Origin of the sequence: Chitinophaga sp. CCNWYY40 (assembly GCF_037483205.1) — a bacterium.
Lineage (GTDB): Bacteria > Bacteroidota > Bacteroidia > Chitinophagales > Chitinophagaceae > Chitinophaga > Chitinophaga ginsengisegetis.
This window is the reverse complement of the sequence record NZ_JBBHLF010000004.1, coordinates 211,997-269,667: the sequence shown is the minus strand read 5'-3', so window position 1 is coordinate 269,667 and position 57,671 is coordinate 211,997. Positions and strand designations below refer to the sequence as shown.

The window sequence follows — 57,671 nt, the reverse complement described above, 5'->3', positions numbered from 1 at the left end:
AACTGGGCTTTGTAAAATCTGCGGACCCTAAATCTGAATTCGACGATCCGGGCGAAGAAGAGTTTGAGGACGAAAGAAAGAGTTACGCAAGCAAAGCCAAACAGACAAATACCAAATCCAAGACGCCCGTACTGGATAACTTTGGTAGAGATATTACCAAGCTGGCCGAGAGTGGCAGCTTAGACCCGATTGTTGGCCGCGAGCAGGAAATTGAAAGGGTATCCCAGATACTTTCCCGCCGTAAAAAGAACAATCCGATTCTTATTGGTGAACCCGGTGTGGGTAAAACCGCCATCGTGGAGGGTTTGGCGCTGCGTATCGTGCAGCGTAAAGTTTCCCGCGTGCTTTTCGATAAGCGCGTGGTAAGCCTCGACCTCGCCGCCCTGGTGGCCGGTACCAAATACCGTGGCCAGTTTGAGGAAAGGATGAAGGCCATCATGAATGAACTCGAGAAAAACAGGGACGTTATCCTGTTTATCGATGAAATTCATACAATCGTGGGCGCTGGTGGCGCTTCCGGTTCGCTGGACGCTTCCAACATCTTTAAACCTGCACTCGCAAGGGGCGAACTCCAATGCATTGGCGCTTCTACCCTCGATGAGTACCGCATGTACATCGAAAAAGATGGCGCACTCGACCGCAGGTTCCAGAAAGTAATGGTAGAACCACCAAGCGTGGATGAAACCATCATGATCCTCAATAACATCAAGCCCCGTTATGAAGAATACCATAACGTAAGCTATACAGATGCAGCCATTGATGCCTGCGTGAAACTGAGCGACCGCTACATGACCGACCGTCTCCTGCCCGACAAGGCAATTGACGTACTCGATGAAGTAGGCGCCCGCGTTCACCTGAAAAACATCAATGTTCCTCAGAATATCCTCGACCTGGAAAAACAGATAGAAGATATCAAACAGGAAAAGAATAAAGTAGTGAAAAGCCAACGCTTCGAAGAAGCAGCTGCTTTACGCGATACTGAAAAGAAACTGGGTGAAGACCTGGAACGCGCAAAAGCAATGTGGGAAGAAGAAGTGAAGCACAAACGTTACCCGATTGATGAAGAGGCTATCGCGGAAGTGGTAAGCATGATGACCGGTATCCCCGTTAAAAGGATGGTACAGGCCGAAACTGAAAAACTCCGCCGCATGGGTGAAGACCTTAAAGGCGCCGTGGTTGGACAGGACGAAGCTATCAGCAAAGTCACCAAAGCCATTCAGCGTAACCGCGTAGGTCTGAAAGATCCGAAAAAACCAATCGGTACCTTCATATTCCTCGGCCCTACCGGGGTAGGTAAAACAGAGTTGGCCAAATCACTGGCCCGCTATATGTTCGACTCCGACGAAGCGCTTATCCGCATCGATATGAGTGAATACATGGAGAAATTCTCTGTTAGCCGCCTCATTGGTGCCCCTCCGGGATATGTTGGATACGAAGAAGGTGGTCAGCTGACTGAAAAAGTTCGCCGCAAACCTTACTCCGTAATCCTCCTGGATGAAATTGAAAAAGCACATCCGGATATTTATAACCTCCTGTTGCAGGTACTGGATGACGGTATCCTCACCGATGGCCTCGGCCGTAAAGTGGATTTCAAAAATACCCTCATCATCATGACCTCCAACATCGGAGCCCGTCAGCTGAAAGATTTCGGCGCCGGCGTAGGTTTTACCACCAGCGCAAGAGCCGTAAATGAAGAAGAGAATACCAAATCAGTGATCGAAAAAGCACTGAAACGTACCTTCTCTCCGGAATTCCTGAACAGGATCGATGACGTGATCATCTTTAACTCCCTGGCAAAAGAGCATATCTACACCATCATTGACATTACAATGAAAAGTGTACTGAAACGCCTGAACAACCTCGGATTCAGCCTGGAACTGACAGATGAAGCCAAAGGCTTCCTGGCAGATAAGGGTTACGACCAGCAGTTTGGCGCCAGACCGCTCCACAGGGCCATCCAGAAATACCTGGAAGATCCGCTGGCAGAAGAAATCCTCAACATGAACATTCATGATGGAGATGTACTCGTAGCGGACCTGGACAAGGAAAATCAGAAGCTGATCTTCACCCTGAAAAACAACTCTTCCAAGAGTAAATCAGAGAAATCAGAAGCGTAAGTAACACGCAAAAAATACAACAGCAGCAGCCCGTCAGAAATGATGGGCTGCTTTTTTTATAACATGAACATGTTAACCTCCCCATCCCCACTAGATTATTTTAAGCAAACCCATCCTGTTACAGTATATATTTCCTTCTCAATACTTTATCTGCAATCGATCTCCCCACATTTTAATACCCATATATGGTTAGGTGGTACACCGCCAGTGAATAATTATCTGAACTAAAATGGTATGATCATGTCATTTTTTAAAAAGATTTAATATGTCACATTTGCACCATGTTATTTATATAGTCTATGTAATAGTAATTATATCAAACTATAATAGTTTATATTTTTTATTATTATTTAGATGATATGAAAAGCATGACTAATGAATTCCCTGAGACACGATAATTGAATCTATTTATCCTATTACTATCACGCCGGCAACACCAATGCCGGAAGTGGGCTTGACATTTAATATTTATCCCTATTTCTATGAGAAAATCTTTACGCATTGTAGTACGGGTGATGCTGGTTGGCGGTGTGGGCATGATCGCCTCAAAGGCAAATGCACAGCTGAAAGTCGGTAAAAATCCCACTACGATAGAAAAATCCGCTATCCTCGACCTGGATGCAGACAAACAAGGCTTATTACTGCCACGTTTAACCGATACAGTAGGTATCACAGGCTTAACACCTCCCGATGGGATGGTCATCTACCTGAAAAAAGCCGGTGAAGAAGGCTTCTACGTAAGAAATCACGGCTACTGGCAAAAAATGGCCAACACAGGCGATGTAGCCAACACCTGGGGCCTCAGGGGTAATCCCGGTACCGCCGGCGACTTTATCGGAACTACTACCAACGTACCGTTTTCCCTCAAGGCAAACAATGTGGAAAGTTTCGTGATCGACAACGGTTACGCGTTCCTGAAAAAACTGGACCTGGTAACCACCGGTGTGGACGTGTTACTGATAGATCCCGTTACAGGTAAAATCAACAAGCGCACCATTTCTGAAACGGCTTTTACAACCGCGATCAATAAGATCAATGGTTTAACCGCCGCCGATCAGAAACTGACCACCGCCGCGCCGGTAGCAACACCAAACGACTACGTGTTTTCTACCACCGGAACAGATACCCACGTACTCACTATCGCCACGCAGAAAGGTGTAACCGGCGCCGGCGAAGTAACAGCGGGCTTACTGAGCCTCACAGATTACAAGCGCTTTGATAAAGCCACACTGGCAATGATCATCGGCGCATTCGATGCCACACCGGTGAACGATGGTTTGACTATAGACAATACCAACCCGGCTGTTGCTCCGAAGCTGATCCTGCACGCCGCGGATGCTACCCATCCCGGTGCTGTTTCTACCGGTGCCCAGTCATTCGACGGTTTAAAAACCTTCCTGCAATCTGTTACAGGTAATGAAGACCTGACCATCCTGAAGAAAGGTCAGTTCGGAACCGGGTTAACAGTACTGGCGAATGGCGCTACCATCACCGGTAACTCAACTATCACCGGCAACCTGACTTTACCAGGTGCTACCAGCAATCTCGCTGTAGGCGGTAACTCCGTTCTTACCGGTACCCTGAACGTAACCGGCGCCACTACACTGGCCAGCACCCTCGGTGTTACCGGCAAAGCTACCCTGGATAACGATCTCCAGGTAAAAGGGAATACACAGCTCGACAATAACGTAGTGCTCACTAACATCGCAGACGGAACCACGCAGGACATAGTATTACTCCGCGATGGTACTTCAGGCAATGTGGTGAAAAGAAAACTCTCCGCCACCGCATTTAAAGACCTGACCTTCAAGTCAGATCATGCTGGCCTTGATCTGGCTGTGACACAGGCTGCAGATGAAGTAACTGTAAGCATCCCCGTAGCTTCACCCGCCACCACCGGTGGTTTGGTAAGCAACGCCGCGCAGAGCTTCGCCGGCGCAAAGAAATTTGGCAACGAAGTTTCCATAAAGAAAAATGTACACATCGGCGATACCAATAACATCGGCAATTCTACCTTACAGGTAACCGGTTCCGTATCCATGTCCATCACTACCGTTACGGCCGGCGGCACCTACACCGTGGCAGCAACAGATAATACTATCCTCGTAAGCGCCAACGCTGTTTGCAGCGTGGTATTACCGGATGCTACCACTTGTACAGGACGTATCTACACGGTGAAAAAAATACCTGCTGCTTCCGCACCGGACGATACACAAATTAACAACGATGTGCAGATTACCTCCGCCGGCGGCACGCTGGAAGGTGGCGCTAAACTGACCATCTACAACGACTGGACCTTCTACACCGTTCAGTCTAACGGAACAAACTGGTACGTGATCAAGAAATAGGCTGAGAAAATAATAGGAACGGCTATGTAGAAATCATAGCCGTTCTATTCCTTTGGGTACATTCCTTAAATGTTGATGTATGAAGCTGCAAGGGCTTATAAAAGTATGCGCTGCAATGTTGTTTTGCTTAGGCACTCAGCAGTTGACGGCACAACAATTAAAGCTGGGAACTAATCCTTCTCTGATAAAACAATCTGCTTTACTTGAGCTGGAAAGCAAGAAGCAGGCACTCCTCCTTACCCGTATTGCAGATACCAATCAGATCGTCACCCCGGTGAATGGGATGATCATCTACCTGGAATCCGATAACACTTTCCGTGTCCGGGCCAATAACTACTGGACAAAACTGATAGCTGATGGCGCTGCCATCAAATCAATCAACAACGATTTTTCTCCCTCACAGGAAATTAAAGCCACGTATACGCCTGGCGGCACTTTTGGCTTTGCTACTGCCGGCGGTATTCATAACCTTACTATCCCGGATGCTTCTCTTACTGCGCCCGGATTTGTTAACTACAGCGCCCAGTCGTTTAAGGGATTAAAAAACTTTACAGAAGGACTGCAAACCTACTCGCTGCGTGTAACCAACGACGTTAGTACACCCATAAAAATATTAGGAAAGGATGCCAGTGGTGATGTGGCCTCCATGACCATTGATAATAACTTATCCATCACCAGCGGGCAACTGGCCGTGAAGAACACAATTAAACTATGGAACGCTAATAAGATAGCAGACTACGATGTATTGTTTGGTACCGCTCCCGTTAACAATGACGTACTCACTTTTAACGGTACACAATGGATTGCCAAAGCTGCGGCCGCCAGCGGCGTTACTTCGGTAGGCTTGTCGCTGCCATCTATGTTTAATGTAACCACGCCAACAGTAACTACTTCAGGAACGTTAACGGCTACACTGAATACGCAGAACGCCAATCTCATTTTTGCCGGCCCCGCCACAGGAGGCGCAGCTGTACCTGCTTTCAGGGCATTAACAATAGCTGATCTGCCGGCGAATGCTTTTATTCAGAACACTACTACCACACAGGCATCTTCAAATTTTGATATATCCGGAAGCGGTGTGATTGGCACAACGCTTACAGTGAAAGGGTTAACGCCGGGTTCTATCCCGTATGTGGGAACCGGAGATGTAATTTCCGAGAATAACGGGCAGTTATTCTGGGATGCAACCAAGTCATTGCTGGGAGTGGGCACCAGCGCGCCTGTGAATAAAGTGGAAATATCAGGCCCTCCAACTACAGCCGCTCCTTTCTCCGCGAATACTTCGGGTCTTCGTTTAACAAACCTGGCCACGGCTACTCCGGCAGCCGCTACTTCTAAAGTACTTTCCATTAACAGCACCGGGGACGTTATTTTAACAGATAACCCGGCCACCACCAACTGGCTTACGGGTGGTAACGTGGCTACCGCAACGCAGTTTCTGGGAACTACCAATGCGGTGGATATGGTAGTGAAGTACAACAATAAAGAGCTTTTCAGGGGATCAAGAGGACAAACAGCTGCGGAAACTTTAGGGGCGGATTTTTCAGCATATACTTTAACCTTATTTAACGGTGCAACGAAGTTTAATGGGCATCCGGTAATCATCCGCGCCAACGGAAATGATGTACTGGCATTTGAAGACGCCGCAGGTGTGCCCAGATGGCACTGGAATATGTTGGGTAACGGATTAAATTTTGTGGAAACCAACGTACAGGATTATCGTTTGTTTCTGCAGAATGGAGGAAATGTGGGCGTGGGAACCAGTACACCTGCTGCCTTACTGGATGTAAACGGCACTGCAAAAATAGGTGCTACGGGCACTGTATTAGACGGCATATACAAGGCTACCAATATTAACTGCACCAGTATAAATAGTTCTACCGCAACCACCAGTATACCTAACAGCACTACTGCAACTGCAACAGTAACATTCGCCGTAACGGGTGCGGCTGTTGGTGGAAATGTTATTATAAATCCCCGGTTTGATTTTCCTTTTAACTTACGGCTAATCTCTTCGAGAGTATCCGCTGCTAATACAGTGACGGCTACTTTCGTCAACTCTACCGGGGCTGCATTCTCTTTGTCAGGAACGGCCAGGCGCTTCGACATTACTGTAATCCAATAAAAAACATTGGTGAAGAAATTATTGCTGATATTATCCCTTTTATTTTTGGCGGGCTTCACCTCCGCCCAGCAGGGTGTTTACATCCCTGCCGGCGCCACCGTATGGCTCGCCGGTAATACCAACGTAGGCATCTTCGCTGATATGACGAACAACGGAATCCTCGGCTCTAATCCTAATACCACCTTTTATTTCCTCAGCAAATTATGGACTAACGGAAACGGTGCTACGCTGCCGGATGAAAGTGCAGATGGTACCTCCGGCACCGGCGGCACCTTCCTCTTTTCCGGCGCTGGTCAGCAAAGGGTTTTTGGCGCTTACAGCTTTATTGCCGGAACAGGCGCCAGCTTTCCCAACCTGCAGCTCAATAACCCCGCCGGCTTACTGCTGGAGGATTTCACCGATCTGAAGATCAGGAATAACCTTCATTTTGCCAGCGGACGTATTTATCTTAATGGCTGGAACCTCCAGGTAGGCGATAAAACACCCGGTACCATTACCGGCTACAGCGACTACCGCTATGTGGTTACCGGCAAAGGGATCGCAGGTGGATTACTGTACCGCGCCGCTATCACAAATGCAGCCGGAAAAGTAGTGTTCCCGGTAGGAACAGATGACTATAGTTATTCACCCGCCGCGGTGCTCATTACCGGCGCAAAAGACATGATAGGCGCCCGTGTATACGACAGCGTATTTACCGTGGCCGCCGGTGGCAGGGCTTACCCCGACAGCTTTGTGAACAAATCCTGGAATATCCGCCGGGCAGATAACAGCGGGGGAGAAGTAGATGTAATCCTGCAACACATGGATGTCAGCGAATTACCGGCCTATGCCACCTCGCGCGATAGCAGCTTCATTACCCGCTTCGTTGGCGGAGTATGGGACGCTGTACCCGTAATCACCACCAGGCCACTACCCGGTACATTAACCACTGCTGCCATGACTCAGCCGGCGACCATGCACCTCCGGCACTTCGACGGGCTAGGCGCCAGCGAATATTTCACAAAAACGGCATTGATCGGTTCTGCCAAACCAGCCATGTTCCTCAGCTTTGAAGCGTACAGAATTGCCCCGCTACTGGTGCAGCTGGACTGGACCACCAGCCGCGAAATTTATAATGCCACCTTTGAAGTGGAACGTCGCTATGAAAGACAGGAAGCCTTCGTTAAAATCGGCGTACTGCCAACAAAAGCCATTAACGGCAATAGCAGCGTACCGCTGAGCTATACCTTCCCGGATGTGAATGATTATGACGACTGGACCTATTACCGCATCAAGGCAGTAGGGAGGAACGGCAAAATCACCTATTCCGAAATACGCGCAGTACCACCGTTTGTACAGATCAAGGTATTCCCGAACCCGAATAACGGTAACTTCAAAGTCACTATTCGCGGTATCCGCGGCGATATGCTGATGCAGCTGCACGACACCTGGAGCCAGGTAATGCGCCAGTACGAGGTAAGAAGGGATGCTGAGGTGAATATCTCAGATCTGCCGTCAGGCGTTTATTTCCTCGTAATTTATCATAAAGACACCATGAAAGTGGCCTACACCTGTAAGGTGGTAGTAGCCCAATAAAAGGCCGGAATTTCCTTCAACCGGAAATTCCAGCCTTTTGTTTTGATTTCTCGGAGATTTGCCCCAATTTTGTAGAGTTCTTCCCTATAGGCGATTCATTTAAACAGATAGTTTTGAAAAAAATAATCATCACGATAGATGGCTACTCTTCATGTGGCAAAAGCACTTTGGCCAAGCAACTGGCTAAAAAGCTGAACTATACCTATATAGACAGTGGTGCTATGTATCGTGCGATTACCCTTTACTTTATTCAAAACAGGATCGACTGGATGTCTCATGAAGCAGTAACCACCGCACTGGAAGATGTACACCTGGATTTTGTTCCCAACTCCCTCACAGGGCTCAGCGAAATGTACCTCAACAATGAAAATGTGGAACACCTGATCCGCGAAATGATCGTAGCTGAAAAGGTGAGCGAAGTTGCCGCTGTAAAAGAAGTACGCGATCTGGCCGTAGCACAGCAGAAGAAGATGGGCGCCCGTAAAGGCATCGTGATGGATGGCCGTGATATCGGTACGGTGGTATTTCCCCATGCAGAACTCAAGATCTTTATGACCGCCGACATCACTATCCGCGTTGAGCGCCGGTTTAAAGAACTCTATGAAAAAAATAAGAACATTACCCTCGAAGAAGTAAAACAAAATCTCGAACTGAGAGATTATATCGATGCCAACCGCGAAATAAGCCCGCTCCGCAAAGCAGAAGACGCTATCATACTGGATAACAGCCACTTGAACCTCGATGACCAGCTTCAACTGGTGATGCAATGGGTGGAAGATGCTATTATGGCGCACTCCTCATAAAATATTATTTCCTTTTATTAAAACTCTTTTATACATTTGCTATGTGGCTTGTAGTCACCAACCCAATAATTTTTCCACATCCTCCCGAATTTCCAGTAGAATTTTATTTTCATGCCCGAATGATGTCAACTTTTATTGACCATTTCTGCATAGCCAACCTGATCCTCCCTGAAAAATACTGCTTAGGCATTTTTTGTATGGAAAAGTCACTGTGCCATTGATTTAGTGTAGTCGACCTGTATAAGACATTAAGAACAAGTGCGTAAGACGCGTTATCATATATCGTGCTTTCGGAAACGTCTTATCCTAGCTATATCCACAAAGGACCCTTTGCTATTAACCGACTATAATGTTGCTATAATATAAAATTCAGTCTGCGTGAGCATAACCGCTGCCAGCAGGCATTTAAAGGTAATGTGGGATGGCGTGGTACGCCACGGCCGTTCCATGTTTTCAGTAGGTGTATTCGGTTAATAGGAAGAAGGGGCGAATTCTTTCGCCCTTTCGCTTTTTAAACTTTTTGATTGTCAGTGAAGCAGGTTTGCCCATAGCGTTATCCCGTTCAACCGGATATCTTTAAATCGCTACGCGTTATTCGTAATTCTTTTTTTAAATTGTGTAGTCACACAGACCAGCCAATGTCCATAAAAGGTGTATGTTTTTTATGCTTGCTCCTGTCAGGGGCCTGTTTTGAGGCGATAGCCCAGGACTCCCTGCGGATATACAACCTGTTCGATTCCGTTCGCCGGCTCCCTTCCGATACCGGGAAAGTGTCTTTACTGCTGAAAAAAGGCGGATTGAATAACCGTTTCTTTGAATCACATAAAATAGAAAATCCTTTCTGGCAGGAAGCACTCACCTTATCACTCCAACTCAAATATCCCAAAGGAATATCACAGGCATACAATGAACTGGGAACCGCAAAAAGGAATAAGTCGCTGTACATCGTTGCGGAAGACTACCACGAAAAAGCACTCAAAGCCGCAGAAGACGCGAAAGATACTTCCCTTATCGTATTTTCCCTGAATAACGCCGGGGTAGATTGCCGGCGGCAGGATAAATTGCAGAAGGGATTTGACTACCACGTAAAAGCACTGATACTGGCGGAAAGGATCAACGACATCCGCAACGTTTGCGTGGCTACCAACAGTATCGGGAATATCCAGCTCACCACGGAAAAATATGCAGATGCCATCACCCACTTTAACCGTGCCCTCGAACTGGAAGAGAAAAGCAATAACCAACTGGGCGTAGCCATCAATCTTGGTAACCTCGGATACGCATACCAGGGGCAAAATAAACTGGACCTGGCTATTCAATACTATAAACGCTCTCTCGCCATCAACCAGAAAATGGACCGTCCCATCGGTATGGCAATATGTTATAACGCCCTCGGCGCCGCCTATAAAGAAAAGAAAGATTATCCGGCGGCAATGGAATACCTGAAAAAAGCGCTGGAAGTAAATGATAAGGTAGATGATAAGGTGCATGTGGCAGAAAGCTACCTCAGTATCGGTAAACTGCTGGGGGCACAGGGAAAACACGACGAGGCCAGGAAATACATGATGCAATCTATCGACATCAGTACTTTCTGGGGCTTCAAAGCCATGCTGATGGATGCTTATAAAGCACTCGCAACAGACTTTAAAGAAAGCGGGGAGTTTAAAAAATCACTGGAAGCCACCGATAAATCATTGCTGTACAAAGACAGTATCCTTGACGAAAAATCAGCAATGGCGCTTGCCCAGATGCAAACCATTTATGAAGTAGACCGGAAAGATAACCAGATCCGTAATCTTGAACATGATAAAATGATGAGCACCCTGCGTACCAAACGCAATGTAGTGGTCACTTTTTTCCTGGCGGCCTTCCTGTTAATGGCTATCGTGGGCGGCTTTTTCTATATCCGTCACCGTAACCTGAAGGCCAACAAACAAACCTTACAGCTGGAGCTGCGGTCGCTCCGCTCCCAGATGAATCCACACTTCATCTTTAACTCCCTCAGCTCTATCCACCGGTACATCTGGAGCAACAACCAGGAGGAAGCGTCAGACTACCTGACCAAGTTTTCCCGGCTCATGCGCCTTATCCTCGATAATACCCAGCACACTTTTGTTACATTAAATAAAGAACTGGAATCATTAAGGTTGTATCTTGACCTCGAATCATTGCGCTGTAACGGTATCTTTGAATACCGGTTTCTCATAGATGCAGATATTAACGATGATGAAGTACTGATACCCCCGATGATATTACAACCATATGTGGAAAACGCCATCTGGCACGGACTCGTGCATAAGCACCCGGATGAAAAAGGGATTCTTGATATTGAAATCTTACTAAAAAAAAGAAGCCTGGTATGTACTATTACAGATAATGGCATAGGCAGAAAAAAAGCAATGGAGATAAAGGAAAAGAAAGGCCGGCTGCATAATTCTGTAGGCATGAAAGTAACGGAAGGCAGGATAGACCTTATCCGTAAGATTAATAACAAAGAAGCAAAAGTAACGGTAACAGACCTGGAAGATGAAGCCGGAAACGCCACCGGAACAAAGGTGACTATTATTTTACCCGCAGAATTTATATTTTAGTTTACTCACTGATAAACCATAAAACAGCTGATAGCTAACAGCTAACAAAAGCTACTTGTATGAGCGAAATAAAAGCTATCATCGTTGATGATGAGCAACATTGCATTGATGCACTACAAACGATGTTACAAAAAAAATGTCCCGGTGTACAGGTGATTGGTTGGGCAAAAAGTGTGAGGGAAGCAAAGGAAATGATTGATGAACTGCAGCCGGACCTGGTATTTCTGGATGTGGAAATGCCATATCAGAACGGGTTTGAGCTGTTGAAGCTATTTGAAAAGGTATACTTCGATGTTATCTTTACAACAGCCTATGAACAGTATGCTTTAAAAGCCATTAAGTTCAATGCGCTGGATTACCTGCTGAAACCCTTTAGTGTAAAGGAGTTGCAGGATGCGTTGGAAAAATGCAGGGAGAAGAAAGTGAACCGGCCAAAGGACCAGGGCATCTCTCCGATGGAAGTGTTTTTGCAGAACATGAAAACAATACAGCAAACACACAAGAAAATTGCATTACCTACTATCAACGGCCTGGTGTTTATGCCCGTGCAGAACATTGTCCGTTGTGAATCTACCGGTAACTATACCCGCATCTTTTTTACAGACAAGAAAAATCTCATGGTATCCCGCCCCCTGAAAGAGTTTGAGGAGTTGCTGTCTGATGTGGATTTCTTCCGGGTACACAATTCACACCTGATAAATATGCAGCAGATGCAGTCTTATATCCAGGGCGAAGGAGGCTTTGCGCTCATGAGTGATGGTACGCAGGTGGAAGTGTCCAGAAGACGCAAAGCAGAGTTCCTGAAAAAGGCAATGCAGTTCTAAGTAGTGATTTACAGCGTATTCGTAGATGTGTGTATTCCGATTTTATTCGTTTTTATGCCAGTTATAATTAATTACCTACCATATAATAAATGGCTATTGCGGGCATATTAGAGATAAGCTACTTTTGAATTACGATTTCAATATAAACGCAATATAAAGATTTTATACTCTGCATTACTAGCGTGATTAGCCCCAAAGAAAAAAGACACCACGTGGTGTCTTTTTTGTTTTTATGATTTTTTAGCCAGTTTTATACAGATAGATATTTTTAGTCAATTATGGCCATTTCATCTGCTTTGTGCTCCAGCTGGTAAAACGAGAGCAGCCGGCGTATCACTCCTTCAACGAGGGCGTCCGGACAGGATGCACCGCTGGTCAGCAGGATCGTCACCTTTTCCTTTTCCGGTAAAAAGCTACCGGCATTGATCTCTTCTTTATGATGAAAGTCCCAGTGATTAATAGCCTTTGCGGAGAGCATTTTTTCGGGAGATGATATAAAATAAGTAGGCAGCTTTTCTTCACACAGTTCCACGAGGTGCGAAGTATTGGAGCTGTTGTAACCGCCCACTACAATGGCCAGATCGGCAGATTCCTGCAACATACCGGTAACGGCCGTCTGGTTATCATTGGTAGCGTAACAGAGCGTATCGCGGGTATCCGCAAACCTTTCCCCGGCGGTGGCTTCTGTGAGCTGGAAATGCGTCATCATCACCTGCCGGATATAATCGGCAATGGCCTGTGTTTCGGTAGCCAGCATAGTGGTTTGATTCACCACGCCTACCCGCTGCAGATCTGTAGCCGGGTTAAAGCCGGGGGAATATTGTCCTTTGAACAATGCGTTAAACTCATCGGGTTTACGCTGCCCGGTGATAAACTCCGCCAGCAGCGCTGCTTCTTTTATATCCTTCACTACTATGGTAGGCGTGCCGGAGGCGCTATGTGAAAAGGTGGCCCTGGTTTCTTCGTGTTTTGGTTTGCCGTGTACAATTACAGTATAGTTTTTCTTACCGATCTGGTCGGCCTTGTTCCATACACGTTCCACAAAAGGGCAGGTGGTGTTGTATTTCAGGGGCTCAATACCCAGTGAGGCCAGTTGTTGTTCGGTTTCCAGGGTGGTACCAAATGCAGGGATGATCACAATATCATCTGGCTGCAGGCTCTCCCAGGGAACCAGCTGATTGCCGGAGGTATCCATAATAAACTGAACGCCCCTGTCCAGCAGGTCGTTGTTTACATGGGGGTTGTGGATCATTTCACTGAGCAGGAAGATCCGTTTGTCCGGATTTTCATCCACTGTTTTAAAGGCAATTTCAATGGCGTTTTCCACACCATAGCAGAATCCGAAGTGCCGGGCCAGTAAAATCCTAAGCGGACCAAAATCCAGCTCGGTGGGCGTGAAGTCCTTTTTCATGCGGTCCTGCTGTTTGCGCTGGTTTTTGATGGCGCTGATCAGCGGGCTGCGATATATAACCGGAACGTTAAATGTTTTCATGTGTTAAATGACAGAAAATTGAAGGACAAAGTTAATCAGTTTTCTTTGCTCACTTTGTCCAGCCATGCTTTTTCTTCGGCGCTGAGGCTATTATAGCCTTTTTCATTGATTTTGTCCAGCAGTTGGTCTAATCTGGAAGGGTCTCTGTCTTCAGCTTTTTTTACCACTTTCAGGGGTGATTTCTTAGGTTTGAATTTACGGGTAACAGCCTGTTGCTGGCGGCGGTTTTTGAAATCAAACAGCCATATCAGGGGCTGGCAGAGGTCAGTACCTGCCTGCAGGGCGCGTATATAGAGGAAACCCAGCAGGGAACCGCCCATGTGGGAAATCAGTCCGCCGATGTTGCCGTTGGGGATGGAAATCAATCCCAGCACCACCAGGGCCATCGCCAGCCATTTCAGTTTCACGCTGCCCAGGAACATCAGGCCAATTTCAAAGTTAGGCATCAGGGTAGCCGCTGCCACCAGTATACACATAATGGCTGCTGAAGCGCCCACCATAGTAGTGCCTACGTAGCCCGGAAAAAGACTGGCACTCAGCAGGTACAGTAAACCGCCGGCCATACCACCCAGTAAATAAAGGGGGAGTACCCGTTTATTCCCGAGAAAATCCCGGAACAGGTTACCAAACCAGTAAAGGTTGATCATATTAAAAAGGGCGTGGAATATTTCCACATGCGTAAACATGTAGGTGATCAGCCCCCAGGGCTTTAAGATAAATGCGCCGAGCGGCACATTCATGGCCAGCTGTTGATATGTCCATTCAAAAGGGGTAGGCTGCTTGGTCAGGAACGCAATAAGACGCAGAATATTTAACCCCAGGAAGATGACGATATTCCAGAAAAGCAAATAATTGACCGTGTTTCCCTGCCTGAGCCAGTAGCGAATATCCGATTGAAATGAGGTCCCGTTCATATACACAAATTAAAATAAAATCCGGGATTAAATAATAGTAATTAACATTTTGAACGCAGGAAAAGTAAGCCTGTTCACTGCTAATGAATATCATCTTTCCTGTATCTGTTAACAACAATTAATCCGGATGCTGGTTCTTCCTGCGGCAAAAAAAATGCCCGTTTACGCAGTTTAATTTTTTGTCGTAGTAAAATTATTAATAATGCAATTTAAAAATATCTGAAAAGACCACCCCATACCGCAGCGGAAGGTGATTTTCTTCAATAAAAATACGTATAAACGGGTATTTTTTCGTATTTTTGCCGTCCCATAAAACAGGGTATCCGGGTATTCCGGGTAAAATTTTAATTTTTTATGAGCGAAAACAACATTTCTAACGAACAAAACGCTGAACAACAGGCTCCGCAAGCAGCTGCTGCGGTTGAAACAGCGACACCAAAGGCACCTGTAGCAAAAGTTGAAACTGCACACGACGATTTCGACTGGAGCGTTGACAAACGTAACGTTTCTTCTTACAGCAAAGAAGAAAAAGAAAAGTACGACGTGACTTACGACAGCACTTTCAAGGTGTTTGAAGAAAACAGCCTGCTGACTGGTACTGTTGTGGGTTTAACCAACACAGATGTAGTGATCAACATCGGATTCAAATCTGATGGTTTGATTTCTCTGAACGAATTCCGTGATTTACCAGGTCTGAAGATCGGTGATGAAGTGGAAGTGCTGGTAGTAGAAAAAGAAGACCGCGATGGTAACCTGCACCTGAGCCGTAAACAGGCTCGCCAGAAACGTGCATGGGAAAAAATCGTGGAAGTTTACAAAACAGGCGAAGTGGTTACTGGTACCGTTACCAGCAAAACCAAAGGCGGCCTGATCGTAGATGTATATGGTATGGAAACATTCCTGCCGGGTTCTCAGATCGATGTGAAACCAGTTACAGATTACGACCAGTTTGTAGGCAAAACTATGGAGTTCAAGGTGGTGAAAGTAAACGAAACCATCCGCAACGCCGTTGTTTCCCACAAAGCGCTCATCGAAAGCGATATCGAACAACAGAGAGTGGATATCATCAGCAAACTGGAAAAAGGCCAGGTGCTGGAAGGTACTATCAAAAATATCACCGACTTCGGTGCATTCATCGACCTGGGTGGTCTGGACGGCTTACTGTATATCACAGATATCAGCTGGGGCCGTATCTCCCATCCGAGCGAAGTACTGCAGATGGATCAGAAAATCAACGTTGTTGTGCTTGACTTCGATGACGAAAAACGTCGCATAAGCCTGGGCTACAAACAACTGACCCCGCATCCGTGGGATACTTTACCAGCTACTATCACCGAAGGTGCTAAAGTAAAAGGTAAAGTAGTGAACATCGAAGATTATGGTGCATTCCTGGAAATCATGCCAGGTGTTGAAGGTCTGGTTCACGTATCTGAAATCTCATGGGCTTCTACGCCAATCAACGCTAAAGAATTCTTCAAATTAGGAGAAGAATACGAAGCCGTTGTAGTTACCCTGAGCAAGGAAGAACGCAAAATGAGCCTGTCTATCAAGCAACTGACAGAAGATCCATGGTCTACTATCGAAACTAAATTCCCGGTTGAAAGCCGTCACAAAGGTATCGTGAAAAACATCACTCCTTATGGCGTATTCGTTGAACTGGAAACTGGTATCGGTGGCATGATCCACATCTCTGACCTGAGCTGGATCAAACGTTTCAACCACCCATCTGAATACACTAAAGTAGGTAACGAAATAGATGTAGTAATCCTGGGTATTGATAAAGACAACCGTAAACTGAGCCTCGGTCACAAACAGATCGAAGAAGATCCATGGAACACTTTTGAAACTATCTTCCCGATCAACTCCGTACACGAAGGTACCGTTGTGAAGAAAGATGATAAAGGTGCTACGGTTCAACTGCAGTACGGTCTGGAAGCTTATGCTCCTGCACGTCACCTCAGAACTGAAGATGAAAAACCAATCAACGTTGAAGACGTGAAAGAATTCATGATCATCGAATTCGATCGCAGCGAAAAACGTATCCTGGTTTCTCATACCAGAGTTTGGGAAAAAGCACAGGCTGAAGAAAAACAGGCTGTAGTGAAAGAGAAGAGAGAAGAAGCTGACAAAACCCGTAAGGCTGTGAAAAACATCCAGGGTAAAGTGGAAAAAGCTACTTTAGGTGATCTCGGCGCTTTAGCTGAACTGAGAGAAAAACTGAAACAATCTGAAGGCGGCGAAGAAAAAAGCGCGCAATAAGATCCGGTTTCATTAAATAATAAATCCCGCTTCGAGTAACATCGGAGCGGGATTTTTTTATAGGAAGATTTTATACTTTACTTTATCAGCAACGACAGCTTCGCGTCGTTAAATTCCAGCAAACTGTCCAGCTTCATATTAGCCAGTGCATACCGCGGATCATGCCGGTTATGCGCTTCAGGTACCACCACCGTGGTCATCCGCGCCGCCTTAGCCGCCGTCATACCCGTTACGGAATCCTCAAAAGCTATACAATCCAGCGGATCACTGCCCAACGCCTTGGCGCAGGCCAGGTACACCGCAGGGTGTGGCTTGCCATAATCCTCAAACTCAGCAGAATACACAGCCTGAAAAACATCTTTTATCTGTAGATGTTCCAGCGCAGCATTGATCAGGCGCAGTGGGGAGGAAGAGGCCAGTCCCATTTTGAACCCTTTCTCCCGGAAATATTGAAGGATATACGGTAACCCCTCCATAGGATGGCCCTCCGCTTTGATCTTATATATCACACTATCAATAATTTCATTTACAACCTGCTCCGCACTCTTTCCTTCCCATTTATAGTAATTATGCCAGTAACTCACCACTTCTTTGGTGCGCAGGCCGGTGGTTAAATGCGTAAGTTCGGGTGAGAGGTTTACACCCACCGTAGCAAACACTTCCCGCATGGCGATGCCCCACAAAGGTTCTGAATCTATCAACAGGCCATCCATGTCAAATATTACCGTATCTATCATATGTTTTTTCCGTTTATGCGCGGCAAAGATAAGAAGTTATAAGGGGAGATCACAGTTAGCCGGTAACTGTTTACCAGCCTGCATTTGCGCTTCAAGTCCACCTTTGCTCCAGGGATGCTTCCGGGATGCTTCGGGTTAAACCCGGTATTTGTTCCCTTGTGCAGGCCCCTGTCTCCGGTCCCATAACAATAAGTTATACGCCATAAACTTTGGTTATCACGCCACTGCGGTAATCGGCCAGGTAATTCCCCCTGAATCCCTCCCTAATCAGCGTTTACACAGTTATGTCAACTGCAAACCTGCTGCCTCCGCCAATTTCCCCCCTTTTGGGAGCCTTATTGAATGTTGAAAAAAGTTTTGGAAAGATGCCCTGCATTTATATCTTTGTATTACTCTACTAAAATTATAGGGAATATGGGTAATGATAGAAGGAATTGTAACAGAAACAGTTGTTGTTCATCAACACCCATGAGGCGCGTGTAATATGGAAAATCAGTGATCAGCTTACTGTAAATCAACATTATACGAGGCCTCCGCAAACATTCCGGGGGCTTTTTTATATAAAAAAACGACCAACAGCCCCAAACCAGAATTAAATAATTGCTTTACCACCACCTGAAAATACTTTTTATGCAAAGCTTCAGAACAGAACTAGAAAATCCAATTGTTGAACAAGATATTATAGACCTGGAGAAGAAGATCCGCCTGTTCCGCGAAGGCGCTGTGTCAGACGAAAAGTTCCGCAGCCTCCGCCTGGCCAGAGGTATTTACGGTCAGCGTCAGCCCGGTGTGCAAATGATCCGTATCAAACTGCCATACGGTAAAATGACCCTGAAACAATGGCACCGCATTACGGAAATTTCAGATGAATATGCTACCAGTAATCTGCACCTGACCACCCGCCAGGATGTTCAGATCCACTATGTGAGCCTCGACAGAACCCCCGAACTATGGTCAAAACTGGAACAGGATGGCATCACCATCCGCGAAGCCTGCGGTAACACCGTTCGCAACGTCACCGCTTCAGACCGCGCCGGTATTGATCCGGAAGAACCATTCGACGTTACGCCATACGCCGACGCTACCTTCCGCTACTTCCTGCGCAACCCGGTGAGCCAGGAAATGGGCCGTAAAATCAAGATCTCTTTCTCCTCTTCAGAAAAAGATACAGCCTGGTCGTTTATGCACGACTTTGGCATGATCCCCAAGGTAAAGATCATCGACGGTAAAGAAGTACGTGGCTTCAAAGTATTGGTAGGCGGTGGTTTGGGCGCACAACCTTTTCTTGCTAAAGTAGTATACGAGTTCCTCGAAACAGATCAGCTCATTCCATATATCGAAAACGTACTGCGCGTGTTCGACCGCTACGGCGAAAGAACCAGCAGGAACAAAGCCCGCATGAAATTCCTCATCCAGAAAATAGGAATGGAAGAATTTGAGCGCCTTGTTAAAGAAGAATACAAAGCCATAAAAGTAAAAAGCGTACCGGTAGATGCAGACGCATGGCAGGCTACTACACCGCCTCCCGCAGCGCCAACACCGGCTTACAGCATAAAAGATCCAAAAAAATACGAAGCCTGGAAAGCTACCAACACCTTCGAGCAAAAACAGAAAGGATACTTTGCGGCTTATGTTAAAATAACGCTGGGTAACATCGGTTCAGCTATCAGCCGCAAACTCATTGAAGCGCTGCGTCCCGTAATAGCCGACGATGTACGTGTAACCGCCAACCAGGGCCTGTTACTGAAATACATTCTGCCGGCAAATCTCCCATACGTTTTCAGCGTACTGGAAGAAGCAGGCTTTGCAGAACCCGGATTCGACAGCATCGCAGACATCACCGCATGCCCCGGTACAGATACCTGCAACCTCGGCATCTCCAGCAGCACAGGCATCGCCAAAGTGCTGGAAGATGTGATCACCGATGAATTCCCGGATCTGGTTTATAATAAAGACATCAAAATAAAGATCAGCGGTTGTATGAACTCCTGCGGTCAGCACGGTATTGCCAGCATCGGTTTCCACGGCAGTTCCATGAAGAGCGCCGGTAAAGTACTGCCAGCCCTGCAGGTACTCCTCGGTGGGGGCATCGTAGGCGACGGCCTGGGCCGCGTTGCAGATAAAGTTATTAAAGTGCCAAGCCGCCGCGGTCCGGATGTATTGCGCAGCCTCCTGCACGACTATGAAATCAATGGCCAGGAAAATGAACTGTTCAATGAATACTACGACCGTAAAGGTGAAAAGTATTTCTATGAATTGCTGAAACCACTGGCGGATCTCAGCTCCCTCACTGCCGGCGACTTTGTTGACTGGGGACAGGCACAGGACTACGCTACCGCTATCGGTGTAGGCGAATGCGCCGGTGTAATCATCGACCTGGTGGCTACCCTGCTGCTGGAAGCAGAAGAAAAACTGGAACTGAGCAGCGCCGCTATTATTAAAGGCGCCTACTCAGATGGTATCTATCACGCCTACTCTTCCTTTGTACAGGGCGCAAAAGCACTGTTACTCGGCGAAGCAGTAAGCGGTAACACACAGATCGGTATCATGAACGATTTCGATAAATATTTTGTGGCTACCGGTAAATTCAGCTTTGAGCCTGATTTTAAAACAATAGTGCTGCAGATTAACGGTAACGAGCCTACGGAAAGTTTTGCAAAAACTTATTTCCAGCAGGCGCAGTCATTCTATAATGCTGCACAGGTATACCGTCAGAAAGCCAGCGAACTGGTTCAGGCTTAATTATTTATTTATCAAAAACACAACCACTCATGCAAAAGATACAACCCAAACTCACATTGATAGGTGCAGGCCCAGGTGATCCGGAACTGATCACTGTTAAGGGGTTAAAGGCTATTCAGAATGCCAGGGTAATCCTTTATGACGCATTGTCCAGCAACGAACTGCTGGACCATGCGCCGGCTAACTGCCTCCGTCGTTTTGTGGGCAAACGTGCAGGTATGCATGTATACTCACAGGACGAAATAAACAGGATGATTGTAAAATATGCATTAACTTATGGCAGCGTTGTCCGCTTAAAAGGAGGCGACTCCTTTGTTTTCGGCCGCGGTCAGGAAGAAATTGCCTTTGCTCAGCAGTTCGGAATTACCGCAGAAGTGATTCCCGGTATTTCCAGCGCGATCTCTGTACCTGGTGTCAACAAAATTCCCGTTACCGCAAGGAATGTAAGTGAGGGGTTTTGGGTGATCACCGGTAACACACAGAACGGGAATTTATCCCGCGACCTGGATCACGCCATCAGGGCTAATACTACGGTGATAGTACTGATGGGGATGAGCAAACTGGCGGAAATTGCAGGGATCTACAGTGCAGCAGGAAAAGGGGAAACTCCCGCCGCTATTATCCAGAATGGTACCTTGCCAACACAGAAAATGGGGGTGGGCAATGTGGCCGATCTGCTGGAAATAGCCGCTACGCACGATCTGCATAATCCTGCTGTTCTGGTGATAGGAGAAGTGGTAAGCTTCCATGAAGCTTTCCAGGCCTTGAAGAACAAGGTGTCAGAGGAACTAAAAATTGCCGTATAATGGAAGAAAATCATTTATTCCCGGTGTTTTTCAAATTGCACCGTCTGCATGTACTCGTTGTGGGCGGTGGTAATATCGGACTGGAAAAAGCCAATGCCATGCTGGAAAATTGCGCAGATGCAACCATTACAGTAGTGTCATTGGATTTTTTGCCTGAACTGGAAGCGTTAACACACCAGTATCCTAATATTACCCTGATTAAGAAATCATTTTCGTGTGGCGATCTGCTGGGGAAAGACCTGGTAATAGCCGCTACCAACGACAAGGATTTTAATTATCACGTATGGGAAAAAGCGAAGGGCAGCAAAGTGCTGATCAATGTAGCCGATACCCCGGAACTCTGTGATTTTTATTTGGGTTCTATCGTGAAAAAGGGAAATCTCAAGATCGCTATTTCTACCAATGGTAAATCGCCTACCATTGCCAAACGCCTGAAACAGGTGCTGCAGGAAGCCATTCCCGATACCCTCGATGAAGTATTGAACAAATTGTCGCTGATCCGTGAAAAACTGACCGGTGACTTTGCCAGTAAAGTTAAAAAGCTCAACAGCATCACCGAAGTATTGGTGAAGCCTGAAAGTGAAGGTGTGTAATTATTTTTTCAACAACTCCAGCAGCACCTGTGCCTGGTTGTTCGTTTCGTCTTTAGCCCCGTATAATAATGTTACCCGCTGATGTTGCGCCCTCTTTTTAATACCGGCCAGCAAATCATTTTTCTCCTGTAATTCATGTTTATATTTTGTTTTGAACTCAGCAAACCGCGTGGGGTCATGGTGAAACCATTCGCGCAGTTCGTTGCTGGGAGCTATTTCCTTTGCCCATTCATCAATGTGGGCGCGCTCCTTTGAAATACCCCGTGGCCAGAGCCGGTCTACCAGGATGCGGTAGCCATCGGTTTCTGCATAATCTTCATATATACGTTTAACCTGTAACATACTTACATAACGTCTCGGGGAATCGTATTGTTTTTCATCTTCCTTCTTCACAAAAATTAATATCATTGCATCTATGATAAATCATGCTCAGATCATCACCGCAACGGTGGATTTTGTAAAAAAGGAATTAGAGGGGGCAGAAGGGGGCCACGACTGGTGGCATATTTACAGGGTATGGCAGCAGGCAAAACATATTGCCGCAGCTGAACCTGCCGATCTGTTGATAGTGGAACTGGGCGCCCTGTTACACGATATTGCAGATTCAAAATTTCATAACGGTGACGAAAATATCGGTCCTGCAAAAGCAGTAGCTTTTCTGCAAACGCTGGATGTGCCGGCGGCCATCATCACACAGGTGGAGAATATTATCCGTCACATTTCTTTTAAAGGAGGCAACCAGGAAAAAACATTTTTCTCTGCAGAGTTAGCCGTGGTACAGGATGCCGACAGGCTCGATGCCATTGGCGCTATCGGTATTGCAAGGGCTTTTAATTACGGCGGTTTCAAAAACAGGTCGCTGTATGACCCTGCAGTAAAGCCCAATATGCAAATGACAAAAGAAGCGTATAAAAACAGTACTGCTCCTACCATCACACATTTCTATGAGAAATTACTGTTGCTGAAAGACCGGATGAATACCGCTACCGGTAAAAAGCTGGCAGAAGAAAGACACGCATTTATGGAAGTGTTCCTGGAGCGGTTTTATAAAGAGTGGGAGGGGGAGATATAATTTTTAAGGGAGATGTTGTTCCGCTCCGGAAACAACATCTCCACCTGCATTAAATCTTTTCGAAGAACAGCGCTTTTAATTCATCCGCATCTTCAGGTTTCATTTTACCACCCAGGATCAAACGAAGCTGACGGCGGCGCAGGGCGCCCTCATATAATCTTTTTTCTTCTTCTGTGTCGGTGATGATGCCGGGTACCGGCCGGGAATTGCCATTGGGATCCAGGGCTACAAAGGTCATGAAAGCTTCATTGGATTTATAGCGGTATTGTTGTACCGGATCTTCTCCCCAAACCCTCATGTGTACTTCCATAGAAGTATTGAAGGCCCGGCTTACTTTAGATTCAATATGTACCACGTTTCCCAGTTTAATGGGATTTTCGAAAGATATATTATCTACAGAAGCAGTTACCACGGGTGCGCTGCAGTGTTTCATGCAGGCCAGTGCCGCGGCAATGTCCATCCAGTACATCAAACGGCCTCCCATGAGGTTGCCGAATGTGTTGGTATCATTCGGTAAAACCAGTTCGGTCATCTGTATAAGCGAGTCTTGGGCTCTCTTTGGCGTTAAAGTCATCTTTTATGTATTTCGGACGCAAATTTACTGTTTATATATTTATAGTCGCGTACGCATTTACAGAACATCGCTGCCGGATAAAGGTTTTTAACAAATAATTTCCGGTACTTGAAAATTCTTTAAAACGCCCTGTAGATAAGTGATGAGAGCTGAATATAATCTCCAAAAAATTAACAAACAAATAAAGCGCTGCCGTAAAAAACTTGGGAGCGACGCAAATTTGTGTAACTTTGCATGACCTTCGGAAGTAGTTTACTTGATCGGTTTTACACCAAACGCAGTCCGGCACTTCCCCGTTTATAGGTCAAGTATTCTTAGCAGAATTTTAGTTTTATGGCAAAATATATCTTCGTTACAGGAGGTGTTACATCTTCTTTGGGTAAAGGAATTATAGCTGCTTCCCTTGCAAAATTATTGCAGGCACGCGGCTTTAGAGTGACTATTCAGAAATTTGATCCATATATCAATGTGGATCCGGGTACGTTAAACCCTTATGAACATGGTGAATGTTATGTAACGGAAGATGGCGCAGAAACCGATCTGGATCTCGGACACTACGAACGTTTTTTGAATACGCCCACGTCTCAGGCCAATAATGTTACCACCGGCCGTATCTACCAAACTGTGATCAACAAGGAAAGAGAAGGAGCCTATCTCGGTAAAACCGTTCAGGTAATCCCTCACATTACGGATGAAATCAAACGCCGTATCCTCCTGTTGGGTAAAGATGGCAAATACGATATCGTTATTACAGAACTTGGTGGCACTGTGGGTGATATTGAATCACTCCCTTACATTGAGGCGGTTCGTCAGCTGCAATGGGAACTGGGCGAAGAAGATTGCCTGGTAGTACACCTTACACTGATCCCGTACCTGCGTGCAGCTAAAGAGCTGAAAACCAAACCTACGCAACACTCCGTACGCCTGCTGAGCGAATATGGCGTACACCCGGATATCATCGTTTGCCGTACAGAAGAACCACTGTACCGCGATCTGAAAAAGAAAATCGCCCTGTTCTGTAACGTACAGGTAGATGCCGTGATCGAAGCAAACGATGTTCCCACCATCTATGAAGTACCCCTGGAAATGATGCGCGAGAAACTCGACGTTTCTGTACTGAAAAGACTGGGATTACCCGTGGAAAAAGAACCCGAACTGGTTAAATGGCGCGAATTCCTGGATAAACTGAAATATCCGAAATCCAAAGTAACCATCGGTTTAATTGGTAAATACGTGGAATTACAGGATGCCTACAAATCTATCCTGGAATCATTTATACATGCCGGTTCCCTGAACGAATGCAAAGTAGTGGTACAAAATATCCACTCAGAACATATTACACCAGAAAATGTATGTGAAAAACTGAAGAACCTCGACGGGCTCCTGGTAGCTCCCGGCTTCGGTCACCGCGGCATTGAAGGAAAAATCACCGCTATTCAGTATGCCCGTGAAAATCAGCTGCCGTTCTTCGGTATCTGCCTCGGTATGCAGATGAGCGTAGTGGAATATGCCCGTAACGTACTCGGCTGGAAAGATGCGCATTCCGTGGAAATGAACCCTGACACCGCTCACCCGGTGATCAACCTCATGGAAGAGCAGAAAAAAGTAACCGCCAAAGGTGGTACCATGCGCCTGGGTGCTTATGCCTGCGAACTTACGCCAGGCACCAAAGCGGCCGAAATATACGGTGGTACCAGCATCAGTGAAAGACACCGCCACCGCTACGAGTTCAATAACGACTTCCTCCAGCAGTTTGAAGATGCCGGCCTCGTTCTTTCCGGTAAAAACCCGGAAAGCGGTCTTGTTGAAATCATTGAACTGCCTGCCCATCCGTTCTTTGTGGGCGTACAGTTCCACCCTGAACTGAAAAGCACCGTGGAAAGCCCGGCGCCTGTTTTCGTGTCCTTTATCAAGGCCGCCAAGCAGTACGCAGAAGCTAAAAACGGGAAAGCCAAAATGGAAGAAACAATTGTAAAATAAAACAGAAAAGACCGAAAGTCTTGCCTGTTCATTAAATACTCCGGGGAGATACCAGCGAATATATCCGCAGGTATCTCCCCAAATCTTTTTAAAAACCGCTCTGATCCTCAACAGGATACGCATTTCCTTTACTTATTTATTATTTTAGCCGCATTTAACAGGGGTTTCACCTAAAAAGCATGGTCAATTCATAAAATCCTGCTTACCTTTGCTGCCTAAATTTTAATTGCATTTTCCCCAAATCTTTTTAAAAACCGCTCTGATCCTCAACAGGATACGCATTTCCTTTACTTATTTATTATTTTAGCCGCATTTAACAGGGGTTTCACCTAAAAAGCATGGTCAATTCATAAAATCCTGCTTACCTTTGCTGCCTAAATTTTAATTGCATTTCATGGATAGAAATTCGGTCATTGGGTTTTTACTGTTGGGCGTTTTGTTGGTAGGATATATATTCTTCAACCAGAAACAACAGGCAGGAGCCGCAAGGGAAAAAGCCAGGCAAGATTCCATCGCAGAGCTTAACAAGCCTAAAACACCTTTAGCAGATACTGTCAGCCTTGCTGCAGCCGCCGCAGGAGGCCAGCTGGATTCAGCCCACCAGGCGCTGTTAAACGGCGAATTTGGCGTGTTTGCCGCTGCTGCTACCGGCAACGTGCAGAACACAGTACTGGAAAACGATGTGGTAAAGATCACTTTTTCCAATAAAGGTGGCCAACCGGCAAGTGTACAACTGAAACAATACAAAACTTATGATGGCGGCCCGCTGATGCTCGTTGAAGGCTCTTTTAACCGCCTCTCGGTAGAAGTGCCTGCCAGCTTAACAAAAATGCTGAACAGTGCAGATCTGTTTTTCACCGCCGGCCAACCCCAGGAAGGCGCAGGTGGCGTAAAAACAATCGCTTACCGTCTTAATACCAATAACCCGGCTTCTTACCTGGAATTTATCTATTCCCTGAAACCAGGCAGCTACGTGGTAGACTATACCATTCACGCCGTTGGTATGCAGGGCTTACTGCCAGGCAACCAGAACTACCTGAGCCTCCAGTGGAACAGCCAGGAAGACAAACAGGAACACGACCTCGAAAACGAGCGCCTGAACAACCAGGTGCACTATATGCTGGAAAATGATAAGCATGATTACTTTACCCTCAGCCGTACCAGTCATGAAAAACTGGAAAACAAACTGAAATGGGTGAGCGTAAAACAGCAGTTCTTCAACACCACCCTGATCGCTAAAAAGGAACTGTTCACTAACGTGGATGTAAACACGAAAGTGCCGGTAAGCCCTAATATCGTAGGACAAACATTCAGCACTATACAGATTCCGTATAGCCGTACCAATGATTTCTCCTTCCCGATTGAAATCTATTATGGTCCTAACCACTATAAAACACTGAAATCTTTCGATATCGGTCTGCAGAAGATCATCCCGCTGGGTACCGGTATCTTTGCTTTTGTGAAGTATGTGAACATCTTTATCATTATCCCGGTGTTTAACTTCCTGAGCGGATTTATCAGTAACTATGGTATCATCATTATCCTGCTCACCCTCTTCATCCGCCTGCTGATAGCTCCTTTCACTTACCAGAGCTATGTTTCCCAGGCTAAAATGAAAGTGCTGAAACCTGAAATTGATGAACTGAAAGCAAAGTATGGCGACGACCAGCAGGCATTCGGTGTGGAACAAATGAAACTGTTCAAGAGTGCAGGCGTAAACCCGCTGGGCGGATGTTTACCCGCATTGCTGCAGCTGCCTATCCTGGTAGCGATGTACAGCTTCTTCCCGTCTTCCATTGAGCTGCGCCAGGAAAGCTTTATGTGGGCAAAGGATTTGTCTACTTACGACTCTATCCTGAACCTCGGCTTCAACATACCATTCTATGGTAACCACGTGAGCTTGTTCACCATCCTCATGACCATCACCAGTTTGATCCTGGCGTTCTACAACCGTGGAATGACCGATCAGAGCAACCCGGTGATGAAGTACATGCCTTACGTAATGCCGGTAATGTTGCTGGGTATCTTCAACCGCCTCGCTGCGGCGCTTACCTTCTACTATTTCCTGTCTAACGTGATCAGTATCCTGTTACAGTTTGTGATCCAGAAGTTTATCATCAACCATGATAAAATTCACGCACAGATCCAGGAAAATAAGAAGAAACCAAAGAGCAAATCCAAGTGGCAGGAGAAACTGGAAGAAGTCCAGAAACGCCAGCAGGAAATTCAACAGAAGAAAAAGTAGGATTAATACAATCTGAACATTTCAATAATATTTTTTCGCAGAAGGCTTCCCGTTAAGGAAGCCTTCTCTATTTTTGACCGGATATGATAAAGAGATGGTTTTTATTGATGTGCGCTGCCGGTACAATCACCGCCGCACAGGCACAGGACACGATTCCTGATGCTGCACGTATTCAGGGAATAGTGAACTACCTGGCCTCAGATAAACTGAAAGGCAGGGGCACCGCAGAAAAAGGCGGGAAAACAGCCAGCAACTATGTGGCAAAACAGTTTAAAAAACTGGGACTGAAGCCGGTAAACGGCAATAGTTTCTTCCAGGATTTTACCTTCACCCGGAAAGAACATAAAGATATCCCCAGCAGAAATGTGATCGGGTACCTGGATAACGGTGCCGCACGTACGATTATCATTGGCGCCCACTATGATCACCTCGGAACGGCCGCTTTATTCGACGGAAAATATCCCATCGGTGAAATCCACAACGGCGCAGATGATAACGCTTCCGGCGTGGCCGGCCTGCTGGAACTGGCGCAGTACTATGTAAAAAACCAGGGCCGCGAACCCTTTAACTTTCTCTTCATTGCTTTCGGCGGCGAAGAGCTGGGATTACAGGGCTCAAAATATTACACCGCACATCCGCTGATGCCGCTGGATAAAGTACATTTCATGCTTAATATGGATATGATTGGCCGTTATAACCCGGAGCGGGGAATCGGTATTGGCGGCTATGGCAGCGCGGAAGAATGGCCTGCTGTATTCAAAGAAGTGCAGCAACCCGGCATTAAATACTTTACCGATGCAGCAGGGAAGGGCGCTTCCGATCATCATAATTTCTATATAAGTGGGGTACCGGTGATGTTTTTTCATACCGGTGGTCACGACGACTATCACAAGCCTACCGATGATGCGCCTAAGTTACAGGCCAAAGCAGAAGCCGGCATCCTGCAGCTGGAAATCCAGCTGATCAACCGTGCAATGGCGTACCCGGTATTGCATTATGTAGGGGAGAAGAGTTAGGAAACAAGTTCCACTTCATATACAGGGCTGAAAAGAAACCATTTATTAGACGCTACCTCTTCACAGCGGTAGCGTTTTCTTATTTTATCCCCTCTGCGGAATACGCGTCCGTCTTTGGTTTTAAACAGTCCGTGTAACGGTACCTGCTCTACGAAAAAATGGTTTTCTTTCTGGAGGTCATAATTTTTCAGCACGCGCATGAGGTTTTCATCTGCGCAGGAACTGGCTGCGGGGTTGGCCATGCTCTGGCGCACGGCGGTTTCCACATCAGGCGGCAGCAGGCTTTTACCTACAAAGTCACGCAAAATAAAAGAGAACTCCTGTTTCCACTCCTTGCCATGCGACGCTACGCGGTTGGCGTATTTATTAAAGGTGGTGAGGTGTGCAATTTCATGCAGCAGGGTAAGCAGAAAAGCGTATTTATTCAGGGAGCCATTCACACTGATCCGGTGCCCTTTGCCCTGCCCGTCGGGGTGACGGTAGTCGCCGAGTATGCTGGACCGCTCACGTGTAACAGTCAGGTGTACCTTATAGGTAGTCAGAAAATCCATTACCTGTCCGAAAGTCCCTTCCGGTAAGTAGGACGCTAGTGCATTTAAGGGCGCCTCTTTTTTCAAATAGATTATTTTTTTAGCCTGGTCAGCCGGAAAAGGCTGATTGTTTCAAATACAGTATACACCAGGTACAGGAACAACAGCATGAAAATGGTCAGCTTGCTCACATTGGGCTTATAAATAAGCACGTAAGCAGCGATGCCTATTACGCAAAGAAAAAGTTTGCTGAGAGTAGAGCCATAAACAGCCCTGATAAAGGCATTATGATTAGAAGAAGCGAGTCCCCGGCGACTCATAATATAAGACACCAGGGATATAATAGCCATGATCAGGTTACCGGCCATCAGCACATTCACATGTGTGCCGAGGTCCAGCAACCTGGGTTTGAATATGATAACAAGTCCGTTTAAAATTCCAAAAACTGCGAATAACCGTATAAAAAATCTATCACTCATGCCGTCGGGTGTCTTTTATAATTTGCCACAAAAGTATGGCTAATGCAATTAAAGAAAAAATGATCAGGAATACCGGGAACCGCCAGCCAATCCATTGGTCTAGTTTATAACCCGCAAATACTCCCAAACCCAGTGTAGCCATCATCTGGAAGGCTAATCCGGCATATCGTAAGAGCAGATTTCGGTTATTCGGCTTCCTGGAGGACGGTTTTTCCATGTTTCTGGTTATCAGCCGGCTGCTGATCGTCCATGTAGCAACGGCCATTGAACTTAGCAGAAGGCTCCATTTCAAAATGAGCGGTGTATACATCGCCCTTTACCAGTGCATTCCCTTTCAGGAACAATAATTCTTCTACCTTGATAATTCCTGTTACCCGGCCCAGGATGTCAGCGCTCTGGCATACCAGGTCGCCGGTGATTTCACCCTCCGGACCTACCACTATCTTAGCTTTGGTAGATACCAGCCCGTTTACCTGTCCGTCAATTCTGATGTCACCTTCACATACAATATCACCCTGTATTGAAGTGCCATTGCCTATAATGTTAATAGTTGATGTTGGCAACATGGCTTTGTTGTCACCTTTCGATTTGTTGTTGTTATTGAACATAGGGAGTTAGGTTTTTCAAGTTTAGTGTGTAATATAAATAAATATATATTAAATTTTTGTATTTATATCCTAATAGGTACTGTTATCTACTGCAGGTACTTTTAACATCGTGGTATCCACTTTTCCGGTAAAGTCGCCGTTAATCACCTTTTTAATATTATCCAGGTACTGGTCGCGCGCATTAATAGCTGTTTCCAGCGAATCAGCCCTCATTTTCAGATGGATAAACTCTTTCCGTTGTTTCAGATCTCCATAACCCGGTATATAATAACGCAGCGGCGTAAATACCACTGTAGCTACGGTAATGGCCACCAGTAATACAAAAAGGGTGCTGAAGGCAATGTATACGCTCATCCGGGATAGTTTGAACGAGGTCACTTCTTCATAGGTATCTTCATTCATAATTACCAGACGGTATTTATGACTTAGTTTTTCCAGGTTTCGTCTGCTGTTTTTATTCCCCTTCTTGGCCATGTTTTGCGGTACTTCTTAAAGAATGCTATTTCTTTTAAGGCGGGCTAAAGTTAATCATTATTGCAAAATAGGAAACAGTGTTTTGAGGATTGTAGGCAGAAAGAAGTCTTTTTATCTGAAAACCAACCTATTAAAATATATCTGCTGCCGGAAAAAAGTCAACATCACTTCTGCCACACAGATATTCAATCAACTATTTTATCCTATCTTTAAAATATTTTTTCAAACTGTAAGTTATATATATTTAGCCTATACACCCTGGCATCCATGAATTGCATCATCAAACTGCTACCAAAATATCTGGGAATAATAATTTTGTCATGTTGCCTGGTTTTGCAGGCTGCCCGGGCCCAAAATAAGCCTCAAAACCGGCCCCCGCAAACGAATTCCCAGGGCCAGGCACCCGATAAACAGCAACAGCAACAAAAGCCTGCTGTAAAGCCCCTTTTTAAACCCCGCGAACAACGGGTGCAGGATCGCCGTCCCCCTTCAGAAGTAATGCTGGAGAAAAAGAAATGGACCTGGAAAAGACAATTCTTCCAGAACATGGCTACCCGGTTCAACTATTACTTTCACGCCAGGGTTAAACTCGACAGGGTAGTGAAAACCGCTAACCGCGATGGCCAGGATAACTATAACATCCTCCTGCCGTTTTATCCGTTCAGTTTACAAAGCCAGGGCTTCAGCAAAGGAGAACTGGATTCTGTAATTGATAAAACAAACATGGCCATCCAGCTCCATGACCCCCGCGGTAAATGGATCGACGACTGCTTCCTCCTCATGGGACGCGCCTACTTTTACGAAGGAGATCTCGAAAATGCGAATAAAACATTCCAGTACATCAATATCGCCTTCGCACCGAAAATGAAGTCGGAGTACAAAACAGTAGTGGGTGCGCATGAAAATGACCAGATCTCCATCGCCACAAAAGAAAAAAGAAAAGGCTTCTTCGGCCGCCTTAAACATACCAAAGCACGTAACGACGCCTTCCTCTGGAGAGCCCGTACCCTGTTGGAACAAAAGGAATATGATGAAGTACAGGCGCTGCTCAATATCCTGAATAATGATCCAAACTTCCCGCACCGCCTCGATGGCGACCTCGCGGAAGTACGCGCCTACAGCCACTACATCCAGAAAAGATACCCGGAAACAATAGAACCGCTGAAACTGGCCATCGATAAAAGCCACGACAAAGTAGCCAAAGCCAGGATGTCGTACATCCTCGGCCAGCTTTACCTCCAGCAGCAACACCCGGATTCCGCCCTCGATCAGTTCCGCAATGTAATCAGCATGAAACCCGATCCCATGATGGATTTCCAGGCCCGGTTACAGATTGCGAGAACCAACGCGGAAACCACCGGTAATGTAGCCGGCAGTATCGCAGGGCTTCGCCGTATGCTCAAAAAACAGCGCTTCGAACGGTTCCGCGACGGAATCTATTACACAATGGGCGTGCTCGAATACCCCGATCATCCGGAAGCCGCCCTCAACTATATGAAACAATCACTGAAAATACCCAGTGATAACCTCATGCAACGCACCATCACCTACAAAGGGATGGCGGATATTTATTACGATCAGCGTAACTATACCGATGCAAAAAAATATTACGACAGCACTGCCGGCGTGATGACGAAAGACTTTGCAGACGCGCCTACCGTGGAAACCCGCAAAGAAGTGCTCACCGAAGTGGTGGCACGGCTGGAAACCATCCACCGGGAAGATAGCCTGCAGAAATTAGCCGCCTTATCCCCGTCGGACCGGAATATTGTGTTGTCGAAAATGGTGGCCGTTATGGCAAATGAAGCTGCTGAAAAGAAAAAGAAAGAAAAGCTGGCCGCCGCCAATCCGCAGGAAAGTTCCTCATCCTTCAGCATGAACGGGGGAGGCACCGCCTATTCACCAAAAGAAGAAAAAGGCGACTGGTATTTTTATAATGCAGGCAGTAAATCAGCCGGCTACTCCGAGTTTAAACGCCGGTGGGGCAGCCGTCAGCCGGTAGACAACTGGCGCCGCAGCCAGAACGGCGTGGTAAATGCCACCAACAGCGCCGGCCCGATAGAAATTACAGAAGAAACAAAATCTGTAGCCCTGGGTGAAGTGCCGGCAGACAGTATCAGCACGGAATCATTGGCGGCAGGACTGCCACTGACACCGGAAAAGCTGGCCGCTTCACAAAAAGCGGTACACGAAGCCTGGTTCGACCTCGGCAAATTATATCACGATAAACTGGAAAACTATTCCCTGGGAATAGAAACTTACGACTCGCTGCTGATCCTCTACCCGGATCATCCGCGCAAACCGGAAGTATTGTATTCCCTGTATGTATGGCATAGTAAACTCAATCATGCTGCCCAGGCCAATCATTATAAATCAATGGTGCTGAACCAGTACGGCAATACCAATTTTGCAGACATCATCCGCTCAGGCGGTTTAAGGGATATCGACAGCCAGAAAAAGAAAGAGATCAGTGCCGCTTACGATGCCGCCTATGAAGCCTTCCGTAAGGGCAACTATACAGAATCGATGGCGATGAAGAAACAGGCCGACAGCACCTATGGCGTCAACTTCCTCCAGTCAAAATTCGATTTGCTGGAGGCAATGCTGATCGTTAAAACAGATACACTGTTTGCCACCGATACCCTGCAGCTGTCGCGCAATGCGGTACAGGCCGTACTTACCAAGTATGCTGCTGACGAACCGGTACGCGCCCAGGCCCAGGCCCTTATGGATGCCCTGAACCACCGCGCAGAACTCTCCGATTACCTCTCCAGGCTGGAAGTAAGAAAGAAAGACGCTAATGGCGTATTGCTGGATGAAGATATTTCCATGCGATACCCCTGGCAAAATCCGCAGCCGGTACTGGCCGACAGGATCAACGGCGCCAAAACACCGGTGGACTCGGCTAAAATAGCCGCTGGTATGGCAGGTACCTTGCCCGCGCCAATAGTGCCCATTGCACCGCCGAAACCGGTAACGCCCTATAAAATATCGGCCGATAACCCGTTTTTTGTAGTGCTCTCCTTCCAGCGCGTGTCAAAAGAACTAATGGATGAAGGTCTCAACCAGTTCACCCGTTATAACGCAGCCAAACACGCCAATGATAAAATTGAAGTCGGCAGTTTTGTGCTCACCCCTAACGATGTGATGCTGATTTTCCGGCTTTTCCCCAACGAAGACAAAGCCCTGGCCTATTTCGACGAAATACGCGAGGAGGCCGCAGCGAATATCATTCCCCGGATAAGACCTTCGGAATACAATTTCTTTGTGATTTCCAGGGATAATTTCATCCTGTTAAACAGCACTAAAGACCTGACCGGCTACCGTAAGTTTTTTACAGATAATTACGTGACCCAGTAAGTATTTTTGGAATTTTAAATAGCTTTGTCGGTCAGGCTGCCATAAACAGGCGTGTTTATTGCATATAAACTTTATTGAAAAAATTATATATATAGCCAACAGATAGTAATAAATTGCTTCTCATATAAAGGAATCGGGCAAAATCCGGCTATAAAACAAATTAAATAAGCGCATGAAAAAATCGGTGAAAATATTGTGGCGGGTGGCTTTTGGTATCTTAGCATTACTTGTTCTCTTAGTTTTACTCATTAACTTCCGGATCATCGGCAGCATGCCGTCTCTGGAAGAACTGGAAAATCCGCGGGCAGCACTGGCCGCAGAAGTAATTGCCGACGACGGCACCATTCTCGGTAAATACTACCAGGTGGACCGTTCCAGCAGCGACTATAATGAGATCTCCAAAAACGTGATCAATGCGCTGATAGCAACTGAAGAAACCCGTTTTTATGATAACTCCGGTATTGACCCCAAAGGCACACTGGCTATTCCTTTTTACCTGCTCATCGGTAAAAAACGCGGTTCCAGTACCATTACCCAGCAGCTGGCCCTGAACCTGCAAACGGATAACCTGGGGAAACAGCGCTCCGGTAACCCTATCGGCAGGGCGTTTCAGAAAGTACAGGAGTGGATCATTGCCGTAAAACTGGAAAGAAACTTCACCAAACAGGAAATTCTTACCCTCTACCTGAACACCGTGGCTTTCGGGGATAACGTATATGGTATTGAAAACGGCGCCAGAACATTTTTCAGTAAAGATGCCGGTCATTTATCCATCGAAGAAGCCGCTATCCTGGTGGGCATGCTCAAAGGTAACACCCTGTATAACCCGCGCAGAAATCCGCAAAACGCGCTCCAGCGCCGCAACACCGTTATCAGCAATATGCAGGAAGCCGGCTTTATCACCCCAGCCGAAGCCGCATCTGCGAAAAGCAAACCGATTGTACTGCACTATAATAAAATTGATCACAACAAAGGACTGGCCCCTTATTTCAGGGAAGTATTGCGCGATGAGCTGAAAGGCTGGTGTAAAGTGCATAAGAAAGCCGACGGATCAGAATATAACCTTTACCGCGACGGCCTTAAAATATATACTACCATTAACCCGAGAATGCAGTTATATGCAGAAGAAGCCGTGGCTAAACACCTGGCAGTACTGCAAAAATCACTCTCTGCTCAAAATGATGTCAAAACCGGCAGCGTTTGGAAGAAATGGCCGAAATTCCTGGATCAGTACATGAAAGAATCTGACCGCTATAAATCCATGAAAGAGGATGAAGCAGACGATTCCACCATTGCGCGGGTGTTCAATACCCCCGTACGCATGAAGGTGTTTGGCTGGAGAAGCTCTACTGAACCAGACCTGAATGAAATAGATACCACTATGACCCCGCTGGATTCCATCAAATATATGCGCGCCATTTTACAGGCGGGCTTTATGGCAATGGACCCTGAAAGTGGTGAAGTAAAAGCCTGGGTAGGCGGACCGGACTTCCGCTACTTCAAAAATGATCACGTGGCGAAAACACGCCGTCAGGTGGGTTCTACATTTAAACCCTTCCTGTATTGCTTTGCCATCATGAATGGCATGTCGCCAAATACCGTTCTGCCAAACGAACCTATTTCCATCAACGGCTGGACTCCGCATAACTCGGAAGGCAGCACCGGCGGTAGCATTACGATGGCCGGCGCACTGGCAAAATCACTGAACCTTGTGGCCGCGTACCTGATCAAACAGATTGGCGCCAAGCCGTTTGCCGATTTCGCCAAAAATAAAGTGGGCTTCACCAGCGATATCCCTGCCTACCCGGCCATTGCGCTGGGCGCCGTGGAGCTGTCGCTGTACGAACTGCTGCAGGGGTACACGATGTTCCCTGCCAGGGGTATCAATACCAAACCTATTTATATTACCCGTATTGAAGACAGAAACGGTAATATCCTGGAAACTTTTGCACCGGTAAAACGTGAAGTGATCAGCGAAAGAGAATCTTATACAATGGTGAAAATGATGGAAGGCGTGGTAGCACCGGGTGGTACCGGAGCCCGTGTCCGTTCCCGCTTTAATATACAAGGTGAAATAGCCGGTAAAACCGGTACCACCAACGATAACACCGATGGATGGTTTATGGGCTATACACCCAAAATACTGGCTGGTGCATGGGTAGGTTGCGAAAACAACTTTATCCACTTCAGCACAACGGCCATCGGTCAGGGTGCCAATACCGGCTTACCCATCTGGGCGTATTTCATGCAGAAAGTGTATGCTGATCCAACCCTGAAGATAAGTTCCAACGATCATTTCCCCGTACCGCCCAATATGAGCGAAGACGATATTTACATGAATTACGATTCCAATGTAAAACCGGGTGCTGAATCAGAAAACGTGGGTAACGGATCGGCAGATGATTATGGCTCCGGTGATGCCAGCGATTATGCCACTCCGGGCGCCGACAGCCAGGAACCTGCGCCGGCAAAACCAAAGGAAGAGCATAAGGATAATAAAGACAATAAAGAAAACAAGCCGAAAGCTACTATGCCGCCGGCGCCTAAGAAAGGAGAATAGCAACGATTTCCGTATATAAAAAAGGAGCACAGATTATCTGTGCTCCTTTTTTTATATCTTCTAAAAAAATTATCAGCTAACTGCTTTATTTACCAGCGCAGCTGCTTCGCTAAGCAGGATGGCTGATTGTACTTTCAGACCGCTTTCTTCGATCAGTACTTTTGCTTCAGCAGCATTGGTACCCTGTAAACGTACAATGATAGGTACCGTAATGTTACCAATAGATTTGTAGGCATCAATTACACCCTGGGCAACCCTGTCGCAACGAACAATACCACCGAAGATATTGATCAGGATAGCCTTTACCTTAGGATCTTTCAGGATGATACGGAAACCTGCTTCTACGGTTTGCGCGTTGGCGGTACCGCCTACGTCCAGGAAGTTAGCCGGTTCACCGCCGCTCAGTTTGATCATGTCCATAGTGGCCATTGCCAAACCGGCACCATTTACCATACAGCCTACGTTACCATCCAGTTTCACGAAGTTCAGGTTGTATTTGCTGGCTTCTACTTCTGTAGGATCTTCTTCAGAAATATCACGCAGTGCTTCCAGGTCGGGATGACGCATCAGGGAGTTGTCGTCCAGGTTTACTTTGGCATCTACAGCAATGATCTTCTCATCGCTGGTTTTGAACAGCGGGTTGATTTCCAGCATGCTGCAATCCAGTCCTACGTAAGCGTTATAGAGATTGGTTACAAATTTCACCATGTTTTTGAACGCTTCACCGCTCAAACCGAAGTTAAAAGCAATGTTACGCGCCTGGAAGGGCTGCAGGGTCATATTTGGTTTTACCCATTCTTTGTATATTTTTTCAGGAGTGCTGTGTGCTACTTCTTCGATATCCATACCACCTTCAGTGGAGTACATGATAACGTTCTGGCTTTTAGCGCGATCCAGCAGGATGGACAGGTAGAATTCCTTTACAGGGTTAGCGCCCGGATAGTAAACATCCTGTGCTACCAGTACTTTGTTTACCAGTTTGCCTGCGTCGCCGGTTTGAATGGTAACCAGGGTGCCTCCCAGGATATTTCCTGCTATGTTTTTAATATCTTCTGCATTTTTTCCTACTGCCACACCTCTCTGTTCCGTACCACGGATCTTACCTTTTCCACGTCCGCCCGCATGAATCTGGGCTTTTACAACGGCAAATTCATTACCAAATTGCACTTTCAGCTGCTTGTATGCTTCCGCAGCCGCTTCAGGGGTATCCACCGGAATACCTTCCTGTACCGGTACATTATATTTTTTCAACAGTTCTTTAGCCTGGTACTCGTGTAAGTTCATCGGAATAAAATTTGCCGCTAAAATAGGTCATTATGATTTAAATATAAAACTGCAGTCATTTGTGAATTAAAAAATAACTTTGCGCGGGTTTGTTTTTTAAATCCGGCTTTTAATTAATGTATAAACAGATGAGTGAATTAACAGCAAAGATCACAGCAGCGGGGGAATATATCAGCAAATCCTGGCAAAACAAGCCAGTGGCGGGAATTATCCTGGGTAGCGGCCTGGGTAACCTGACAGGGGAAATTGAAGACAGCATTGAAATTCCGTACAGCGACATACCCCATTTCCCCGAATCTACGGTGGAAGGGCATTCCGGCAAATTGATCCTCGGGTTCATGCAGGGAAAGCCAGTAGTGGCTATGGCAGGGCGTTTTCACTTTTATGAAGGATTTTCCATGCAACAGGTAACTTTTCCTGTGCGGGTTATGAAAGCCCTGGGAATCCATACTTTATTTATTTCCAATGCCGCCGGAGGCATGAACCCATCTTTCCAGGTAGGCGATCTGATGATCATCAGGGACCACATCAACCTGCAGCCGGAGCATCCGCTGCGGGGCAAAAATGAGGACACGCTGGGTCCCCGTTTCCCGGATATGAGTGAACCCTATGCCAAAACGTTAATCGATGCAGCGAATAAAATTGCTGCAGCCAACAATATATCTTTACATAGCGGCGTATATGTAGGCGTTCAGGGGCCTACCTTTGAAACACGGGCAGAGTACAGGTATATGCACATCATTGGCGGCGATGCCGTAGGAATGAGTACCGTACCCGAAGTAATTGTAGCGGCGCATGCCGGTTTGAAAGTATTTGCCATGAGTGTGATCACCGATATCGGTATCCGTGAAGAAGAAAATGTGATCACTCATGAAGAGGTACTGGCAGCTGCAAAAGCAGCAGAACCTAAGCTGACGCTGATATTTAGTGAATTAATCCGGCAACTATAAACGCTTTTGTTACTTTCGGATGAGGCAAATTTTCATTTTCATAGCCCTGCTGTTATTGTGCGGGAATCAATTAGTGGCCCAGTTTAACTCGGGACGCATCAACAATATGGGCGGTGGCGGAGGCGGCACCAGCAAAATGCAGCGGGATACATCCAAACACGAACACGAGCCGGATACGCTGACGTTGACCTACCGCATCCTCGGGGAGCCCACCGATTATAAGCTCGACTCCTCCGTGGCCGATTTTCAGACCAATTATCTGAAAGTACCGTCTTCGTACACCACACTTGGTAACACCGGTAGTGCTGCCTATAACATGATTTATACGCCACGCATGAAACCCGGTTTTGACGCCGGCTTCCATGCCTACGACGTATATTCCAATTCCCATAAAGATGCCCGCTTTTACTATACTACACGCCCTTACACAGAGCTGCAGTACCTGGTAGGCAGCAAACAGGAACAGGTTATCGGGCTGTCGCACACCCAAAACCGGACGGAACGTTTCAACTTTGCATTCGACTACCGCAAAATAAATGCGCCCGGATATTTCCGCTCGCAAAACACGAATCACGATATCTACCGGTTTACAGCCCGGTACCAGAGCAAAAACAAACGCGCCAATACTTACCTGAGCTTCTACTACAATAAAATCAATGGCGGGGAAAACGGGGGGATCAGAAGCGATACCTTCATGTCCAACAGCACTTATAAGCAACGCAAAACCATCCCGGTAAACCTGGGCAATGATGCGTCTACAACGTATGCTTTCTTCGGCGGCAGCATACCGGTGAAATCGAATTACCGCGAAACAGGTTTCCTCATCCAGCAACAGTACGACTGGGGCCGGGGCGACAGTATCCACGTAAACGATACCACCGATTATTATAAGTACAACCCGATTTTCCGCGTGCAGTATACGTTCAACTACCAGAATAATAACTACGAATTCCTCGACAGCAGTCCGGATACCACGTTTTATTCCAGCCACTATAACTTTTTACCCGGCGACACGGTAAGCGCCAAACATCAGTGGAAAATGATTTCCAATGATCTGTCGCTCATCCAGTTCCCGGTACTCGGCAACCTCGGACACTTCATTAACATTGGCGCCCGCTTTGAAAGCCTCACCGGTACCTTCCTGGATGCAGATATCAATTTCACTAACCTGGCCGTACATGGGGAATACCGTAATAAAACCCGCAACCAGAAATGGGATTTCTCTGCAAGAGGCGAGTTTTATGTAGTAGGCCAGAATATCGGAGATTACGGGTTTTATGGCATGTTAAAAAGACATATCAACGATTTCCTGGGAGATGTCCGCCTGTCGGTCAGCAACGTAAATAAGGAACCCTCTTACGTCTTCAAATATTTTAACAGTACCAATGATGCCTGGTATAATACCAGCCTGTCGAAGGAGAATATTACCCAGCTGCAGTTTGCCACCGAAAACAAAAAGCTGGATTATACCCTGACAGCCAATTATTTCCTGTTTACCAATTACACCTATTTCAAAGACTACTATCACAGCGATCAGTATAACTCCCTGTTTAACCTGTTACAGATAACGTTTAGCAAGAAGTTTACCATTAAGCCGTTTAACTGGTATGTAGATATTGCCTTCCAGCAACTGCATGGCAACGGACCATTGAACGTTCCTACTTTCTGGACCCGCAACCGGTTTGCCTTTGAAAAAAGACTGTATACAAACCTGAACCTCATGACAGGGATCGAACTGCGCTATAACACCGGTTATTATGCAGATGACTATTCCCCGCTCACCGGTCAGTTTATTTATCAGAATGCCGCGAAGATCAGTAACTCCTTGCCGGATATTGCTGCATTCGCCAATTTCAGGATCAAATCCTTCTCCGCCTATGTGCGTGCAGAGAACCTGAACACCTTCTTTGGCGATAACAATTATGCAGGACCGTTATATCCGTATAATAACTTCGCCTTCAGGGTGGGCCTCAGATGGTGGTTTATTAACTAGGAATTACATATAACTATATGATGACCGGTATGGTGGCAACACTATCCCGGTCATTTTTTTTCTTATCTTTGTAATTCATCATGAAGCGATTTTCTGCCATATTATTTGCTGTACTGTATATCACGCTCACCAGCGGGTTTGCAGTAAACGTGCACTACTGCATGGGCAAACTGGCATCTGTAGACCTGCAGGAAGCTCCGGCTGATCACTGCGGTAAATGCGGAAAGTCATCGAAAGGCATGGATTGCTGTAAAGATGAATTTAAGTTCTGTAAGGTCACCGAATCGCACCAGGCTGCCAAAGCCCTGCAGGCCGGTTCTAACATCGTTACAGATATGCAGCTGCCGGTAAGGGTTTTACCTGCTTCCGCTTTGCCGGTGCAGGAAACGCTCCTTCTCAGCCGTCCCCACGATCCGCCAGACATCCCGTCGGCGCCCATTTTCCTCCGGAATTGTACTTTCCTGATCTGATGCAGTTTTTAATGTAGTGTTTGTTGCTGTATTACAGCACTGCTATTGCTTTAACTGTTATTCATCTTTTTATTCAATTTTATTTCATCAGATCATGAAAATAGTATCCATTATATTGCTCGCACTGGGCATATCTTTCGGCGCAAATGCACAATTTAAAAAAGCCAGCGTACACGCTACCGGCCTTACCTGCGCCATGTGTTCAAAAGCCACTTACGAGGCCCTGGAATCATTGCCTTTTGTTGATAAAATAGATACCGATCTCGATAATACTACCTTCATTCTTACCTTCAAAGCCGGTGCGCCGGTGAGCATCGATGCTATTAAAGATAAAGTGGAAGATGCCGGTTTTTCTGTAGGTAAACTGGTAATGACCGCCAACTTTGATGCTGTAAGCGTACAAAATGATGCGCATGTGGCATTTGCGGGCAGCACCCTCCATTTTATGGATGTAAAAAACCAGGTATTGTCCGGTGATAAAGACATCACGGTAATCGACAAAGATTTTGTTTCTGCCAAACAATTTAAAAAATTCAGTACTGAAACCACTATGCCCTGCTATAAAACAGGTATGATGGGCGACTGCTGCAAATCTGACGGAGCCACTGCTTCGAAAAGAATTTATCACGTCACCATTTAATAGCCGGCCGGTATATGAAAAGAATTTTAATAATAGCCCTGGTCATCATGACCAGCGGGGGAATAGCAGCCGCACAGGAGTTATACGTGAATACGGAGCCGGCGAGCAATATGCCCGCCAACTCCCTGGGGATCAGGCTCTCCAATAAGTTTTTCAACATGAAGCATTCCGGCGATAACGGGATGCGCTTTGAGCCGGAAGTGATGTGGGGCGCCAATAAAAAGCTCATGCTGCATGTGCTGGGATACGCTTCCAACATGATGCAGTCGTCTGTAAAGCTTGAAGGCGGCGGGGTTTACGCCAAATACCGCTTCCTGTCGCTGGATCAGCAGCACGCGCATTTCCGCATGGCTGCATATGTAAGAGGTTCCGTGATCAACAATCCGTATTACCCGGAAATGCCTGATGGCGCGCATGCCATGCGGCCGTATGATAATAAGGAGCTGGACCTGGAAGGGGCTACGTCGGGCGTAAACGGGGGTATTATTGCTACACAATTGTTACATAAACTGGCATTGTCTACAACGTTAGGTTATTCCCGTTATATGAACAATGTGAAGGATAATATTCCGGACGACTTCTCCCGGAATTCCGTAAATTATAGTCTCTCTGCGGGGTACCTGGTGTTGCCGGTGAAGTATAAAAGCTTTCAGCAAACAAATTTAAACCTCTACGTGGAGCTGTTGGGCAAAACCAATACAGACGCGGTTGGCAGGGGTTCTTACCTGGACATAGCGCCCGCAGTGCAGTTTATTTTTAACAGTACTACAAGGCTGGACTTGTCTTACCGCACGCAGTTAACCGGGGATATGGCAAGGAATACCTCCAACTCTTTTTTAATCAGGGTGGAGCATAACATTTTTAATATCAAAAAGTAACCGATGGCAACAACAGATCTGTTTATAAAGAATATGGTTTGTCCGCGCTGCATCAAAGTAGTTACTACCACTCTTGCCGCGCAGCAACTGGATGTTAAGGATATACAACTGGGTAAGGTAACTGTTGAAGGGGCCGTTTCGGAGAAACAACTGCACCGGTTATCAGAAGCGCTTCAGCAGGAAGGATTTTTACTGATAGATGATAAAAAACAACAGCTGATTGCAGGCATCAAAAGTATTATTGTACAGGCAGTGCATCATTCAGAGCTGGATGAGATGAAAGAAAACTTTTCCACCTTACTGGCAGGGAAGTTGCAGAAGGATTATCATTATCTCAGTAATCTTTTTTCTGAAACAGAAGGCACTACCATTGAACAGTATATTATTCAACAGAAAATAGAGCGGGTAAAAGAGTTGCTGGTGTACAATGAATTAAGCTTAAGTGAAATTAGTTACAAGCTGGGATACAGTAGCGTAGCACATCTTTCAGCGCAATTTAAAAAAGTAACTGGTCTTACGCCAAGTAAGTTTAAACAATTGAAAGCTCCTGAACGTATACCATTAGATAAGATATAGAAGTTAGTTGTTTTAGTTTTAGTTTAAAGAGAAGCTGCTGCACACCGTGGCTTCTCTTTTTAAAAAAATCCGGACATGAAGAAAGTTGTTGTAAGCATATTGAAATTTATTCAGTCGCTTTTTGTGAAAAAGGATTGTTGCAGGTAGTATTAGCAGGGGGGAAATAATTAAAGCCGCAGATGTAATGTCTGCGGCTTTTGTATTATTAAAAAATGTTACGTATTGGAGTTACTTCTTGGGTACTTCTTGGATACTTCTCAGATACTTAGGACTCGTGTATGTGTTGTAGTTCCTATACAGTTCCTATATAGTCCCTATACTGTCCCCATACACTCCCTATACTGTTCCCATACACTCACCATACACTCATGATACACTTCCCATACACTCCCCATACACTATGGCCCTTTTTCGGGTAGCCATAATTTAGTACAAAAGTTTCCGGTAGCAATATTGAAGAAACCCGCAAATGCCCTTGCCTCTTTTATCTCCAAAAATTTTCAGCACAGTATTTGTAAATCCCTATCTTTACCATAGCGATTTACTGCAGATGAAGAATAAAATTTTTATTATCAGTTTGTTATGCGGATCTGGAGTGTGCTTGTTGTTAGCCTGTGTAAATAAAAAAAAGCATACCGCCCCCAAACAAAAACAGATTGTAGCAAACATCAGACAATTAGACGAAGTGATTACAGAAAGTATCACTGAAAGACTGTCAGCCCTGAAAGATAACGATGGTGAACTGGAAGACAGTTTACAATCATTCCGTCCTTCAGCTATACAGGAATTTTACGGCGCCGATAAGCCGGCAGGCCAGTGGTCAAAGAACGGGATAACCAATCCTGCGGCCGATTCCATGCTGTATATGATCCAGCATGCGGAAGACGTAGGACTGCTACCTGCGCAATATCACGAGCCCGCACTAACCGCCGCCTGGGAACAAATCACCAACGACGCTACTGCAAAAAAAGATGCCGCCTTATGGGCAAAAGTAGATGTGCTGATGACAGACGCTTTCATGAAAATGGCCTCCGATCTGCGCTACGGCGTTGCTCCGCGTGATAGCATTACCCTTAAAAAGGATTCGGCGTTTACTGATGAACAACTCATCACACAATTGCGGCAGGCACTGGAAGAAAAGAATGTAGCAAATATCCTGCATGCACTGGAGCCTTCACATGAAGGATACATTGCGCTGAAAGAAGGGATTCAGTCTTTCAAAGCAAAATACGAAAACTATCACTGGGATACGTTACCGCTCAATTATACCGACACGCTGGGATTCCGGCAACTGGTGATCAACCGGTTGGTGCAAAGCGGGCATCTCGATACCACGGGCCGCGAGCTGGATTCCGCATTGCTGAAAACCGGTGTGAAAGCTTTCCAGAAAGAGTTTAATATTTATCCCGATGGGGTAGCAGGGAAAAGAACAGTGATGGCCATGAACCGCTCTATGCACGACTGGATCATGCAGGCCGCTGTAAACCTCGACCGCTGGCGTAAACTGCCGGATACATTGCCTTCGCGGTATATCCTGGTGAATGTGCCCGGTTATAACCTGAAGGTGGTGGATAGCGGGGAAGTGGTGCTGGAATCACGCGTAATTGTGGGCACGCCCCGCACCCGTACGCCGCTGCTCAATTCCTACATGACCAACTTCATGATGTTCCCTTACTGGCGGGTACCTTACAGTATTGTGTTTAAGGAAATGCTGCCGGCTATTAAAAAGAATGTCGGTTATCTTGCGTCCAAGAACCTGGAAGTAATAGATAAAGATGGTAATGCAGTGGATCCTTATACTATCGACTGGTCGAAACTCGGCAAGGGCCATTTCCCTTATGTGCTGCGCCAGATGGATGGTATCGACAATTCACTGGGCATCATGAAATTCAACTTCAGAAATAAGTACAGCGTATACCTGCATGATACCAATAACCGCGGACTGTTTAAAAATTCCATGCGTGCTATGAGTCATGGTTGCGTGCGGGTGCAGCAATGGGATAGCCTGGCGCAGTACCTGGTGCGGGCGGACAGCTTACGGCATAGCGGAGATAGTGTTCGTGTATGGCTGGCGCGGCAGGAAAAGAAACAGGTAGATCTGCCCAAACATATTCCTATTTACCTGCGGTATTTTACCGCAGAAGGGCAAAACGGTAATCTTGTTTTCTATGATGATATTTATGGAGAAGATAAAGTATTAAGAAAGAAGATGAAGTTGTAAGAACTCCATCTTGTTAAAATAAAAAAGCAGCGGATACATTATCCGCTGCTTTTTTTATTGTCTTTATCAACTTACGCGAGTTTCGCTTTCAGTGCAGTATCCAGTGCTTCCAGGAACTCTTCAGTATACAGGTAATGTTTACCATGTTCTACTTTGTTTCCATGGATACAAACAGCCAGATCTTTGGTCATTTTACCACTTTCAACAGTTTCGATACAAACCTGTTCCAGTGCCTGGCAGAATTTGATCAGTTGCTCGTTGTTATCCAGTTTACCACGGAATTCCAGACCGCGGGTCCATGCAAAAATGGAAGCGATAGGGTTGGTGGAAGTAGGTTTACCAGCCTGGTGATCGCGGTAGTGACGGGTTACAGTACCGTGTGCAGCTTCTGCTTCCATTGTTTTACCATCAGGAGTGATGAGGGTGGAAGTCATCAGGCCGAGAGAGCCAAAGCCTTGTGCAACCGTATCAGATTGTACGTCGCCATCGTAGTTTTTACAGGCCCATACAAAGTTACCATGCCATTTCAGTGCGCTGGCTACCATGTCATCGATCAGGCGATGTTCATAAGTTAAGCCATGTGCCTGGAATTCAGCTTTAAATTCCTGTTGATAGATTTCTTCGAAGATATCTTTGAAACGGCCATCATATTTTTTCAGGATGGTGTTCTTGGTGCTCAGGTATAAAGGCCATTTTTTCATCAGTGCCTGGTTGAAACATGCACGGGCAAAGCCTTTGATAGATTCATCGGTGTTGTACATTGCTAATGCAACGCCATCGCCTTTGAAGTTGTATACTTCGTGTTCGATCACTTCACCATTTTCGCCTTCAAACTTAATGGTCAGTTTACCCTTTCCTTTTGTAACGAAATCGGTAGCGCGGTACTGATCACCGAAAGCATGACGGCCAATACAGATCGGGGCAGTCCAGTTAGGTACCAGGCGCGGAACATTCTTCATTACAATTGGCTCACGGAATACGGTACCATCCAGGATATTACGGATAGTGCCGTTGGGAGATTTCCACATCTGTTTCAGGTTGAATTCCTTTACGCGGTCTTCATCCGGCGTGATGGTAGCGCATTTGATACCTACGCCTACTTCCCTGATAGCATTGGCTGCATCAATAGTTACCTGGTCGTTGGTAGCATCGCGGTGTTCCATGCCCAGGTCGTAATATTTAATTTCAACATCCAGGTATGGAAGTATCAGTTTATCCTTGATGAATTTCCAGATGATTCGTGTCATTTCATCACCATCCAGTTCAACTACCGGATTAGCAACTTTAATTTTTTCTGCCATTTCGGGTTTTTTAAAATTAGATTAAAAAGCTTTTCACAACAATTATTCAAGCGAGTCCCAATCGGGATAATCACGAAAAATACGAATAGCTGTGAAAAAAACAAAATTAACCGGATTTTATCTTGGTTAAAAAAAGGGAGATTAAAACGGGTTTATCCGTTTTCATCTCCCTTTATATTAAAAAGATAGAATGCTTAGTGTTGCATCTGCTTGATCACTTCATCCGCAAATTCGCTGGTCTTCACCAGGGTGGCATCATCCATCAGGTTGTAGAAGTCGATGGTAACGCGTTTACGCATGATAGCGGTGCTGAGGCCATGAACAATGATTTCAGCTGCTTCTTTCCAGCCCATGTATTCCAGCATCATTACGCCGCTCAGGATCACTGAGGAAGGGTTCATGGTGTTGGTGTTGGCAAAGCGGGGTGCAGTGCCGTGTGTGGCTTCAAACACAGCGTAGCCGGTCAGGTAGTTGATGTTGGCGCCGGGGGCAATACCAATACCGCCTACTGCAGCAGCCAGTGCATCGGAAATATAATCGCCGTTCAGGTTCAGCGTAGCTACTACAGAATAGTCCTGTGGCGCCAGCAGGATCTGTTGCAGGAAGTTATCCGCAATTACATCCTTGATCAGCAGCTTACCTTTTGCCAGGGCTACTTTCAGTTCTTTGTTGGCTTCTTCTTCACCAAGATCTTTCTTGGTTTTTTCCCAATGTTCCCAGGTGTATACTTTATCGCCGAATTCTCTTTCTGCCAGTGCATAGCCCCAGTTTTTGAAACCACCTTCGGTGAATTTCATGATGTTGCCTTTGTGCACGAGGGTGAGTGACGGACGTTTGTGCTCCAGCGCATAGCTGATAGCAGCGCGTACCAGTCGCTCTGTACCTTCAATAGATACCGGTTTAATACCCAGGGAAGATGTTTCCGGGAACCTGATCTTTTTAACGCCCATTTCATTTTGCAGGAAATCGAGCAGTTTCTTTGCTTCAGGCGTACCCGTCATATATTCAATGCCGGCATAGATGTCTTCCGTATTTTCACGGAAAATCACCATGTCCACTTTCTCCGGGTGTTTCACCGGGGAAGGTACTTTATTGAACCAGCGTACGGGCCTTACACAGGCGTAGAGATCCAGCTCCTGGCGCATAGCAACGTTCAGGGAGCGGATACCACCGCCAACGGGAGTAGACAGGGGACCTTTGATAGACACCAGGTATTCTTTCAGTGCATCCAGTGTAGCCTTGGGCAGCCATTCACCTGTTTGCTGGAAGGCTTTCTCACCCGCCAGTACTTCTTTCCATTCAATTTTCCTATCACCACCATAAGCTTTCTCTACAGCTGCGTCGAATACACGTACACTGGCTCTCCAGATGTCCGGACCTATTCCGTCGCCTTCTATAAATGGGATGATGGGTTGTGCAGGGACCTGTAACAGGCCATTGTTCATCGATATTTTTTCTGCCGGCATAAAACGGTTTCTTTATGCGTTACGTAATTGTTGTAATCGCGTGCAAAGGTAAGGGTTTTCCGTTTACGCAGGGGTAAGATTTACCCTTTATTTCAGCAAATTTAACACCTGCATATAACTTTTTGCTTATGTTAGGATTAATGTTATTTTGCTGCTCATTTTTTTGCAGCAACCAAATCTCAGATACCACCATGATTCCTGTTACATACCTCGCTCTTGGCGATAGTTATACGATAGGTGAACAAGTTTCCGCCTCCGAACGTTTTCCTGTACAGGCAGCCGCTTTGCTCCGGGAACAAGGCTTTGAAGTAACAGATCCGGAGATCATTGCCACCACCGGGTGGACCACCGACGAACTGGAAGCGGGTATTGCCGCTACTCATATAAGTAAAACTTACGATATAGTAACACTGTTGATAGGCGTAAACAATCAATACCGCGGCCGCTCCGTGGAGGAATATGAAACTGAATTTACCGCCCTGCTGCAAAAGGCAATTGTTTTTGCCGGCAACAATCCTTCCCATGTGGTGGTGCTGTCTATTCCCGACTGGGGCGTAACGCCATTTGCGGCGGATCGCGACCGGGAACAGATCCGCCGGGAAATAGATGCGTATAATGCGGCCAATAAAGCCATTGCTGAAGAATGGCTGGTGCCTTACCTGGATATCACGCACTTTACCCGTGAAGCCGTTCACGATCCCGAACTGGTGGCGGGAGACGGATTGCACCCTTCCGGAAAGGATTACAGCCGCTGGGCCAAAGCCCTGCTGCCTTTGTTGCAACAGGCATTGCACTGAGAAAGAAAATATCCTACATTCATATTAAAGAAAACCTGAACCAATGGAAAGCCATATCGTAAAAATCCTGGCTGTTACCCCCGTAACACATAACGTCCGCCAATTCACCGTGGAAAAGCCCGCCGGATATACCTTTGTACCCGGCCAGGCTACAGAAGTAGCGGTAAATAAACCCGGATGGGAAGAAGAAAGACGCCCCTTTACCTTTACCAGCCTTACCGAATGGGATCACCTGGAATTTACTATCAAGATCTACGACGACCATAGCAGCGTTACCCATGAACTCGGCCAACTGAAAGCCGGAGATGAACTGATCCTGCACGATGTATGGGGTACCATTCATTATAACGGGGAAGGCACCTTCATCGCGGGCGGCGCAGGCGTTACCCCTTTCATTGCCATCCTGCGCGACCTGCAGCACAAAGGCCAGCTGGGCAATAACCAACTGATCTGCTCCAATAAAACCCTGGGAGATATTATTTTAAAAGATGAATTTGAAGAAATGCTGGGCAGCCGTTTCATTAACACGCTCACCGCACAGGAAGTACCCGGCTACGACCACCATACCATCGATGAAAACTACCTGAAAGGGAAGATCAGGGATTTCAACCAGCATTTCTATATCTGTGGCCCCGATCCTATGGTACAGCAGTTGAAAGCCATCCTCATAAAACTGGCCGGAAACGATGCCCTGGTAACGGTAGAAATATAACCCGCCGTTTTCACCGGCGATTTCCTGCTTTTTACCGGTGAGGGTACTTTATTAGCCTAAACCCTGTTTCCAATAACAGCGTGCCGTTCTACATTTGTATCATAAATAGTAAAACAAATGAAAAACGAAGATATCGACGCATCAAGAAGAAAAGGCCGCTTTATAGGCGGTGCGGTTTTCATCATCGTTGGTGCCTGCCTGTTATTACAACGCCTGGATCTCGACCTGCCCCATTGGCTGTTCTCCTGGCAGATGATCCTGATAGCGGTTGGTATTGTTATAGGGGCAAAGCATAACTTCAGATTCGGGGGATGGGTGGTGATGATCCTGGTAGGCGGAATTTTCCTGGCAAGCGAAATACTTCATCTGCCATATAACACCGCCCAGTTTATATGGCCGGTAGCATTGATCCTGGTGGGTATTGTGCTGATCTTTAAAAAGAGTTATCACCATCCGGAATGGCCGTCCAAAAAACACAGCTTCGGCTCCAGTGAGGAATTTGCCACCGGGGAAGATACGCTGAGCGCCAACGCTATTTTTGGCAGCGTGAATAAAGTAGTGATGTCTAAAAACTTTAAGGGAGGCGACGTAAGCGCTGTCTTCGGAGGTGCCGTCATTAACTTCATGAATGCCGATATCAACGGCACCGCTACTATGGACGTTTCAGCCGTTTTCGGTGGTTGCGAAATCATTGTACCGGCCAACTGGAAAGTGCAGGTGGATATCGACGCCATCCTCGGTGGTGTGGAAGATAAACGTAGTAATAGTGTGATACCTGCCGGACCCATTGATAAACTGCTGATCCTGAAAGGATCCTGCGTATTCGGTGGCGTGGAAATAAAAAGTTACTGATCATTAAACATCCATATCTCAACCTGTATTCTATCTTCTCGAACTTTTAAATTTTAATTTTATGCATTGGTTTGTTGCGAAAGTTGTATATCAGATCATCTGCGGTGAAGGCAATCACACTCCGCAGTTTGACGAACAATTAAGATTAATCAGCGCTGTTACCAAGAAAGACGCCTGCGATAAGGCCCGCGAAATTGGTATGCAGGAACAATATGCTTTTAAAAATCAACAGCAGGAACTGGTACAATGGAAGTTCATCAACGTACCGGAAGTATATACCCTGGATCAGCTGACAGACGGTATGGAATTGTACTCCCGCATTGAAGAGCCGGGTGATCCCAATTCCTACATCGCCTGGTTGCAGATGAAATCTGCACAGTTACAGGGACAACAGTACTTTGAACTTAACGTATAACTGATAAATCACCTTCTTTGGTAAAGCAACTGATTAAAGGTAATGCCTGGTGGGCTTTTCTCGCCTCCTTCGCCATCTGGATGTTCCTGTATGGCGGGTTGCTGTGGTACTGGTTCGACCTTCCCCTCTGGCAATCGGCTACAGACAGTGCAGTGCACGTTATACTACTGGGAGCCGCCGGTATTGTAATAAGCCATAACGTGGCTTATTACCGCCCGGCAGACGGCACCATGAAGTTTGGCTATGTAGCTGTTCTGAGTTTTGCATTGTCTGTATTGTGGGTGTGCCTGAGCCGCTGGATACTGGTATCCGCCTTCCCGGAAGATGTACCGTATCTCAACTGGCTGAACAATGCCATTCCCGTTCATGCTATTGTTGGATGCATGCTGATTGCAGGGATCGGATTCAGGAGCCAGATGTGGTACGATGAGGAAGAACAACAGGAATACCGCCAGCGTAAAGAAGCTACGGAGAAGATTGTAAGAGAAGCAGAACTCTTTAAACTGCGGCAGCAACTGCAGCCGCATTTCCTGTTTAACAGCCTCAACTCCATCAATGCACTCATTATGCTGCGGCCAAAAGAAGCCCGCGAAATGGTACTGAAGCTCTCCGACTTTTTAAGAGGATCATTGAAACGTGAAGACGACCAGTGGATCACACTCGCGGAAGAACTGAACTACCTGCAGCTCTACCTGGATATAGAGAAAGTACGTTTCGGGCATCGTTTAACCACCAACGTTGTGCCTTATGAGGAAGCAGATAAAATGATGATGCCGCCGATGCTGCTGCAGCCGGTAGTAGAAAATGCGATCAAATTCGGACTATACGATACCACCGGTGATATCACCATCAGCATAAAATCATGGCTGCAGGATAACATGTTGTATATCGCCATACAAAATCCGTTCGACAACGAACTGCAGCAACCCAACAAAGGGACGGGTTTCGGCTTAACCTCCATACAACGCAGGCTGTACCTGTTGTTTGCACGGCAGGACCTGCTGGAAACCACGGCCATTGATAATATATTTACTACCATTATTAAAGTACCACAATCGCATGATAAAAGCAGTATTAATTGATGATGAACCATTGGCCCGTGAAGTGGTGAAGGAATACCTGTTAAGCTTCCCGCAAATAGAAGTGGTACAGGAATGCAATGATGGGTTTGAAGGATTAAAGGCCATACAACAGCATCAGCCGGATATCATTTTCCTGGATATACAAATGCCAAAGATCACCGGTTTTGAAATGCTGGAACTCGTGGAAAATATGCCTGCCGTGATCTTTACCACCGCCTTTGAAGAGCATGCTATCAGGGCCTTTGAAGTGCATGCGGTCGATTACCTGCTGAAACCTTTTTCCAGCGATCGCTTTGATAAGGCCGTACAAAAATGGCTGGATCATTTTCAAACACCTGCAGCCACCAATACGGAAGCATTGCTGGAAACCGCTGCTGCCACACCTTTGCAAAGCAACCGCGTGGTAATAAAGATCAATGGTAAAATCAAAATCATCCCGGTACAGGATATCCATTACCTGGAAGCAGCAGACGACTACGTGAAAATAGTAACCCAGGAAGGTAGCTTCCTGAAAAATAAAACAATGTCGTTCTTCGAAAAAATGCTGGACCCGCAACAGTTTACGCGGGTGCATCGCTCTTATATACTCAACGTAAACCAGGTAACACGTATAGACCCCTACGAAAAAGAAAACCACCTGGCTATACTGCGCAGCGGCGCCAGGGTGCTGGTGAGCAAAACCGGTTACCCGCGCCTGAAGGCGGCGCTGGGGTTATAGCGGATATTGTCTTTCTCAGCGTAATCCTGAGAAAGACAATATCCACATCGCTTACCGCGTAAATAACTTCTCCAGTTTTTCTTTAGAAAGAATTTTCTGCACCTGTATACCTGTAGCAACGATACGGCCATTGCAAACGGCCTCGTAACTACAGGTGATTTCATGATGTTGTATTTGTGTAATCACGGCTGTAAAGTCCACCCGGCTGCCGGTTAAAGCAGGGGAGAGATGCTCCACAGTAAGCCGGGTGCCAATGCCTTCTTCGGATGTTTCCTTCATATCAAGCACAAACAAACGGCAGCACCATTCTGCATCCCGCGCCAGTGCAAAGGTGGCGTATACGGGATGCACATGCCCGCTGTCAAATGAGGCACAGTCTTCCGGCCGCACGATGCGGCTGAAATGTTTGGTATCACCGGGTTTGAATAACGAAAGCATACATTTAAAATTTTACTGCACTACCAGCACCGGGATCTTTACCTGGTGACGTACCTGGTTAGCTGTTTCGCCATACAGCCAGTCTTTAAAGCCCCTGTGGCCGTGGCCTCCCAGTACCAGGAAGTCCGCTTTTTCTTCGTGTACAATGCGGGCAATTTCACGGGCGCGCCGGCGGAAGCCGAGCACGCCTCTGGCGCTGATGTTGCGGCTTTTCAGCAGGGCAATATAGGTGTCCAGCTGTTCCTGGTCGCGGCGTGTTTCCAGGTCGTCCGAATCTTTACCAAAGTATTTGGCGGAAGCGCTTTCCACAATGTGAATAAGAATATACTGCGTGTGTTCGTTCCCGTGAGCAATGGCATTGGTCACAATATCCTTGTCGCGCTCCGAGAAATCCAGGGCCATCGCAATACATTGATAGGTAGGCTTCTCCATATCGCCCAGCGATACCTGTGTGGTATGGATCCCGGCGGCGGCATCTTCGCGGTAGCGGCGGCGCAGCGGATACACGATGGTGATGAAAAGCAGCACCACAAAGCCGAGGCAGCCGGCTATAATTAATCCGTCTACAAAAATATTCCCGGTACCAGACATATAATCAAAGGCTTCTGATAATACCATCCGCATATTAAGGTACACCAATAAACTGGTGACCAGCCAGCTGAAAATTTTAGTAATGGGCTTGATGGCAAAGGTACCCATCGTTTTTTTATCGCTTACAAAATGGATGAGCGGGATGATGGCAAAGCCAAGTTGTAAGCTGAGCAATACCTGGCTGAACACCAGCAGCGCGCCTACTTCTTCATCGCCGAAAATAAGGATCACCAGCAGTGCGGGGATGATGGCCAGCAGCCGGGTGATAAGCCGCCGCAGCCACGGGTTAATACGCAGGCGGAGATAGCCTTCCATTACAATTTGCCCGGCCAGGGTACCGGTTACCGTAGAACTCTGACCCGCAGCGATCAACGCCACCGCAAACAGGATAGGCGCCAGTTTGCTTCCCAGCAGCTGATCCAGCAGCCGGTGCGCATCCTGGATTTCGGCCACATCTGTTCTGCCGCTTTTGAAAAATACGGCGGCAGCAAGTATTAAGATCGCAGCATTCACCAGGAACGCGAGGTTCAGGGCAATGGTGCTGTCGATAAAATTCATTTTAATGGCCTGCTTAATACCGGCGTCGTCCCGTTTTATTTTCCGCGTTTGTACCAGTGCTGAGTGCAGGTACAGGTTATGCGGCATCACGGTGGCGCCGATAATACCAATGGCAATATACAACGCGGTGTTGTCCGGGATGGTGGGAATAAAACCCCGCACTACTTCGTGCATCTGGGGTTTCACGAGGATCAGTTCTACCAGGAAGGAGGCGCCTACAATGGCAACAAGACTGATAATAAACCCTTCCATTTTACGGATGCCGTAGCGTTGCAGGATCAGGAGGAGGAAGGTGTCCAGCACGGTCAGGCTTACGCCCCATACCAGCGGCAGCCCTGTGAGCAGCTGTATACCAATCGCCATTCCCAGTACTTCTGCCAGGTCGGTGGCTGCTATGGCGATTTCCGCCAATACATATAAGATGAAATTCACTACCGGCGGATAGGTTTCCCGGTTAGCCTGTGCGAGGTCGCGGCCGCGCACAATGCCCAGCCGGGCGCTCAGGCTTTGCAGCAGCAATGCCATGAGGTTACTCATGAGCAATACCCATAATAGTTTATAACCGTACTGGCTGCCGCCGGCCAGGTCGGTGGCCCAGTTGCCGGGGTCCATATAACCCACGCTTACGAGATAGGCGGGGCCAAAGAAGGCGAAGATTTTTTTCCACCTGGATTTTCCACTCGTTTCTACACTCTGATGTACCTCACTTAACGATGCTGATGAATGTGTATGCTCGATGCTCATAGTATATTGCTGATAATTAAACGGGTCTGACCATTATATTTTTTGCAACCTGCTCACTGATGGTAATGGCGGGTTGCCCTTTTACTTTTATTTCTATAGAATTGTCGTATTCGTAATGCGCTACTATTTCCAGCTGGGTGCCCAGTTTAATTCCTTTGGCGTTGAGAAAGGCCAGCAGCGCGGTGGATTGGTCTGATACGGCTGTAACTACCAGTCGTTTGGCGTTGGCCTGATCCAGTGAGGTTTGCGGACGTGGTTTGGCCAGTTTTCCGTTGGCATCAGGGATAGGGTCGCCATGAGGGTCTATCACCGGGTTTCCGAGGAATTCGCTGAGCCGGTTGGTGAGCTTTTCGCTGCGTACATGTTCCAGTTCTTCTGCCAGCTCATGCACTTCTTCCCAGCTGAAGGAGAGTTTATCTACCAGGAAGCACTCCCACAGGCGATGGCGCCGTACAATTTGCAGGGCGGCTTTTCTTCCATCTGCCGAAAGGGTGATGCCTTTGTATTTTTCGTATTCAATCAGCTTCTTCTCTTTCAGCTTCTTGGCCATGTCTGTTACCGATGCAGGCTTCGTATCCAGTTCATAGGCCAATGCGTTGGTGGTTACTACGGCGTCGCCTTCCTGCAGCTTATAAATTGATTTGATATGGTTTTCCTCTGCGATCGATAAATTCATGTTATCTAAAATATTATTTAGACAAATCTAAATAATAAATCTGAACATTTCTCTATCCGGTATGTTTTTTGATTTTTAACGCGCACATATAAAAATTATATCTAACTTTTCGCCCAGAATTAAATTTTCTAATGAAGCGTTTCCTTTTATTATTACTGGCAATCGGCGTGTTGGCAGCCTGCAAATCGAAGAAGAAATCAGGCAGCGGCGACGAGCCCATGACATTTGAAGACTTCCAGGCATTGTTTACGCCTGGCACCCTGCCCTACAGGCTTACACCGGATACGCTCCAGTTGAAACAACCGGATTCACTGCGGCTGGATACCGCTGCCATGCGGTTTCTCACAGATACGCTGACGAAAGGTGATTTCGGCAAGAATGAACCGGTGAAATATTTCCCGCTGCAGCGGATTCCCGGCAGCGTAGTAAACTATATGACTGTGAAAGCAGCCGGCAGGTCACAATCTGTAGGCTATCTCTGTTTCCTGGATAAAAAAGGGAAATACCTCAACAGGATACGTGTAGCCAACACCGGTAGTGCGGATGGTACGGTTACCTCCCTGGTAATAGACAGTAAAAATGTAGTGAAGATCAGCAGCGAAACAAAATTGTCGGGCAGCCGGAGCGCATTGAGAGAAGATTTTTACATGGTGAATCCCGATGGTTCGGTAACGCTTATCATGACTAACTCCAACGGACCTACGAACGCCGGGCAGATCTTCAACCCGATTGATACACTGCCCCGTAAACATAAATTCTCCGGCGATTATACGGCCGGCGACATGAGTATCGTATCCATCCGTGATGGCGAGGATACCAAGTCTTTCCAGTTCTTCATCACCTTCTCAAAAGATAATGGCAACTGTAAAGGAGAACTGAGCGGCCGGGGACATTACATCGGCGGCAACCGGGGCGAGTACAAGGACAAGGAATCTTCCTGTGGTATTGCTTTCCAGTTTACCGGCAACCGGGTGAATATCCGCGAAATAGGCGGCTGCGGCGCTTATCGTGGTATCAAATGCTTTTTTGAAGGCGGCTTTGTGAAGAAGGCGGAAAAGAAGAAAAAGAAATAAGAGATTTGATTTAATATTAAGGGAGATAAAAGCAGGTATACCGGCTTCTGTCTCCCTTTATCTTTCTAAAAAATAAAAAATATCCGGACAGATAATCATGCACATTATTGATGAGAAATATATATAAGTGCAAAAAAATGCAGGCATCTTTATAAAATTGAATCCGGTTTTTATTTTTCCTGTAATGATGTGTGGTAAAGGGTTTGGGAGGAGTGTAGTAATATGCCCCGGTTTCGTTTTTCCTGCTTTTTTCAAAAAATATTTGGTAGAATAAAAATAGTTTATACCTTTGCGATCCAATCGAACGAAAGGGACGATAGGTAAGAAACAAAAGAGGGAGCTTAGCTCAGCTGGTTCAGAGCATCTGCCTTACAAGCAGAGGGTCACTGGTTCGAATCCAGTAGCTCCCACA

The 57,671-nt window shown here is 46.5% G+C and carries 47 protein-coding genes and 1 tRNA gene (1 of these 48 cut by a window edge); 32 read left to right on the top strand and 16 right to left on the bottom strand.

All coding sequences use genetic code 11. The annotated features are described in order from the left end of the window. The 7 genes from V7S65_RS16015 to V7S65_RS15985 form a co-directional block, all read left to right on the top strand. A protein-coding gene (locus tag V7S65_RS16015) for an ATP-dependent Clp protease ATP-binding subunit (protein ID WP_079469069.1) crosses the window boundary here: on the top strand, positions 1-2,117 show its 3' portion. Its footprint begins 418 nt before the window's first position; only the last 2,117 of its 2,535 coding nucleotides appear in the window; its start codon lies beyond the left edge, outside the window; its stop codon occupies positions 2,115-2,117. Positions 2,118-2,599: 482 nt separating this feature from the next. After that, positions 2,600-4,465 carry a hypothetical protein gene (locus V7S65_RS16010; protein WP_336387236.1) on the top strand — a complete coding sequence of 622 codons (1,866 nt, stop codon included), beginning with the start codon at positions 2,600-2,602 and terminating at the stop codon, positions 4,463-4,465. A 79-nt stretch (positions 4,466-4,544) separates the two neighbouring features. Further along, positions 4,545-6,590 (top strand): hypothetical protein, encoded by a 2,046-nt coding sequence (locus tag V7S65_RS16005; protein ID WP_336387235.1) that lies wholly within the window; start codon positions 4,545-4,547, stop codon positions 6,588-6,590. 9 nt (positions 6,591-6,599) lie between these two features. After that, positions 6,600-8,165 carry a T9SS type A sorting domain-containing protein gene (locus V7S65_RS16000; RefSeq protein ID WP_336387234.1) on the top strand — a complete coding sequence of 522 codons (1,566 nt, stop codon included), beginning with the start codon at positions 6,600-6,602 and terminating at the stop codon, positions 8,163-8,165. A gap of 113 nt (positions 8,166-8,278) precedes the next feature. Continuing rightward, positions 8,279-8,968 (top strand): (d)CMP kinase, encoded by a 690-nt coding sequence (gene cmk, locus V7S65_RS15995; RefSeq protein WP_079469065.1) that lies wholly within the window; start codon positions 8,279-8,281, stop codon positions 8,966-8,968. A gap of 668 nt (positions 8,969-9,636) precedes the next feature. After that, positions 9,637-11,559, top strand: a complete 1,923-nt coding sequence (locus tag V7S65_RS15990) for a tetratricopeptide repeat-containing sensor histidine kinase (RefSeq protein ID WP_336387233.1) — start codon at positions 9,637-9,639, stop codon at positions 11,557-11,559. 59 nt (positions 11,560-11,618) lie between these two features. Next, positions 11,619-12,383: a LytR/AlgR family response regulator transcription factor gene (locus V7S65_RS15985; protein ID WP_079469063.1), complete on the top strand. Its 765-nt coding sequence runs from the start codon at positions 11,619-11,621 to the stop codon at positions 12,381-12,383. A 268-nt stretch (positions 12,384-12,651) separates the two neighbouring features. Here the strand turns inward: V7S65_RS15985 and V7S65_RS15980 are convergent, their stop codons facing one another. Together V7S65_RS15980 and V7S65_RS15975 are read right to left on the bottom strand one after the other, a co-directional pair. Beyond that, positions 12,652-13,875, bottom strand: a complete 1,224-nt coding sequence (locus V7S65_RS15980) for a 4-hydroxy-3-methylbut-2-enyl diphosphate reductase (RefSeq protein WP_079469062.1) — start codon at positions 13,873-13,875, stop codon at positions 12,652-12,654. A 35-nt stretch (positions 13,876-13,910) separates the two neighbouring features. Beyond that, the gene (locus V7S65_RS15975; protein WP_336387232.1) at positions 13,911-14,789 is read right to left on the bottom strand and encodes a rhomboid family intramembrane serine protease; all 879 of its coding nucleotides are present in this window, start codon (positions 14,787-14,789) and stop codon (positions 13,911-13,913) included. A gap of 354 nt (positions 14,790-15,143) precedes the next feature. Here V7S65_RS15975 and rpsA point away from each other — a divergent pair, with 354 nt between their 5' ends. Continuing rightward, positions 15,144-17,048, top strand: coding sequence for a 30S ribosomal protein S1 (gene rpsA / locus V7S65_RS15970; RefSeq protein ID WP_079469060.1), 1,905 nt, complete (start codon positions 15,144-15,146; stop codon positions 17,046-17,048). Positions 17,049-17,125: 77 nt separating this feature from the next. On the opposite strand, the gene hxpB is transcribed toward rpsA, so the two are convergent. Continuing rightward, on the bottom strand, positions 17,126-17,785 hold the full coding sequence (gene hxpB / locus V7S65_RS15965) for a hexitol phosphatase HxpB (RefSeq protein WP_079469059.1): 660 nt from the start codon (positions 17,783-17,785) through the stop codon (positions 17,126-17,128). A 630-nt stretch (positions 17,786-18,415) separates the two neighbouring features. On the opposite strand from hxpB, the gene V7S65_RS15960 reads away from it, so the two are divergent. Genes V7S65_RS15960 through V7S65_RS15950 form a run of 3 tightly spaced genes read left to right on the top strand, consistent with a single transcriptional unit; the run spans position 18,416 to position 21,926 of the window. Further along, positions 18,416-20,527, top strand: a complete 2,112-nt coding sequence (locus V7S65_RS15960) for a nitrite/sulfite reductase (RefSeq protein WP_336387231.1) — start codon at positions 18,416-18,418, stop codon at positions 20,525-20,527. Positions 20,528-20,556: 29 nt separating this feature from the next. Then, positions 20,557-21,333: a uroporphyrinogen-III C-methyltransferase gene (gene cobA, locus V7S65_RS15955; RefSeq protein ID WP_079469057.1), complete on the top strand. Its 777-nt coding sequence runs from the start codon at positions 20,557-20,559 to the stop codon at positions 21,331-21,333. Continuing rightward, positions 21,333-21,926, top strand: a complete 594-nt coding sequence (locus V7S65_RS15950; protein ID WP_079469056.1) for a precorrin-2 dehydrogenase/sirohydrochlorin ferrochelatase family protein — start codon at positions 21,333-21,335, stop codon at positions 21,924-21,926. The genes cobA and V7S65_RS15950 overlap by 1 nt, the downstream gene beginning before the upstream one ends. On the opposite strand, the gene V7S65_RS15945 is transcribed toward V7S65_RS15950, so the two are convergent. Continuing rightward, positions 21,927-22,334, bottom strand: coding sequence for a DUF488 domain-containing protein (locus V7S65_RS15945; protein ID WP_346805664.1), 408 nt, complete (start codon positions 22,332-22,334; stop codon positions 21,927-21,929). Positions 22,335-22,341: 7 nt separating this feature from the next. Here V7S65_RS15945 and V7S65_RS15940 point away from each other — a divergent pair, with 7 nt between their 5' ends. Further along, on the top strand, positions 22,342-22,998 hold the full coding sequence (locus tag V7S65_RS15940) for an HD domain-containing protein (protein WP_079469055.1): 657 nt from the start codon (positions 22,342-22,344) through the stop codon (positions 22,996-22,998). Positions 22,999-23,047: 49 nt separating this feature from the next. On the opposite strand, the gene V7S65_RS15935 is transcribed toward V7S65_RS15940, so the two are convergent. Continuing rightward, on the bottom strand, positions 23,048-23,572 hold the full coding sequence (locus V7S65_RS15935) for an acyl-CoA thioesterase (RefSeq protein ID WP_079469054.1): 525 nt from the start codon (positions 23,570-23,572) through the stop codon (positions 23,048-23,050). 333 nt (positions 23,573-23,905) lie between these two features. Between V7S65_RS15935 and V7S65_RS15930 the strand changes: the two genes are divergently transcribed. The 3 genes from V7S65_RS15930 (at position 23,906) to V7S65_RS15920 (ending at position 28,813) form a co-directional block, all read left to right on the top strand. Next, positions 23,906-25,552 carry a CTP synthase gene (locus tag V7S65_RS15930; RefSeq protein ID WP_079469053.1) on the top strand — a complete coding sequence of 549 codons (1,647 nt, stop codon included), beginning with the start codon at positions 23,906-23,908 and terminating at the stop codon, positions 25,550-25,552. A 394-nt stretch (positions 25,553-25,946) separates the two neighbouring features. Continuing rightward, entirely contained in the window at positions 25,947-27,797 is a 1,851-nt protein-coding gene (yidC, locus tag V7S65_RS15925; RefSeq protein ID WP_336387229.1) for a membrane protein insertase YidC, read from the top strand. A gap of 83 nt (positions 27,798-27,880) precedes the next feature. Then, positions 27,881-28,813 carry a M20/M25/M40 family metallo-hydrolase gene (locus V7S65_RS15920; RefSeq protein WP_336387228.1) on the top strand — a complete coding sequence of 311 codons (933 nt, stop codon included), beginning with the start codon at positions 27,881-27,883 and terminating at the stop codon, positions 28,811-28,813. Here the strand turns inward: V7S65_RS15920 and V7S65_RS15915 are convergent. From V7S65_RS15915 to V7S65_RS15900, 5 genes are all read right to left on the bottom strand, one after another. Next, positions 28,810-29,430, bottom strand: a complete 621-nt coding sequence (locus V7S65_RS15915; RefSeq protein ID WP_079469050.1) for a SprT-like domain-containing protein — start codon at positions 29,428-29,430, stop codon at positions 28,810-28,812. The two genes, V7S65_RS15920 and V7S65_RS15915, sit on opposite strands and share 4 nt — an antisense overlap. Positions 29,431-29,435: 5 nt before the next feature. Next, positions 29,436-29,822 (bottom strand): hypothetical protein, encoded by a 387-nt coding sequence (locus V7S65_RS15910; protein ID WP_079469049.1) that lies wholly within the window; start codon positions 29,820-29,822, stop codon positions 29,436-29,438. Further along, entirely contained in the window at positions 29,815-30,039 is a 225-nt protein-coding gene (locus V7S65_RS32230) for an AtpZ/AtpI family protein (RefSeq protein WP_079469048.1), read from the bottom strand. Before V7S65_RS32230 ends, V7S65_RS15910 begins: the two co-directional genes overlap by 8 nt. Further along, positions 30,008-30,430, bottom strand: coding sequence for a bactofilin family protein (locus V7S65_RS15905; RefSeq protein ID WP_079469047.1), 423 nt, complete (start codon positions 30,428-30,430; stop codon positions 30,008-30,010). Before V7S65_RS15905 ends, V7S65_RS32230 begins: the two co-directional genes overlap by 32 nt. Positions 30,431-30,499: 69 nt before the next feature. Continuing rightward, on the bottom strand, positions 30,500-30,904 hold the full coding sequence (locus V7S65_RS15900) for a hypothetical protein (protein ID WP_079469046.1): 405 nt from the start codon (positions 30,902-30,904) through the stop codon (positions 30,500-30,502). A 333-nt stretch (positions 30,905-31,237) separates the two neighbouring features. Between V7S65_RS15900 and porW the strand changes: the two genes are divergently transcribed. Beyond that, complete coding sequence (gene porW / locus V7S65_RS15895; protein WP_336387227.1) at positions 31,238-34,264, top strand: type IX secretion system periplasmic lipoprotein PorW/SprE; 3,027 nt, start codon at positions 31,238-31,240, stop codon at positions 34,262-34,264. A gap of 172 nt (positions 34,265-34,436) precedes the next feature. Then, on the top strand, positions 34,437-36,824 hold the full coding sequence (locus V7S65_RS15890) for a penicillin-binding protein 1A (RefSeq protein WP_336387226.1): 2,388 nt from the start codon (positions 34,437-34,439) through the stop codon (positions 36,822-36,824). A 72-nt stretch (positions 36,825-36,896) separates the two neighbouring features. On the opposite strand, the gene sucC is transcribed toward V7S65_RS15890, so the two are convergent. Then, entirely contained in the window at positions 36,897-38,108 is a 1,212-nt protein-coding gene (gene sucC / locus V7S65_RS15885; protein ID WP_079469042.1) for an ADP-forming succinate--CoA ligase subunit beta, read from the bottom strand. 128 nt (positions 38,109-38,236) lie between these two features. On the opposite strand from sucC, the gene V7S65_RS15880 reads away from it, so the two are divergent. From V7S65_RS15880 to V7S65_RS15850, 7 genes are all read left to right on the top strand, one after another. After that, the gene (locus tag V7S65_RS15880) at positions 38,237-39,058 is read left to right on the top strand and encodes a purine-nucleoside phosphorylase (RefSeq protein WP_336387225.1); all 822 of its coding nucleotides are present in this window, start codon (positions 38,237-38,239) and stop codon (positions 39,056-39,058) included. A 19-nt stretch (positions 39,059-39,077) separates the two neighbouring features. Continuing rightward, complete coding sequence (locus V7S65_RS15875) at positions 39,078-41,051, top strand: putative porin (RefSeq protein ID WP_079469041.1); 1,974 nt, start codon at positions 39,078-39,080, stop codon at positions 41,049-41,051. An 80-nt stretch (positions 41,052-41,131) separates the two neighbouring features. After that, on the top strand, positions 41,132-41,521 hold the full coding sequence (locus V7S65_RS15870) for an HYC_CC_PP family protein (RefSeq protein WP_336387224.1): 390 nt from the start codon (positions 41,132-41,134) through the stop codon (positions 41,519-41,521). 94 nt (positions 41,522-41,615) lie between these two features. Next, entirely contained in the window at positions 41,616-42,161 is a 546-nt protein-coding gene (locus tag V7S65_RS15865; RefSeq protein WP_079469039.1) for a heavy-metal-associated domain-containing protein, read from the top strand. A gap of 14 nt (positions 42,162-42,175) precedes the next feature. Then, positions 42,176-43,039, top strand: coding sequence for a hypothetical protein (locus V7S65_RS15860; RefSeq protein WP_336387223.1), 864 nt, complete (start codon positions 42,176-42,178; stop codon positions 43,037-43,039). A 3-nt stretch (positions 43,040-43,042) separates the two neighbouring features. Continuing rightward, complete coding sequence (locus V7S65_RS15855) at positions 43,043-43,615, top strand: helix-turn-helix domain-containing protein (RefSeq protein WP_079469037.1); 573 nt, start codon at positions 43,043-43,045, stop codon at positions 43,613-43,615. Between the two features lie 685 nt (positions 43,616-44,300). Beyond that, the gene (locus tag V7S65_RS15850; RefSeq protein ID WP_159454241.1) at positions 44,301-45,836 is read left to right on the top strand and encodes a L,D-transpeptidase family protein; all 1,536 of its coding nucleotides are present in this window, start codon (positions 44,301-44,303) and stop codon (positions 45,834-45,836) included. A 71-nt stretch (positions 45,837-45,907) separates the two neighbouring features. Here the strand turns inward: V7S65_RS15850 and V7S65_RS15845 are convergent, their stop codons facing one another. Further along, the gene (locus V7S65_RS15845; protein ID WP_111579434.1) at positions 45,908-47,137 is read right to left on the bottom strand and encodes an NADP-dependent isocitrate dehydrogenase; all 1,230 of its coding nucleotides are present in this window, start codon (positions 47,135-47,137) and stop codon (positions 45,908-45,910) included. 194 nt (positions 47,138-47,331) lie between these two features. Continuing rightward, positions 47,332-48,603, bottom strand: coding sequence for an NADP-dependent isocitrate dehydrogenase (icd, locus tag V7S65_RS15840; protein WP_079469034.1), 1,272 nt, complete (start codon positions 48,601-48,603; stop codon positions 47,332-47,334). 191 nt (positions 48,604-48,794) lie between these two features. Between icd and V7S65_RS15835 the strand changes: the two genes are divergently transcribed. From V7S65_RS15835 to V7S65_RS15810, 6 genes are all read left to right on the top strand, one after another. After that, complete coding sequence (locus tag V7S65_RS15835) at positions 48,795-49,400, top strand: SGNH/GDSL hydrolase family protein (RefSeq protein WP_336387222.1); 606 nt, start codon at positions 48,795-48,797, stop codon at positions 49,398-49,400. A gap of 43 nt (positions 49,401-49,443) precedes the next feature. Then, positions 49,444-50,112, top strand: coding sequence for an FAD-binding oxidoreductase (locus V7S65_RS15830; protein WP_336387221.1), 669 nt, complete (start codon positions 49,444-49,446; stop codon positions 50,110-50,112). Between the two features lie 117 nt (positions 50,113-50,229). Next, complete coding sequence (locus tag V7S65_RS15825; RefSeq protein WP_111579437.1) at positions 50,230-50,964, top strand: LiaF transmembrane domain-containing protein; 735 nt, start codon at positions 50,230-50,232, stop codon at positions 50,962-50,964. Positions 50,965-51,025: 61 nt separating this feature from the next. Beyond that, on the top strand, positions 51,026-51,379 hold the full coding sequence (locus V7S65_RS15820) for a DUF4288 domain-containing protein (protein WP_079469030.1): 354 nt from the start codon (positions 51,026-51,028) through the stop codon (positions 51,377-51,379). Positions 51,380-51,396: 17 nt separating this feature from the next. After that, complete coding sequence (locus V7S65_RS15815; RefSeq protein ID WP_336387220.1) at positions 51,397-52,461, top strand: sensor histidine kinase; 1,065 nt, start codon at positions 51,397-51,399, stop codon at positions 52,459-52,461. Then, the gene (locus tag V7S65_RS15810) at positions 52,439-53,179 is read left to right on the top strand and encodes a LytR/AlgR family response regulator transcription factor (protein WP_079469029.1); all 741 of its coding nucleotides are present in this window, start codon (positions 52,439-52,441) and stop codon (positions 53,177-53,179) included. Before V7S65_RS15815 ends, V7S65_RS15810 begins: the two co-directional genes overlap by 23 nt. A gap of 51 nt (positions 53,180-53,230) precedes the next feature. Here the strand turns inward: V7S65_RS15810 and V7S65_RS15805 are convergent, their stop codons facing one another. From V7S65_RS15805 to V7S65_RS15795, 3 genes are read right to left on the bottom strand one after another with little or no spacing between them, the layout of a single operon-like run. Continuing rightward, positions 53,231-53,617, bottom strand: coding sequence for a thioesterase family protein (locus tag V7S65_RS15805; RefSeq protein ID WP_336387219.1), 387 nt, complete (start codon positions 53,615-53,617; stop codon positions 53,231-53,233). Between the two features lie 12 nt (positions 53,618-53,629). Continuing rightward, positions 53,630-55,510, bottom strand: coding sequence for an Nramp family divalent metal transporter (locus tag V7S65_RS15800; RefSeq protein ID WP_079469027.1), 1,881 nt, complete (start codon positions 55,508-55,510; stop codon positions 53,630-53,632). A gap of 16 nt (positions 55,511-55,526) precedes the next feature. Beyond that, positions 55,527-56,186 carry a metal-dependent transcriptional regulator gene (locus tag V7S65_RS15795; RefSeq protein ID WP_079469026.1) on the bottom strand — a complete coding sequence of 220 codons (660 nt, stop codon included), beginning with the start codon at positions 56,184-56,186 and terminating at the stop codon, positions 55,527-55,529. Between the two features lie 131 nt (positions 56,187-56,317). Between V7S65_RS15795 and V7S65_RS15790 the strand changes: the two genes are divergently transcribed. Then, a complete protein-coding gene (locus V7S65_RS15790; RefSeq protein WP_079469025.1) occupies positions 56,318-57,259 on the top strand; it encodes a hypothetical protein in 942 nt (313 codons plus the stop codon). 335 nt (positions 57,260-57,594) lie between these two features. Then, a tRNA-Val gene (locus V7S65_RS15785) sits at positions 57,595-57,669 on the top strand. Positions 57,670-57,671 lie beyond the last annotated feature (2 nt).

Excerpts from the sequence above, each read along its gene's own strand:
- V7S65_RS16010 (WP_336387236.1), top strand. The coding sequence starts at position 2,600 with ATGAGAAAATCTTTACGCATTGTAGTACGGGTGATGCTGGTTGGCGGT.
- V7S65_RS16005 (WP_336387235.1), top strand. The coding sequence starts at position 4,545 with ATGAAGCTGCAAGGGCTTATAAAAGTATGCGCTGCAATGTTGTTTTGC.
- V7S65_RS15985 (WP_079469063.1), top strand. The coding sequence starts at position 11,619 with ATGAGCGAAATAAAAGCTATCATCGTTGATGATGAGCAACATTGCATT.
- V7S65_RS15980 (WP_079469062.1), bottom strand. The coding sequence starts at position 13,875 with ATGAAAACATTTAACGTTCCGGTTATATATCGCAGCCCGCTGATCAGC.
- V7S65_RS15975 (WP_336387232.1), bottom strand. The coding sequence starts at position 14,789 with ATGAACGGGACCTCATTTCAATCGGATATTCGCTACTGGCTCAGGCAG.
- rpsA (WP_079469060.1), top strand. The coding sequence starts at position 15,144 with ATGAGCGAAAACAACATTTCTAACGAACAAAACGCTGAACAACAGGCT.
- hxpB (WP_079469059.1), bottom strand. The coding sequence starts at position 17,785 with ATGATAGATACGGTAATATTTGACATGGATGGCCTGTTGATAGATTCA.
- V7S65_RS15960 (WP_336387231.1), top strand. The coding sequence starts at position 18,416 with ATGCAAAGCTTCAGAACAGAACTAGAAAATCCAATTGTTGAACAAGAT.
- cobA (WP_079469057.1), top strand. The coding sequence starts at position 20,557 with ATGCAAAAGATACAACCCAAACTCACATTGATAGGTGCAGGCCCAGGT.
- V7S65_RS15950 (WP_079469056.1), top strand. The coding sequence starts at position 21,333 with ATGGAAGAAAATCATTTATTCCCGGTGTTTTTCAAATTGCACCGTCTG.
- V7S65_RS15945 (WP_346805664.1), bottom strand. The coding sequence starts at position 22,334 with ATGATATTAATTTTTGTGAAGAAGGAAGATGAAAAACAATACGATTCC.
- V7S65_RS15940 (WP_079469055.1), top strand. The coding sequence starts at position 22,342 with ATGATAAATCATGCTCAGATCATCACCGCAACGGTGGATTTTGTAAAA.
- V7S65_RS15935 (WP_079469054.1), bottom strand. The coding sequence starts at position 23,572 with ATGACTTTAACGCCAAAGAGAGCCCAAGACTCGCTTATACAGATGACC.
- V7S65_RS15930 (WP_079469053.1), top strand. The coding sequence starts at position 23,906 with ATGGCAAAATATATCTTCGTTACAGGAGGTGTTACATCTTCTTTGGGT.
- yidC (WP_336387229.1), top strand. The coding sequence starts at position 25,947 with ATGGATAGAAATTCGGTCATTGGGTTTTTACTGTTGGGCGTTTTGTTG.
- V7S65_RS15920 (WP_336387228.1), top strand. The coding sequence starts at position 27,881 with ATGATAAAGAGATGGTTTTTATTGATGTGCGCTGCCGGTACAATCACC.
- V7S65_RS15910 (WP_079469049.1), bottom strand. The coding sequence starts at position 29,822 with ATGAGTGATAGATTTTTTATACGGTTATTCGCAGTTTTTGGAATTTTA.
- V7S65_RS32230 (WP_079469048.1), bottom strand. The coding sequence starts at position 30,039 with ATGGAAAAACCGTCCTCCAGGAAGCCGAATAACCGAAATCTGCTCTTA.
- V7S65_RS15905 (WP_079469047.1), bottom strand. The coding sequence starts at position 30,430 with ATGTTCAATAACAACAACAAATCGAAAGGTGACAACAAAGCCATGTTG.
- V7S65_RS15900 (WP_079469046.1), bottom strand. The coding sequence starts at position 30,904 with ATGGCCAAGAAGGGGAATAAAAACAGCAGACGAAACCTGGAAAAACTA.
- V7S65_RS15890 (WP_336387226.1), top strand. The coding sequence starts at position 34,437 with ATGAAAAAATCGGTGAAAATATTGTGGCGGGTGGCTTTTGGTATCTTA.
- sucC (WP_079469042.1), bottom strand. The coding sequence starts at position 38,108 with ATGAACTTACACGAGTACCAGGCTAAAGAACTGTTGAAAAAATATAAT.
- V7S65_RS15880 (WP_336387225.1), top strand. The coding sequence starts at position 38,237 with ATGAGTGAATTAACAGCAAAGATCACAGCAGCGGGGGAATATATCAGC.
- V7S65_RS15875 (WP_079469041.1), top strand. The coding sequence starts at position 39,078 with ATGAGGCAAATTTTCATTTTCATAGCCCTGCTGTTATTGTGCGGGAAT.
- V7S65_RS15870 (WP_336387224.1), top strand. The coding sequence starts at position 41,132 with ATGAAGCGATTTTCTGCCATATTATTTGCTGTACTGTATATCACGCTC.
- V7S65_RS15865 (WP_079469039.1), top strand. The coding sequence starts at position 41,616 with ATGAAAATAGTATCCATTATATTGCTCGCACTGGGCATATCTTTCGGC.
- V7S65_RS15860 (WP_336387223.1), top strand. The coding sequence starts at position 42,176 with ATGAAAAGAATTTTAATAATAGCCCTGGTCATCATGACCAGCGGGGGA.
- V7S65_RS15855 (WP_079469037.1), top strand. The coding sequence starts at position 43,043 with ATGGCAACAACAGATCTGTTTATAAAGAATATGGTTTGTCCGCGCTGC.
- V7S65_RS15845 (WP_111579434.1), bottom strand. The coding sequence starts at position 47,137 with ATGGCAGAAAAAATTAAAGTTGCTAATCCGGTAGTTGAACTGGATGGT.
- icd (WP_079469034.1), bottom strand. The coding sequence starts at position 48,603 with ATGCCGGCAGAAAAAATATCGATGAACAATGGCCTGTTACAGGTCCCT.
- V7S65_RS15835 (WP_336387222.1), top strand. The coding sequence starts at position 48,795 with ATGATTCCTGTTACATACCTCGCTCTTGGCGATAGTTATACGATAGGT.
- V7S65_RS15830 (WP_336387221.1), top strand. The coding sequence starts at position 49,444 with ATGGAAAGCCATATCGTAAAAATCCTGGCTGTTACCCCCGTAACACAT.
- V7S65_RS15825 (WP_111579437.1), top strand. The coding sequence starts at position 50,230 with ATGAAAAACGAAGATATCGACGCATCAAGAAGAAAAGGCCGCTTTATA.
- V7S65_RS15820 (WP_079469030.1), top strand. The coding sequence starts at position 51,026 with ATGCATTGGTTTGTTGCGAAAGTTGTATATCAGATCATCTGCGGTGAA.
- V7S65_RS15810 (WP_079469029.1), top strand. The coding sequence starts at position 52,439 with ATGATAAAAGCAGTATTAATTGATGATGAACCATTGGCCCGTGAAGTG.
- V7S65_RS15805 (WP_336387219.1), bottom strand. The coding sequence starts at position 53,617 with ATGCTTTCGTTATTCAAACCCGGTGATACCAAACATTTCAGCCGCATC.
- V7S65_RS15800 (WP_079469027.1), bottom strand. The coding sequence starts at position 55,510 with ATGAGCATCGAGCATACACATTCATCAGCATCGTTAAGTGAGGTACAT.
- V7S65_RS15795 (WP_079469026.1), bottom strand. The coding sequence starts at position 56,186 with ATGAATTTATCGATCGCAGAGGAAAACCATATCAAATCAATTTATAAG.
- V7S65_RS15790 (WP_079469025.1), top strand. The coding sequence starts at position 56,318 with ATGAAGCGTTTCCTTTTATTATTACTGGCAATCGGCGTGTTGGCAGCC.